The 41,679-nt window shown below is 73.1% G+C and carries 36 protein-coding genes and 1 pseudogene; 17 read left to right on the forward strand and 20 right to left on the reverse strand.

Annotation, left to right across the window (positions count from 1 at the left end; translation table 11 throughout):
* Window positions 1–129: 129 nt before the first annotated feature.
* Genes ABZ806_RS34280 through ABZ806_RS34290 form a run of 3 tightly spaced genes read right to left on the reverse strand, consistent with a single transcriptional unit; the run spans window position 130 to window position 3,146 of the window.
* Entirely contained in the window at window positions 130–498 is a 369-nt protein-coding gene (locus tag ABZ806_RS34280; protein WP_500221618.1) for an ATP-binding protein, read from the reverse strand.
* 31 nt (window positions 499–529) lie between these two features.
* Window positions 530–877 carry an STAS domain-containing protein gene (locus ABZ806_RS34285; RefSeq protein WP_131938971.1) on the reverse strand — a complete coding sequence of 116 codons (348 nt, stop codon included), beginning with the start codon at window positions 875–877 and terminating at the stop codon, window positions 530–532.
* 31 nt (window positions 878–908) lie between these two features.
* A complete protein-coding gene (locus ABZ806_RS34290) occupies window positions 909–3,146 on the reverse strand; it encodes a SpoIIE family protein phosphatase (protein ID WP_500221621.1) in 2,238 nt (745 codons plus the stop codon).
* A 259-nt stretch (window positions 3,147–3,405) separates the two neighbouring features.
* Here ABZ806_RS34290 and ABZ806_RS34295 point away from each other — a divergent pair, with 259 nt between their 5' ends.
* Both ABZ806_RS34295 and ABZ806_RS34300 read left to right on the forward strand, forming a co-directional pair.
* Window positions 3,406–7,626, forward strand: a complete 4,221-nt coding sequence (locus ABZ806_RS34295; protein WP_500221623.1) for a hybrid sensor histidine kinase/response regulator — start codon at window positions 3,406–3,408, stop codon at window positions 7,624–7,626.
* A gap of 83 nt (window positions 7,627–7,709) precedes the next feature.
* A complete protein-coding gene (locus ABZ806_RS34300) occupies window positions 7,710–8,351 on the forward strand; it encodes a response regulator (RefSeq protein ID WP_500221625.1) in 642 nt (213 codons plus the stop codon).
* A gap of 83 nt (window positions 8,352–8,434) precedes the next feature.
* Here the strand turns inward: ABZ806_RS34300 and gltX are convergent, their stop codons facing one another.
* Both gltX and ABZ806_RS34310 read right to left on the reverse strand, forming a co-directional pair.
* Window positions 8,435–9,835, reverse strand: coding sequence for a glutamate--tRNA ligase (gltX, locus tag ABZ806_RS34305; protein WP_500221627.1), 1,401 nt, complete (start codon window positions 9,833–9,835; stop codon window positions 8,435–8,437).
* 59 nt (window positions 9,836–9,894) lie between these two features.
* Window positions 9,895–10,491: a TIGR03086 family metal-binding protein gene (locus ABZ806_RS34310; RefSeq protein WP_500221628.1), complete on the reverse strand. Its 597-nt coding sequence runs from the start codon at window positions 10,489–10,491 to the stop codon at window positions 9,895–9,897.
* 78 nt (window positions 10,492–10,569) lie between these two features.
* On the opposite strand from ABZ806_RS34310, the gene ABZ806_RS34315 reads away from it, so the two are divergent.
* Window positions 10,570–11,421, forward strand: coding sequence for a DUF6597 domain-containing transcriptional factor (locus tag ABZ806_RS34315; RefSeq protein WP_500221630.1), 852 nt, complete (start codon window positions 10,570–10,572; stop codon window positions 11,419–11,421).
* Window positions 11,418–12,071: an NUDIX hydrolase gene (locus ABZ806_RS34320; protein ID WP_500221632.1), complete on the forward strand. Its 654-nt coding sequence runs from the start codon at window positions 11,418–11,420 to the stop codon at window positions 12,069–12,071. The genes ABZ806_RS34315 and ABZ806_RS34320 overlap by 4 nt, the downstream gene beginning before the upstream one ends.
* Before the next feature lie 3 nt (window positions 12,072–12,074).
* On the opposite strand, the gene ABZ806_RS34325 is transcribed toward ABZ806_RS34320, so the two are convergent.
* The gene (locus ABZ806_RS34325) at window positions 12,075–12,836 is read right to left on the reverse strand and encodes an SDR family NAD(P)-dependent oxidoreductase (RefSeq protein ID WP_500221634.1); all 762 of its coding nucleotides are present in this window, start codon (window positions 12,834–12,836) and stop codon (window positions 12,075–12,077) included.
* A gap of 99 nt (window positions 12,837–12,935) precedes the next feature.
* Window positions 12,936–13,436, reverse strand: coding sequence for an HAD domain-containing protein (locus ABZ806_RS34330; RefSeq protein ID WP_500221635.1), 501 nt, complete (start codon window positions 13,434–13,436; stop codon window positions 12,936–12,938).
* Window positions 13,437–13,528: 92 nt separating this feature from the next.
* Between ABZ806_RS34330 and ABZ806_RS34335 the strand changes: the two genes are divergently transcribed.
* Window positions 13,529–14,383 carry a class II glutamine amidotransferase gene (locus tag ABZ806_RS34335; RefSeq protein ID WP_500221637.1) on the forward strand — a complete coding sequence of 285 codons (855 nt, stop codon included), beginning with the start codon at window positions 13,529–13,531 and terminating at the stop codon, window positions 14,381–14,383.
* A gap of 54 nt (window positions 14,384–14,437) precedes the next feature.
* A complete protein-coding gene (locus ABZ806_RS34340) occupies window positions 14,438–15,250 on the forward strand; it encodes a PIG-L family deacetylase (RefSeq protein WP_500221639.1) in 813 nt (270 codons plus the stop codon).
* On the opposite strand, the gene ABZ806_RS34345 is transcribed toward ABZ806_RS34340, so the two are convergent.
* From ABZ806_RS34345 to ABZ806_RS34355, 3 genes are all read right to left on the reverse strand, one after another.
* Window positions 15,243–16,385 (reverse strand): ARPP-2 domain-containing protein, encoded by a 1,143-nt coding sequence (locus ABZ806_RS34345; RefSeq protein ID WP_500221641.1) that lies wholly within the window; start codon window positions 16,383–16,385, stop codon window positions 15,243–15,245. The genes ABZ806_RS34340 and ABZ806_RS34345 overlap by 8 nt on opposite strands.
* Complete coding sequence (locus tag ABZ806_RS34350; RefSeq protein ID WP_500221643.1) at window positions 16,382–17,785, reverse strand: hypothetical protein; 1,404 nt, start codon at window positions 17,783–17,785, stop codon at window positions 16,382–16,384. The genes ABZ806_RS34345 and ABZ806_RS34350 overlap by 4 nt, the downstream gene beginning before the upstream one ends.
* A 177-nt stretch (window positions 17,786–17,962) precedes the next feature.
* Window positions 17,963–18,484, reverse strand: a complete 522-nt coding sequence (locus tag ABZ806_RS34355) for a GNAT family N-acetyltransferase (RefSeq protein ID WP_500221644.1) — start codon at window positions 18,482–18,484, stop codon at window positions 17,963–17,965.
* A gap of 66 nt (window positions 18,485–18,550) precedes the next feature.
* Here ABZ806_RS34355 and ABZ806_RS34360 point away from each other — a divergent pair, with 66 nt between their 5' ends.
* Window positions 18,551–19,630 (forward strand): amidohydrolase family protein, encoded by a 1,080-nt coding sequence (locus tag ABZ806_RS34360; RefSeq protein WP_500221645.1) that lies wholly within the window; start codon window positions 18,551–18,553, stop codon window positions 19,628–19,630.
* Between the two features lie 39 nt (window positions 19,631–19,669).
* Here the strand turns inward: ABZ806_RS34360 and ABZ806_RS34365 are convergent, their stop codons facing one another.
* The 3 genes from ABZ806_RS34365 to ABZ806_RS34375 form a co-directional block, all read right to left on the reverse strand.
* A complete protein-coding gene (locus ABZ806_RS34365; RefSeq protein WP_500221646.1) occupies window positions 19,670–20,032 on the reverse strand; it encodes a VOC family protein in 363 nt (120 codons plus the stop codon).
* An 84-nt stretch (window positions 20,033–20,116) separates the two neighbouring features.
* A complete protein-coding gene (locus ABZ806_RS34370; protein WP_500221647.1) occupies window positions 20,117–20,749 on the reverse strand; it encodes a TetR/AcrR family transcriptional regulator in 633 nt (210 codons plus the stop codon).
* Entirely contained in the window at window positions 20,742–22,034 is a 1,293-nt protein-coding gene (locus tag ABZ806_RS34375) for an acyl-CoA dehydrogenase family protein (RefSeq protein WP_500221648.1), read from the reverse strand. The genes ABZ806_RS34370 and ABZ806_RS34375 overlap by 8 nt, the downstream gene beginning before the upstream one ends.
* 106 nt (window positions 22,035–22,140) lie before the next feature.
* On the opposite strand from ABZ806_RS34375, the gene ABZ806_RS34380 reads away from it, so the two are divergent.
* From ABZ806_RS34380 to ABZ806_RS34395, 4 genes are all read left to right on the forward strand, one after another.
* Entirely contained in the window at window positions 22,141–23,208 is a 1,068-nt protein-coding gene (locus ABZ806_RS34380; protein ID WP_500221649.1) for a phosphotransferase family protein, read from the forward strand.
* Entirely contained in the window at window positions 23,205–23,753 is a 549-nt protein-coding gene (locus tag ABZ806_RS34385; RefSeq protein ID WP_500221650.1) for a GNAT family N-acetyltransferase, read from the forward strand. Before ABZ806_RS34380 ends, ABZ806_RS34385 begins: the two co-directional genes overlap by 4 nt.
* A 139-nt stretch (window positions 23,754–23,892) precedes the next feature.
* Window positions 23,893–24,831 carry a TIGR03621 family F420-dependent LLM class oxidoreductase gene (locus ABZ806_RS34390; protein ID WP_500221651.1) on the forward strand — a complete coding sequence of 313 codons (939 nt, stop codon included), beginning with the start codon at window positions 23,893–23,895 and terminating at the stop codon, window positions 24,829–24,831.
* A gap of 240 nt (window positions 24,832–25,071) precedes the next feature.
* On the forward strand, window positions 25,072–26,709 hold the full coding sequence (locus ABZ806_RS34395) for a thiamine pyrophosphate-binding protein (protein WP_500221652.1): 1,638 nt from the start codon (window positions 25,072–25,074) through the stop codon (window positions 26,707–26,709).
* A 113-nt stretch (window positions 26,710–26,822) separates the two neighbouring features.
* Here the strand turns inward: ABZ806_RS34395 and ABZ806_RS34400 are convergent, their stop codons facing one another.
* The 4 genes from ABZ806_RS34400 to ABZ806_RS34415 all read right to left on the reverse strand — a co-directional run bounded on the left by ABZ806_RS34400 (window position 26,823) and on the right by ABZ806_RS34415 (window position 31,251).
* Window positions 26,823–27,491: a hypothetical protein gene (locus tag ABZ806_RS34400; protein ID WP_500221653.1), complete on the reverse strand. Its 669-nt coding sequence runs from the start codon at window positions 27,489–27,491 to the stop codon at window positions 26,823–26,825.
* Between the two features lie 653 nt (window positions 27,492–28,144).
* Entirely contained in the window at window positions 28,145–28,768 is a 624-nt protein-coding gene (locus ABZ806_RS34405) for a hypothetical protein (RefSeq protein WP_500221654.1), read from the reverse strand.
* 147 nt (window positions 28,769–28,915) lie between these two features.
* Window positions 28,916–29,680 carry a siderophore-interacting protein gene (locus ABZ806_RS34410; protein WP_500221655.1) on the reverse strand — a complete coding sequence of 255 codons (765 nt, stop codon included), beginning with the start codon at window positions 29,678–29,680 and terminating at the stop codon, window positions 28,916–28,918.
* Window positions 29,681–29,715: 35 nt separating this feature from the next.
* Window positions 29,716–31,251, reverse strand: coding sequence for an MFS transporter (locus tag ABZ806_RS34415; RefSeq protein WP_500221656.1), 1,536 nt, complete (start codon window positions 31,249–31,251; stop codon window positions 29,716–29,718).
* A 176-nt stretch (window positions 31,252–31,427) separates the two neighbouring features.
* Between ABZ806_RS34415 and ABZ806_RS34420 the strand changes: the two genes are divergently transcribed.
* Together ABZ806_RS34420 and ABZ806_RS34425 are read left to right on the forward strand one after the other, a co-directional pair.
* Entirely contained in the window at window positions 31,428–32,342 is a 915-nt protein-coding gene (locus ABZ806_RS34420; RefSeq protein ID WP_500221657.1) for a LysR family transcriptional regulator, read from the forward strand.
* Window positions 32,339–33,445 (forward strand): winged helix DNA-binding domain-containing protein, encoded by a 1,107-nt coding sequence (locus ABZ806_RS34425; protein ID WP_500221658.1) that lies wholly within the window; start codon window positions 32,339–32,341, stop codon window positions 33,443–33,445. Before ABZ806_RS34420 ends, ABZ806_RS34425 begins: the two co-directional genes overlap by 4 nt.
* Before the next feature lie 42 nt (window positions 33,446–33,487).
* On the opposite strand, the gene ABZ806_RS34430 is transcribed toward ABZ806_RS34425, so the two are convergent.
* Window positions 33,488–35,011 (reverse strand): long-chain-fatty-acid--CoA ligase, encoded by a 1,524-nt coding sequence (locus ABZ806_RS34430; protein ID WP_500221659.1) that lies wholly within the window; start codon window positions 35,009–35,011, stop codon window positions 33,488–33,490.
* 243 nt (window positions 35,012–35,254) lie between these two features.
* On the opposite strand from ABZ806_RS34430, the gene ABZ806_RS34435 reads away from it, so the two are divergent.
* The gene (locus ABZ806_RS34435) at window positions 35,255–35,527 is read left to right on the forward strand and encodes a hypothetical protein (protein ID WP_500221660.1); all 273 of its coding nucleotides are present in this window, start codon (window positions 35,255–35,257) and stop codon (window positions 35,525–35,527) included.
* Window positions 35,528–35,625: 98 nt separating this feature from the next.
* Entirely contained in the window at window positions 35,626–36,963 is a 1,338-nt protein-coding gene (locus ABZ806_RS34440; RefSeq protein ID WP_500221661.1) for a DUF2786 domain-containing protein, read from the forward strand.
* Window positions 36,964–37,047: 84 nt separating this feature from the next.
* Here the strand turns inward: ABZ806_RS34440 and ABZ806_RS34445 are convergent, their stop codons facing one another.
* Together ABZ806_RS34445 and ABZ806_RS34450 are read right to left on the reverse strand one after the other, a co-directional pair.
* Entirely contained in the window at window positions 37,048–37,260 is a 213-nt protein-coding gene (locus ABZ806_RS34445) for a helix-turn-helix domain-containing protein (RefSeq protein ID WP_067638627.1), read from the reverse strand.
* A gap of 653 nt (window positions 37,261–37,913) precedes the next feature.
* A complete protein-coding gene (locus ABZ806_RS34450) occupies window positions 37,914–38,915 on the reverse strand; it encodes a class II glutamine amidotransferase (protein ID WP_500221662.1) in 1,002 nt (333 codons plus the stop codon).
* A 37-nt stretch (window positions 38,916–38,952) separates the two neighbouring features.
* On the opposite strand from ABZ806_RS34450, the pseudogene ABZ806_RS34455 reads away from it, so the two are divergent.
* Window positions 38,953–39,690, forward strand: a pseudogene (locus ABZ806_RS34455) (helix-turn-helix domain-containing protein); the annotation flags it as partial.
* 160 nt (window positions 39,691–39,850) lie between these two features.
* The gene (locus ABZ806_RS34460; protein ID WP_500221663.1) at window positions 39,851–40,807 is read left to right on the forward strand and encodes a hypothetical protein; all 957 of its coding nucleotides are present in this window, start codon (window positions 39,851–39,853) and stop codon (window positions 40,805–40,807) included.
* The last annotated feature ends 872 nt before the right edge of the window (window positions 40,808–41,679 follow it).

Raw genomic sequence — 41,679 nt, forward strand, 5'->3', positions numbered from 1 at the left:
GCCGCGGGGCCGGCGCTGTACCGCAAGCCGGCTTGTCCCCGCGGCACCGCCGACGGCGCGCCCCCCTGCCGGCGGGCGCGCCTTCGCCGGCGTTCTCGCGCGGCGGCACGTTCCAGGGCCGAGGACCCGTCAGATGTCGACCTCGGCCCACACGACCTTGCCGCCGGTCACCGGGTCGGCGCCCCAGGAGTTCGCGAACCGGTCGACGATGAACAGGCCGCGGTGCGACTCGTCCAGCGGGCCGGGGACGGTCAGCCGGGGCAGCTGCGAGGCGCGGTCGCGGACCTCGACGCGGACGCGCCCGGTGCCGCGCAGCAGCCGGAGCTCGAGCGCGGTGCCCGCGTGCCGGACGGCGTTGGCGACGAGTTCCGCCACGATCGCGGTGACGAGCTCCTCGCGCTCCAGCAGCGCCCAGGTGCGCATGGTGCGGGCGGCGAGCCGCCGCGCGTACTCGACGGCCTCGGTCTGCGGCGCCGCGCGCAGTGTGGTCTCGGTCATCGGGTCGGTCACTCCGCCCGCTCGCCGTTCTTCATCGTGTCCCCTCACCGCCCATCGGTGCCTCCTCCGCCGGGCCCTCGATCAGGAACCGGTCGAGCCCGGTGGTGCGCAGCACGTTCTCGACCCGGCCGTAGGCGCCGGTGACGGTGAGCGTGGCGTTCTGGGCGCGCGCGTGCTTGTACGCCCGGACCAGGACGTTCAGGCCGGAGGAGTCACAGAAGTCGACCGCCGCCAGGTCGACGACCACCGCCCGCTCGCCCGCGTCCACGAGCTCGGTCAGCCGAGTGCGCAGCTCTTCGGAGGAGTGCAGGTCGATGGAGCCGCGCGCGGCGATCGTCGCGCGGCCGTCCTGTCGTGTCGTGTGCAAGGCAAGCCCCACGCCACCCCACCTTACCGATTGTTGGTCTCCATCATGACGCCCGTAGAACGATGAGGGCAATGTCGTCGTTGGACGGCTCGGGCCCGAAGTCGCGCACCGCCCGCTGGATGCGGGCGGCGACGGCGCCCGCGCTCAGCCCGGTGCAGCCGGCGAGCAGCCGTTCCAGGCCGTCCCCGTCGCCGAGCAGCCGGCTGCCCGCGCGCCGTTCGGTGACGCCGTCGGTCACGCAGAGCAGGACTTCGCCCCGGCGCAGGTCGACGGTGTCGGTCTGGAACTCCACACCGTCGAACACGCCGAGCAGCGGCTGGGCCGTGGCCGCCTCGCGCACGCCGCCGTCGGGGTCCAGGACGAGCGGCAGCGGGTGGCCGGCGCTGGTCAGCCGGATCCGCACCCCGCCGGGGCCGCGGGCCGCGATCTCGCCGTGCAGGAGGGTGAGCAGCCGGCCGCGCTCCCCCTCGCCGAGGATGAGCCGGTTCAGCCGCTTCAGCACGGCCGGGACGGACATGTCCTCGGCGGCGAGGATGCGCAGCGCGTGCCGGGCGAGGCCGGTGACGGCGGCCGCCTCGGGGCCGGTGCCGCACACGTCGCCGATGGCGAACCGCCAGCGGGACGCCGCGGCGCGCCCGCCGTGCGCGGGGCCGCTCTCGAAGACGTCGTAGAAGTCGCCGCCGACCTCGCTGCCCTCCCCCGCCGGGTCGTAGACCACCGCGACCTCCAGGCCGGGGATCTCCGGGATGCCGGGCGGCAGCAGGCTGCGCTGCAGCGCGCTGCTCATGGCGGTCTGCGCGGAGAACAGCCGGGCGTTGTCGACGGCGAGCGCGGCGCGGCGGCTGAGCTCCTCGGCGAGTTCGAGGGCGCTGCGCGGGAAGCGGTCGCCGGCCGGGCGGCCGATGACGATGGTGCCGATGCGCCGGCCGCGGGCGATCAGCGGGAAGGCGTAGACCTGGTCGGTGGCGGTGTCGCCGGCGGCGCCGCGGACCTGCCGGGGGGCGGTGGCGAGCCCGTTCCACGGGCCGGGGCCCTCCATCGGCGGGGCGGCGCCCGCGTGCTCCAGCAGTTCGCGGAGCCCGTCGGCGCGGTTCTCGTCGGCGTGCCACACGTAGGCGAGCCGGTCGGGCTCGGCCTCGGTGACGGTGTAGACGGCGCACCAGGTGGCCAGGCGCGGGACGACGAGCTGGGCGACCAGGGCCATCGTGCGCTCCTGGTCGAGGGTGCCGGCGAGCAGGTCGCTGGCCTCGGCGACGAAGCTGAGCCAGCCGCGCCAGGACCGTTCCAACTCCCCCACCCTGGCCTTCTCCAGGGAGAGCGACATCTCGTCGGCGAGCCGGCCGAGCCGCGCGCCGTCGGCCTCGTCGAACCGGCCGGGCACGGACGAGACGGCCACCAGGACGCCGGTGAGGCGGCCCTGGGACTCCAGCGGCGCGGCGGCCAGGGAGCGCGCGTGCAGGGCCGTGGCGGTCGGGTCGGCGTCGGCGGCGACCCAGGGCGAGCCGGCCCGGGCGGCGGGGGCGAGCCCGGCCACCGACAGCTCGCCGAGCGGCAGCTCGGCGGCGGTCCCGGCGGACGAGCCCATGATCATGCGTCCGTCGCGCTCGGTGAGTAGGACGGCGGCGCCCTCGGCGCCGAGGGTCTCGCGGACGGTGGCGACGCCGTCCTCCATGGCCTCCACGGCGGCCGGGGAGCGCAGCAGCCGGTCCCCGGCGACGGGGACGTCGCCCACGTCGCCGGCGAGACCGCCGTCGCGGCCCTGCGCGGCGGCGCCGTCGCGGGCCTGGTCGCCGCGGTCCCGGGCGGGCCGCTCGCCGCCCGCGCGTTCGCGGGGGGCGGGGCCGGCGGCCTCGGCCGCACCGGCGTCCTGCCCGGCGGCGGTCCCCGGTTCGGCGTCCTCGGCCGCGCCGGGCCGGGGCAGCCGGAACCAGACGCCCTTGGTGCGGCGGTCGTAGGACACGCCCCAGGACGCGGCGAGCCGCGCGATCGACGGCAGCCCGCGCCCGCTAGAGGCGGTGACGCCCGGCATCTCGATGCCGCGGGTGGGGTGCCGGTCGCGGACCTCGATCTTGATGTCGCCGTGCTCGAGCCGGCAGGAGACCTCGAACGACGTCCCGGCGTAGGCGATGGCGTTGGTGGCGAGTTCGCTGGTGGCGAGCACGGCGTCGTCGGCCGCCTCGTCCACGCCCCAGTCGGCCAGGACCTTCCGGACGAACCGGCGCGCGTCCGCCACCGCCGCGGCGGTGGACGGGAAGGTGGCCGAGGCCGTCTGCCGATCCAACCGTCATCCCTTGTTCGAAGCAGCACTGTCCGGGCACGGCCCGCCGTGGCACGACAGACCGTAACACGAAGACTACAAGCGCGGATGCACGGTAATCGACGTCTGCGCACGGTCGGCCCGCGAGCGGGCCCGGCCGCGGCCCGGCGACGTAGAGTACAGGTGCGGCCGGAAGTGGGCCCAGGGAAACCGGAAGAGGGCCCGGAGAAGGAGTCCGTGGTATCCGGATGTTCGTCGATCGCGGGCCAGGAGGATGAAGAGAATGCCGCGTACCGCGTCACGTGCCTGTCCCAACGGGTACCGCGACACCACCCCGCGCTACAGCGACGCCGATCTCGCGCCGCTGCTGAAGGCGCTCGCCGCCGTGCGGGACGGCAGGGCGAGGGACGAGCTGGACGTACCGGGCGAGGGCGCCGTGGCGGAGGCCGGGGCGATCCTGGAGGAGATCCGGCAGAACGGCCAGGACCTGGCCGCGGGGCTCAGCCGCGTCCGGCAGGAGATCGGCCGGGAGGGCAAGCTGCGCGGCCGGCTGACCCCGGGCACGCTGCGCGGCACCTGGGCGACCGCGGCCGAGGACGCCAACGCGATCATCGACAAGCTCACCGATCTGGCCACCGGGATGCACCAGGTGGTCGAGGCGGTCGCGGCCGGCGACCTGAGCCGGCGGGTGGAGCTGCGGGTGCGCGGCAGGCCGATGCGCGGCGAGCTGCTGCGGATGGCCAAGTCGGTCAACGGCATGGTCGAGCTGCTCGACCAGTTCACCTGGGAGGTCACCCAGTTCGCCCGCGAGGTCGGCACCGAGGGCCGGCTCGGCGGGCAGGCGCCGGCGCGCGGCATGACGGGCCGCTGGCGGGACGTGACGGCGTCGGTGAACGTGATGGCGTCGCGGCTGACGTCGCAGGTCCGCGACATCGCGGAGGTCACCACGGCCGTGGTGAAGGGCGACCTGACCCGCAAGGTGACGGTGGAGGCGAGCGGTGAGCTGCAGGAGCTGAAGCTCACCGTGAACACGATGGTCGACCAGCTGTCGGCGTTCGCGGACGAGGTCACCCGCGTCGCCCGCGAGGTCGGCACCGAGGGGCAGCTCGGCGGCCAGGCCCACGTGCGCGGCGTCAGCGGCGTCTGGAAGGACCTCACCGACAACGTCAACGCGATGGCGAACAACCTGACCAACCAGGTCCGCAACATCGCGCAGGTCACCACCGCCGTCGCCGACGGCGATCTCGGCAAGAAGATCACCGTCGACGCGCAGGGCGAGATCGCGCAGCTCAAGAACACGCTGAACACGATGGTCGACACCCTGTCGTCGTTCGCGGACGAGGTCACCCGCGTCGCCCGCGAGGTCGGCACCGAGGGGCGCCTCGGCGGCCAGGCGCGGGTCCCGGGCGTGAGCGGCGTGTGGAAGGACCTGACCAACAACGTCAACGGCATGGCGTCCAACCTGACGTTCCAGGTCCGCAACATCGCGCAGGTCACCACCGCCGTCGCCGAGGGCGACCTGGGCAAGAAGATCACCGTCGACGCGCAGGGCGAGATCCTCGAGCTGAAGGACACCGTGAACGGGATGGTCGACACGCTGTCGGCGTTCGCGTCCGAGGTGACGCGCGTCGCCCGCGAGGTCGGCACCGAGGGGCGCCTCGGCGGCCAGGCGGTCGTGCCGGGCGCCGGCGGGGTGTGGCTGGACCTCACCGACAACGTCAACGCGATGGCGAACAACCTGACCAACCAGGTGCGCGGGATCGCGCAGGTGACGACCGCGGTGGCGCAGGGCGACCTGACGCGCAAGATCGAGGTGGACGCGCGGGGCGAGATCCTGCAGCTCAAGGACACGCTGAACACGATGGTGGACACGCTGTCGTCGTTCGCGTCCGAGGTCAGCCGCGTCGCCCGCGAGGTCGGCACCGAGGGGCGCCTCGGCGGCCAGGCGCTCGTGCCGGGGGCCGGCGGCATGTGGAAGGACCTCACCGACAACGTCAACGGCATGGCGTCCAACCTGACCTACCAGGTCCGCAACATCTCGCAGGTGGCGACGGCGGTCGCGACCGGCGACCTGACGCGGCGCATCGACGTCGACGCGCAGGGCGAGATCCTGGAGCTGAAGACGACGCTGAACACGATGGTCGACACGCTGTCGTCGTTCGCGTCCGAGGTCACCCGCGTCGCCCGCGAGGTCGGCAGCGAGGGGCGGCTCGGCGGGCAGGCCGAGGTCGAGGGCGTGTCCGGCACCTGGAAGCGGCTGACCGAGAGCGTCAACGAGCTGGCCGGGAACCTGACCACCCAGGTCCGCGCGATCGGCGAGGTCGCCAGCGCGGTCGCCAGCGGCGACCTGACCCGGACGATCACGGTGGAGGCGCGCGGCGAGGTCGCCGAGCTGTCCGACAACGTCAACCTGATGGTCGCGACGCTCCGCGAGACGACCCGCGCCACCGAGGAGCAGGACTGGCTCAAGACCAACCTGGCGCGGATCGGCGGGCTCATGCAGGGCCACCGGGACCTGCTGCAGGTCGCCGAGCTGATCATGCGGGAGCTGACCCCGACGGCCAGCGCGCAGTACGGCGCGTTCTACCTCGCCGAGCGGGCGGGCGACGAGGCCGAGCTGGTGCTGATCGCCGGGTACGGGACGCGGCGCAGCCGCACCGGCGCGGTCCGGTTCGCGCCGGGCGAGGGCCTGGTCGGGCAGGCGGCGCAGGAGCGCCGGCCGCTGCTGATCGCGGACGCGCCGGCCGACTACGTCAAGATCGGGTCGGGCCTCGGCGAGGCGTCCCCGGTCAACATCATCGTGCTGCCGATCGTGTTCGAGGACGAGGTGCTGGGCGCGATCGAGCTGGCCTCGTTCGGCCGGTTCACCGACGTCCACCTGGCGTTCTTCAGCCAGCTGATCGAGACGATCGGGGTGACGCTGAACGCGATCCGGGCGAACGCGCGGACCGAGGCGCTGCTCGGCGAGTCGCAGCGGCTCGCCGGGGAGCTGCAGGAGCGGTCGGACGAGCTGCAGCGCCAGCAGGGCGAGCTGCGGCACTCCAACACCGAGCTGGAGGAGAAGGCGGCGCTGCTGGCCCAGCAGAACCGCGCGATCGAGATCCAGAACTTCCAGATCGAGCAGGCCCGGCGGACGCTGGAGGAGCGCGCCGAGCAGCTGGCGATCTCCTCGCGGTACAAGTCGGAGTTCCTGGCGAACATGTCGCACGAGCTGCGCACGCCGCTGAACAGCCTGCTGGTGCTGGCCAAGCTGCTGTCGGAGAACCAGAGCGGGAACCTGACCGACAAGCAGGTGGAGTTCGCGCGGACGATCCACGAGTCCGGCACCGACCTGCTGGAGCTGATCAACGACATACTGGACCTGGCGAAGGTCGAGGCGGGGAAGATGGAGGCGCACCCGCAGCGGCTGTCGGTGTCGGGGCTGGTCGACTACGTCGACGCGACGTTCCGCCCGCTGTCGGTCGACAAGGGGCTGCAGTTCGGGGTGGAGGTCGCGCCGGACGTCCCGGGCACGCTGAACACCGACGAGCAGCGGCTGCAGCAGGTGCTGCGGAACCTGCTGTCGAACGCGGTGAAGTTCACCGCCGAGGGCGAGGTGCGGCTGCTGATCGAGCGGGCCGGCGACATCGACTTCACGCTGCCCGCGCTGTGGAACACCCCGGACGTGATCGCGTTCCGGGTGATCGACACCGGGATCGGGGTCAGCGCCGACAAGCTGCAGGAGATCTTCGAGCCGTTCCAGCAGGCCGACGGGACCACGAGCCGCCGCTACGGCGGCACCGGCCTCGGCCTGTCGATCAGCCGGAACATCGCGCGGCTGCTCGGCGGGGAGATCCACGCGGAGAGCCAGCCGGGCCGCGGCAGCGTGTTCACCCTGTACCTGCCCGCCCAGTACAACGAGCGCGAGGACCGGCGGCGCCCGGCGGCGCCGGAGGAGGCGGCCGGGCACGGCGGCGCGCTCGGGGCGGGCGGCGAGCGGGGCGACGGCGGCGCGGCGCGTGCGCTGCCGGCCGCGGAGAACGGGCTGCCGGTCGAGCAGCGCCCGCCGGCCACCGAGCCCGAGCCCGCGCTGAACGGCCTCGTGGAGGAGCCTCCGGCGGACTTCCTGGACACCGCGCTGTCGGGCCGCAAGGTCCTGATCGTCGACGACGACGTCCGGAACGTGTTCGCGCTCACCAGCGTCCTCGAGGGCTACGGGATGGAGGTCCTCTACGCCGAGGACGGGCAGGCCGGGATCGACGTCCTGCACCGCAACCCGGACGTGGCCGTCGTGCTGATGGACGTCATGATGCCGGGCCTGGACGGCTACGCGACCACGGCCGCCATCAGGGAGATGCCGCAGTTCGCCGACTTGCCGATCATCGTCATCACGGCCAAGGTGATGAAGGGCGACCGGGAGAAGAGCCTCGACTCCGGCGCGTCGGACTATGTGCCGAAGCCCGTGGACGTGGACCATCTCCTTGACGTCATGAGGAACTGGCTGCAACCCTCCGTCGTCCGCTGAGGAGAGGAGACGCCGAGGCAAGTAGGGTCGCCGTGGGAGGCGTTCGGCCGTCGATGGCGGGGACCGGAATCGGAGAGGCGCGCGTGGACGACAAGGCGAAGATCCTGCTCGTGGACGACCGCGAGGAGAACCTGATCGCGCTGGAGGCCATCCTCAGCTCGCTCGACCAGGACCTGGTCCGGGCGCGGTCCGGTGAGGACGCGCTGAAGGCCCTGCTGACCGACGAGTACGCGGTCATCCTGCTGGACGTCGTCATGCCCGGCATGGACGGGTTCGAGACGGCCCGCGACATCAAGCGCCGCAAGAAGACCCGGGACCTGCCGATCATCTTCCTCACGGCGGTGAACAGCGACCCCGACTACGCGTTCCGCGGCTACGCGGCGGGCGCGGTCGACTTCATCTCCAAGCCGTTCGACCCGTGGGTGCTGCGCGCCAAGGTGTCGGTGTTCGTGGAGCTGCACACCAAGAACAAGCAGCTCCGCGACCAGACGGTCCTGCTGCGCGAGCAGGCCGCGCTGCTGCGCGAGCAGGAGAAGCGCCTGGACGAGCGGCCCGGCGCGGACGCGGGCGAGCAGGCGCGGGCCCTGCTGGAGGCGGTGGAGGAGCAGGCCGAGGCGGTCGGCAAGCAGGTCCCGCCCGCCCGCCGCGACGACTTCGACGAGCTGACCCGCCGCCTCACCGACCTGCGCCGGGCGCTGACCGGCGAGGAGCCCTCCGCGTCCTGACCGGCTCGTCCTGACCGCTCGTCCCGGCCCGCGGCGCGTCGCCCCGCGCCCGCCGGGCGGGCCGGGCGCGGGCCGCCCGGAGGTCAGGCCGACGCTTCGAGGCGCCCCCGGGCCGCGGCGATGCGGGCGAGGGTGCGGTCGCGGCCGAGGATCTCCAGGGACTCGAACAGCGGCAGGCCGACGGTGCGGCCGGTGACGGCGACGCGGACGGGCGCCTGCGTCTTGCCGAGCTTGAGGCCGTGCTCGGTGCCGATGCGCTCCAGCCGGTCCTTCAGCTCGGCGGCGTTCCAGGGGGCGTCCCGGTAGGCGGCCTCGGCGGCGGCGAGGATCGCGGCGGCCGGCCCCTTCATCGCCTTGGTCCAGGACTGCTCGTCGGACGGCGGCTCGTCCAGGAACGCGAAGTCGATCATCTGGACGATCTCCGACAGCAGCGCGACCCGGGTCTGTGCGAGCGGCGCCAGCTCGGCGAACACCGCGACGTCCACGTCGAAGGGGGCCTGCTCCAGGAAGGGCAGGCATTCGGCGATGAACTTCTCGGCGGGCAGCGCGCGGATGTACTCGCCGTTGACGGCGCGGAGCTTCTTGACGTCGAAGAACGCGGGCGAGCTGTTGACGTCCTCGATGCGGAACTCCTCGACGATCACGTCCCAGGGGACGATCTCGCGGTCGCCGGACGGGGCCCAGCCGAGCAGCATCAGGTAGTTGCGCATGGCCTCGGCGAGGTAGCCCTCGGCCCGGTAGTCCTCCAGTGCGACCTTGTCGCGGCGCTTGGACAGCTTCTGCCGCTTCTCGTTCACGATGACGGGGACGTGCGCCCAGACGGGCGGCTCGCCGCCGAGCGCCTCCCACAGCAGCTGCTGCTTGGGCGCGTTGGACAGGTGCTCCTCGCCGCGCACCACGTGGGTGATGCCCTGGCTCATGTCGTCGACCGCGTTGGCCAGCAGGAACGTGACCGACCCGTCGGCGCGGGCGATGACGAAGTCCTCCAGGACGGCGTTCTCGAAGACGGGCTTGCCGCGCAGCAGGTCGACGACGGTGGTCTGGCCCTCGTCGGGGGTGCGGAAGCGGAGGGCGCGTCCGGGGCCGGGCTCCAGGCCGCGGTCGCGGCAGAAGCCGTCGTAGCCCTTGTGCTGGTCGCCGGTGCGGGCGACGATCGCCTCCCGGTCGCAGGCGCAGTAGTAGGCGCGGCCGGCGTCCTTCAGCCGCTGGGCGGCGCCGGCGTGCTTGTCGGCGTTGGCGGACTGGAAGTAGGGGCCCTCGTACTGCTCGCCGTCCATGCCGAGCCAGGCGAGGGCGCGGATGATGCCCTCGGTCCACTCGGGGCTGTTGCGGGAGGCGTCGGTGTCCTCGATGCGCAGCACCAGCGTCCCGCCCGACTGGGCGGCCATCACCCAGTTGAACAGCGCCGAGCGGGCGCCGCCGACATGGAACATGCCAGTGGGTGACGGGGCGAAGCGTACGCGGATCGAAGCACTCGAAGACATGCCTCAAGGGTAGAGCGCACGGGCCCCCGCTCGCGCCGGGACCCGCGCGCCGCCGCGATTCAGGGCCTCCAGCGCGGGTCGCGGCCGGCCAGGCCGAGGACCCGGTCGAGCAGCGGCGCGTCCTGCGCCACGGGCACCTCCGGCCCGAACGCGCCGTACTGCCGGCTGACCTCGGCCATCGCGGCGGTCTGCGACCAGGCCGCCCGGACGGTGCCGGGCGGGAAGGCGGGCTCGCGGCCGGTGGCGACCGCGAGGTCCCAGCCGTGCAGGATGCACTCGACGAACACGATCCCGCCGATGAATCCGGCGGGCATGCCCTCCTTGGCGCCGGTGAGGCTGGTGGCGCCCTCCCACGCCGCGGGGTCCCGCCACGCCTCGGCGGTCCTGCGGGACTGCTCCTGGAACCGCTCGGCCCAGTGCGGCTCGGCGGTGAAGTCGTGGTCCTCCCCGGGCCCGGTGGGCGGCTCCTTGCGCGCGGCGGCCTCACCCCGCCCGCTCCACAGGATCAGGTGGTTCACGAGGCCCCGCACGTCCCATTCGGGGCACGGGGTGGGCGCGTCCAGCCTCGCCGCCGGTATCTCCAGGACGATCCGCGCCGCGGTCTCGGCGGCGGGGAGCATCTGGCTCCGTATGTCCATGGTCTTTTCTTCGCTCATCAGTTCGAACATGGGGCCACACTAGGAGGGAACGCGGCGCGGGTCTTGAAGAAATGCGACACAGGTAGCGTGGATCCGATGGACCGATCCCTGCCAGGCGGAACGCGCGGCATCCTGCGCCCCCGGACGGGCCTGGAGCACTTCGGCGTCGAGCGGACCGCGCCCTGTCCCGCGCTCGCCCCGTTCGTGGCGGACTTCTGGGTGCTGCGGTGGGACCTGCGGGGCGGGCCGCCGCACCGGCAGCAGGTGCTCACGCGGCCGTCCGTCCACGTCACGTTCACGAGCTACCTGACGTCCGGGGCGACGCGTGCGCGGATCGCGGGCGTGGTCCGGGACGAGTTCGTCGAGGAGATCCACGGCGCGGGCCGCGTGATCGGGGCGGCGTTCCGGCCCGGCGGGTTCAGGCCCTTCATGGACGCGCCCGCCGCCACGCTGACCGGCCGCTTCGCGGAGGTGGACGAGGTGTTCGGCGCGGCGGGGCGGGTACTCGCCGGGGAGGTCTTCGCGGCGGCGAGCGCCGCGGAGGGCGTCGCCCGGCTGGAGGAGTTCCTGGCCGGGGCGGCCCCCGGGCCCGACCCGTCGGCCGAGCGCGCCGCCTCGGTGGTCGCGCGGATCGCCGAGCGCCCCGGCCTCGTCCGGGTGGACGAGCTGGCCGCCGAGGAGGGGCTCAGCGTGCGCGGGCTGCAGCGCCTGTTCCACGAGTACGTCGGCATCAATCCGAAATGGGTGATCCGGCGGTTCCGGATGCTGGAGGCCGCCGAGCGGGCCGCGTCCGGCGCCGGCGCGGACTGGGCCGGGCTGGCCGCCGAGCTGGGCTACGCCGACCAGGCGCATTTCACCCGCGACTTCACCGCGGCGGTGGGGACGCCGCCCGCGCGGTACGCCCGGGAGGCGGGCCCCGGCGGCGTCCCTGGCAGTATCGGTACATGACCGCCCCCCTCGATCCGCTCGATCCGCTCGACCCCCTCGACGACCTGGACGCCTTCCGGAGGCTGGCGGCCGGCCGGCTCGGCGCGTTCGCGCACACGACCGTGCCCGGCGCGCCCGGCCTGCGCCGCGCCGGGGTGGTGCTGTGCGCGGTCCGGCACGAGGGCGCGCCCGCCGTCATCCTGATCAAGCGCGCCTACCAGGGCCGGAACGCGGGCCAGTGGGGGCTGCCGGGCGGGCGCCTGGAGGACGGCGAGACGCCCGAGGGCGCGGCCCTGCGGGAGCTGAACGAGGAGATCGGGCTGGCCGCCGGACCGGCCGACGTGCTCGGCCGGCTCGACGACTTCCCCGCCAGCTCGGGCTTCGCGATCACGCCGCTCGTGGTGGTGCTGGAGGATCCGGGGCCGCTCGTCCCGAACCCGGACGAGGTCCACTCCGTCCACCACACGAGCCTGCGCCGGCTGGCGGCCGAAGACACGCCGCGGTGGGTACCGCAGCCGGACGGCGGGAGCCTCCTGCAGATGCGGCTCGGCCCGAACTGGCGCGTCCACGCGCCGACCGGCGCGATGCTGTGGCAGTTCCGGGAGGTGGTGCTGCTCGGACGGCAGGTCAGGGTCGCCGACTTCATCCAGCCCGACTGGACGCGCCACTGACCGTCAGAACGTCCCGCCGTCCACGACGACGCGCTGCCCGGTGACGTAGGACGCGCCGTCCGAGACCAGGAACCGCACCACGTCGGCGACCTCCTCTGGGGAGCACACGTGCCCGTAGGGGGACGCGGCGTCGTGCCGGCGGATGTCCTCGACACCGGCCGTGGCGCGCACGAGGCGGCGGCCCATGTCGGTGTCGACGAGACCGGGCGCGACCACGTTGACGTGCATGCCGTTGCCGCGCTCCTCCTTCGCGAGGACCTGCGCGAGCGCCTCCATGGCCGCCTTGCCCATCGCGTAGGGGCCGCCGAACGCCGGCATGACGTCGGTGATCACGCTGGACACGAACACGATGTCGGCGCGCTCGGCGCGGCGCAGCAGCGGCAGCAGCGCCCGGCTGACGTGGTGGGGCCCGAACGCGTGCACGCGCATGACCCGCTCCAGTTCGGCGGGGTCGGTGTCGGCGACGCTGTGGCCGCGGCTGGCGATCCCGGCGCTGTGCACGAGGATGTCCACCGCGCCGAGTTCCGCCTCGGCCCGCGCGGCCAGGCCCGCGCACTCGTCCGCGCTGTCGACCGAGGCGCGGAACGCGCGGGCCTCCACACCGGCGGCCTCGATGTCGGCGACGGTCTTGCGGGCCGCCTCCTCGTCGCGCCGGTAGGCGATGCCCACCCGCGCCCCGTCGGCGGCCAGGGCGAGCGCGACGGCCCGCCCGATCCCCCGGCTGCCTCCGGTGACGAGAGCGGTACGGCCGGCGAGAGGGCTCATGGGGGGCACTCCTTCGTCAGGGATCGCTTACAACGGTCCCATCCTGCACGTTCGCGGCCGTTCACCGGAAGCGCCCCGGCGTCCGCTGCTCCCGGGGGGTCAGCGGGCGAGGGCGCGGAGCCAGGCCGCGGCGGTGTCGAGGTGCTCGTCGGTCAGGCCGGTCAGCGGGTCGATCTCCACGAGCAGGTGCTCGGCGACGCCGGGTTCGCCGGCGATGCACTCGGTGGCGTCGGGCTCGTCCTCGAACCAGACGAACGGGCGGCTCTCGGCCCACACGGCCACGTGGCGGGCCTTCCAGGCGCCGAGCGACCGGCCCTCCTCGCCGCCGGGGTAATGCGGGATGGGGACGAAGGGCAGTTCCGGCAGCCCGACCCTGGGCGCGATCCACGCGTTGGCGTTGTCGCACCAGTAGCTCGCCCAGGCCAGTTCCGCCCCCGTCGATTCGGCGAGTTCGAGCAGGGCCGGGCCGTGGGCCCGGTTGAGCCACAGCCGGAACATCCTGCCGTCGGGCGAGCACCTATGCCGTTTGAAACCGCTATGGGGCCTTTCGAATGGATTGAGAACTCCGTCGACGTCCAGCAGCACCACAGGCGACCCCATACACCGGACGGTACGTCATCGGCGCCCCGCCGTCGAAGGTCGTTTCCCGGTGCCGGAGTCATAGAGGGCGTTCGGCTGGGCATCCTCCGGTCATGTGCCGCCTTTTCGGTATGACGACCGGCAGAGCGCGCGTCCGCGCCACGTTCTGGCTGCTGGACGCGCCGCTCAGCCTCAGCCTGCAGAGCCGCCGCATGCCGGACGGAACGGGGCTCGGCTGGTTCTCGCTCGGCGAGGAGCCCGTCCGCGACCGCGCCCCCATCGCCGCGTTCAAGGACGCCGACTTCAACGCCGAGGCGCGCCACGTCGTCTCCCACACCTACGTCTCCCACGTCCGCTACGCGTCGACGGGAGCGGTCGACGTGCACAATTCGCACCCGTTCGTCATGGACGACAGGCTGTTCGCCCACAACGGCGTGGTGCGCGACCTCGACGTCCTCGACTCGTGGCTCACCGACGTGGACCGGGCGCTCATGCAGGGGCAGACCGACTCCGAACTGGTCTTCGCCTACATCACGGCGGAGATCCGGCGGCACGGCGACACCACCGCCGGGCTGATCGCGGCCGTCCGGCGCATCGCCGCCGAACTGCCCGTCTTCGCCCTCAACGTGCTGCTGGCCGAATCGGGCCGGCTGTGGGCGCTGCGCTATCCGGAGACCCATGAGCTCTGGGTGCACTCGCCGCAGCTGGGCGAACCCGGCGACACCCGGCATCTGGACTCCGACCGCGAGCCCGGCCACGTGCGGGTGGCGTCGCACCGGGAGCCGTGCTTCGCGCACGTGGTGGCCAGCGAGCGCATGGACGACCACACCGGCTGGCGGCTCCTCGCACCGGGCGAACTGCTCATGGTGGACGGCACGAACGCGGCCTCCCAGTTCCCGTTCGACCCGCCGGCGCGGCCGCTGACGGTCGCCGACCTCTCCCCGGCGGAGTCCACGTCCCAGACCTGATCGACTCCGGCCTTCGGGACGTAGGGTGGACGGCCGAACCCTTGAGGAGCCCGGATGACGCACGAACTCACGCTGATGGCCGTCCACGCCCACCCCGACGACGAGGTCCTCGGGACCGGCGGGCTGCTCGCCCGCAGCGCCGCCGAGGGCATCCGGACGGTCCTGGTCACCTGCACCAACGGGGAGCAGGGCGACGACTCCGGCGGAGTGAAACCCGGCGAGCCCGGCCACGACGCCGAGGAGGTCGCGCGGCGCCGCCTCGGCGAGCTGCGCGAGTCGGCGGGCCTGCTCGACATCGGCCACCTCGAGCTGCTCGGCTACCGCGACTCCGGCATGGACGGCTGGGACGCCAACGACGATCCGCGCGCGTTCGCGAACGTCCCCCTCGACGAGTCCGCCGGGCGGCTGGCCGAGCTGATGGAGCGCTACCGCCCGCAGGTCGTCGTCACCTACGACGAGAACGGCGGCTACGGGCACCCCGACCACATCCAGGCGCACCGCATCGCGCTGGCCGCCGCCGAGAAGAGCGGCGTGCCCGACAAGCTGTACTACACCGCCATTCCCCGCTCGGGCATCAAGCAGATGTTCGACGCCGTCCGGGAGTCGGGCGTGGAGATCGACTTCGACCCGCCGGACGACTTCGGCACCCCGGACGAGCTGATCACCAGCGTGGTGGACGTGTCCGCGCACGTGGACGCCAAGCGCAAGGCCCTGGAGGCGCACGCCAGCCAGGGCGAGAACATCTTCCTGCTGCGGATGCCGGAGGAGATGCAGCGGGCGGCGTTCTCGTTCGAGGCGTTCGTCCGCCACTTCTGCCGCATCGAGGCCCCCGGCAAGGAGGAGGACCTCTTCGCCGGCCTCAGGTAGCGCGCCGCCGCGCCCGGTAGTGGTCGAGGACGTCCTGCCGCAGCAGGTACCCGAACCCCGCCCGCTCCAGGCGCAGCGCCAGCGCCGCCTCGTCGGTGCCGAGCGCGGCGGCGGCGGCGCTCAGCCGCCAGTCGTGCCCGGCGAGCCGGCCGAGCAGGTGGCCGCGCCGCACCTGCGCGTCGGACAGCCGGAACGACTTCAGGTACGCGACGCGGCCGTCCCCGCCGGTGATCGCCTCGCCGATGTGGTTCTCCTCGCGCAGCGCGAACGACGGCAGGAACCGTGTGAGCTCGAATCCGCGCAGGTGCTGGACGACCTGGCGGGATCCGCCCGCGTCGAACAGCCGCCCCGCCATGACCGCGTCGTGGAACGACGCCCACTCCTCCCGGCGGACCTCCGCCGCCGCGCGCAGGTCCTCCAGGGAGCGGATCCCGGTGTCGTCGATGCGTGCGGACAGGTCGCCGGCGGGCGCGCCGAGCAGGCCGTACATGTAGATCAGCTCACCGAAGAGGTCCTCGACGAGGGTCGGGTGCAGGGCCCGGTAGTCGTCGGGATGGGGGACGGCGAACGCGCTCGCCAGCGCGTCCGCGACGTAGACCATGACCCCGCACTGCCGGGGATGGATCTCGAAGATCCGGAGCGCGTCCTCCAGTCCGCGCACCCGGAGCCCGGCATAGGTCTCCTCGCAGCGCGGCGAGAGGCCGCGCGCGACGGCCCTGCGCGACCATTCCTCCCAGGCGATCCCGGGGCCGCCGAAGTGCAGCGCGAGATACCCCTCGACGGCCAGGTGGAGGGGCAGGAACCGGAGCCTGTCCCTGCCGGCCTTCCGCGCCATGCGCCGTGTCGTCCGTACCGCGATGCGCGGCGGGGCGTCCCCGGAACCGGGCTCCAGAAGCCGCGTTCCGTAGGAGGCCGCCGGTGTCTGGTCGGCGTCGCTCCAGCTCGCCACGAACGCGTGCGGGACGAACGAGACATAGGCGGCGTCTCCCACGTCCACGATCGTCACCGGCTCCCGGTACACCTTCCGGTGCAGCCGCAGATGGGGGACGGGCTCGCGCCGGATGAGCGGAACGAGCCGCACCGACCCCCACACCTGCGCCGGGCCCGTCTCCAGGCCGTCCAGCGAGAGGCTCATGGTGATGCTCCGAGGAAGCGGGCGGCCCGGTCGTCGAGGTGGGCCCGGAGGTCGCCGAGCCCGACCCGCCCCTCGGCGAACCTGGCCAGCTCGACGAGCGTGGGCAGGTTCTCGGCGTCGCGGATCCCCGCCGTCGGAACGCCCGGAGCGAGCCGCCGCACGTCGAAGCCGCCGGCGTCGTACACCGGGTTGAGATGGACGATCAGCACCCGCCGGCCGGGGTCGAGGCGCGTCCGCCAGATGCGCAGGACGTCCGCCGCGAGGCCGGGCGGCGCGTTGTCCCAGCCGTCCGAGACGATGAGGAGCCGCTCGGGAGCGGTGTCCAGCGCGTCGACGATCCGCAGGCCGAGCGGTGTCGGCCCGGACGGGTGGAGCAGCAGTTCATCGGCGCGTCCCGACGTCCACAGCGGCGTGTACTCCTGCGCGAGCGCCTCCAGCAGGTAGTGCGCGGCGAGCGAGACCGCCAGCGGGCGGCGCCGCTTCTCCCCCGACCCGAGCGAGGAGTAGCTGTCGTCGAGCACCGCGGCGACCCTCCCCCACGACCCGCGCGCCGGCCCGGCCACCCGCCGCGCGGCCGTGCGCATCGCCTGCGACAGCTGCGCCCGGCGTTCGGCCCGCTCGTCCAGCGGCAGGGACAGCACGTAGGACGCGAGCCTGGTCAGCGGCATCCTCCCCAGGTCGGCCTCCACGCCGCCGCCCTGCAGGCGCAGCCGTTCCAGCCGCGTCATCCGGTGCTCGATGCGCTCCAGGAACACCTCGCGCGGAATCCGGTGCCTGGCCGCGAAGCCCTCGGCGACCGTGTACGGAAGCCCGTAGACCGCGGCCTGCTCGTAGTGCGCCCTCCGCCACTGCTCGAAGATCGGCGTCCGGAACGACTTCACGCTGTGCGGCGCGAACAGGAAGTCGTGCTGCTCCTTCTCGAGCCGCAGGTGCGCGTGCCGGGCGGCGTCCCGGACCGCGCCCCGGTACTTCACGAAGTCGAACGCGGGGTCGCGGCGCCCGGCCATCCAGTCGCGGATGATGGCGCGCGTCCGCCGGTTGTTCACCCCGAGCCGGCGCAGTTCGCGGAAGACCCGGTGGACGCGCTGCTGCGGCATCCGCTCCAGCCGGCGCGCGATCAGCAGCCCCTCCCGCCTGCGCTGCCCGACCCCGGCCTCGCCGGCCCGCACCAGCAGGTTCCGGATGATGAGCGCCGCGTTGTGGTCGTTGACGTCCAGCGCGAGGGCGGCCGCGTAGACCTCCCGGTAATTCGCCAGCATGTACTCGTGCAGGAAATCGAGGCTGAGGCTCTGCTCCCCCGCGTCGTGGTGGAATTCCCGCTGCCCGGTCGACGTGATCGCCGCGTTGACGAACATCAGCACGTCCTCGCACGCGACGAGGTCCGCGAACGTCTCGCTCATCATTTCCCAGGGTCGGTCGGGGGCGTTCGGGGAGTGAAAGGCGCCGGCCGGGGAAGGAGGGCGCGAGCAGCGAATCATCACTTCATAGGTGGGTTCCGGAAGTCGCACCGAAGTCCCGCGGCCGGCCATCGAACCGTAACACCGTGACCGGTTCCGCGGCCTTTCATTAAGGGCGGATCAACTGCCGCGGATCACGGCGGGGTCGATGAGCCAGTGGTTCGCCCGCAGGTGTTCGCCGGCGAAGAGGACCTCTTCCTCCGCGACGAAGGTGAAGCCCAGGGAGCGGCAGATGCCGTTCGACGGGCCGTTCGTCACCCCCGGGAACGCATGGACGAGGCCCCAGCGGCCATCGTCGCCGGCGGCTTCGAGGACCGTGCGGACGGCCTGTTTGGCGACGCCCCGGCCCTGCCATTCGGGCAGGACCATCCACCCGATCTCGGAGAACGTCCCGCCGTCCTTGGCATGGGACCAGAGCGACACCGTCCCGGCGACGGCGGCCGGATCGCCGGCGGGGACGAGCATCTTGATCCAGGCCCTGCCGGCCGCGGCGTCGGCGGCGTCCCGGGCGACCTTGGCGGCCATGCCCTCCCGGGGCAGCGGGCCGCCGAGCTCGGCCATCATGACCGGGTCGCAGCGCATCCGGACGTAGGCGTCGAGGTCGCCGGGTCCTACGTCGCGCAGCCGCATCGGCGCGTCCATGGCGCCGATCCTCTCAGATGATCGCCGTATCTTCCGGCCGGCCGGGAATGGTCATAGATTCGAGCCATGGCGGGGTGGCGGGTCGAGGGCGTGTTCCTGCCCGGCGGACGGGCAGGCGCCGGCGGGATCGACGAACGCGGGCGGTGGACTCCGGAGCCGCCGGACGGCGGCGAGCCGGTTCCGGGGCGGTTCTTCCTGCCCGGCCTGGTCGACGCGCACTGCCACCTGACCGTCGGCACGGGCTCGGACGGGTGGCCGCGCCCGCTCAGCTTCGGGGAGGCGCGCGCGAACCTGCACGCGGCGCGGGAGGCGGGGATCACGGTCGTCCGGGACCTCGGCAGCCCCGGCAGCATGACGCTGCGGCTGCTGGAGGATCCGGAGGGCGTGGGGCTGATGGCCTGCGGGCGTTTCCTCGCGCCGGAGGGCCAGTACTTCCCCGAGCTGCATTCCCCGGTGTCGCCGGACGGGCTGATCGAGGCCGCGCTCGCGGAGATCGGCGCCGGGGCGCGGTGGGTGAAGCTGATCGGCGACTTCCCGCTGATGGAGAGCGGTGCGCTGCGGCCGAGCGACGCGGTCCCGACGTACTCGGTGGACGACGTCCGGAAGCTGGTGCGCGCCGTCCACGGCGCCGGGGCGAGGGTGGCGGCGCACACCACCACGGCGTTCGCGGGCGCGCTGGTCGCCGCGGGCGTCGACTCGATCGAGCACGGCGACGGCATGAGCGAGGCGGACGTGGCGGCGCTGGCGGAGACGGGCGGAGCCTGGACGCCCACGCTGTGCGCCGCGCTCGCCGAGCGCCCCGGCGAGGACCCCGAGCGCCGCGCGCGGCGGATGCTGCAGCGGGAGCGCACCGCCGCCCTGCTGCGCGTCGCGGACCGGCGCGGGGTCCGGATCCTCGCCGGCACCGACGTCGTCGGCAGCGTCCCCGCGGAGGTCGCGCTGCTCGTCGAGCTGGGGCTGCCGCCGGAGAAGGCGCTGGCCGCGGCGAGCACCGCGGCCTGCGACTTCCTCGGCGTGTCGGGGCTCCGGCCGGGGCACCCCGCCAATCTCGTGGCCTACCGCGGCGACCCGCGCGACGACCCCGCGGTTCTGGCGGATCCGGCCGCGGTGTTCGTCGCGGGGCGCCGCCTCGCTCAGGGGCGGTAGCCGGTCAGGGGCGCTGGGCCGGTCAGGGGCGGTAGCCGGTCAGGGGCGGTAGGTGCCGAAGTACCACTCGTTGCCGTCCGGGTCGCGGGCCGCGTAGTCGCGGGAGCCGTAGTCCTGGTCGGTGAGCGGCCTGATGATCTCGGCGCCCGCCGCCTTCGCGCGGTCGTGGTGGGCGTCGGGGTCGTCGACGGCGACGTAGATCGCGGCCGCCGGGGTCTCGGCGGCGCCCAGCATGACGATGCCGGTGTCGAAGCGCAGCTCGGCGTGGACGATGTTCCCGGCGTCGTCCTTGTGGGCCGCGATCTCGGTGAAGCCGAACGCCTCCTCCAGCCACGCCATCGTCCGTGCCGGGTCGGCGGCCCGGATCAGCGGGTAGAAGGTCCGGCGGATCTCGCTGGTCATGTCGTCCTCCCTGGAGGTCGGCTGCGGGGTGTGACATGCCCAGTCTGCGGCGCGCGGATCCGCGCGTCTTGGACGAATGGCACCTCAGCGGCGGGCGGCGTCGCGTTCGGCGGCGAGGCGGCGGGTCTCCGGCGAGACGGGGGCGCCGAGGATCGCGGCGACGACGTCGATGAGGTAGCTGGTGAACAGGCGGTCGTCGGTCCGGGGTCCCGAGCGGGCGCGGCGGGCGAGCTCGATCGACGCGTACAGGATGGCGGTGAACCGGCGGTGCAGGCGTGCCGCGTCCTCCTCCAGGAGCGGTTCGACCAGGGCCCGCCACCGGCACAGGCTGTCGCGAGGGTCGTCGAGGACGGCGACGGGGACGAGCGGGTCGGGGCGGTTCACCACGTCCGCCCAGATCTGCAGGTAGGCGCGGCCCGACGCGTCGGCGAGGCGTGCGGCGAGCGGGCGGACGAGGGCGGCGGCCAGCGGCCGCACGCCCCGCTCGCCGTCCTCGTAGGCGTCGAGCAGGGCGTGCCGGCGGGCCTCCACGTCGGGTGCGTGCCGGGCGAAGATCGCGCGGAGGATCCCGGCGCGGTCCCCGAAGTGGTACTGGACGGCCGTGGCGTTGCGGGCGCCGGCCTCCTGGAGGATCTCCCGGAGGCTGACGGCGTCCACGCCGCGCGCGGCGTAGAGGGCCTCGGCGGCGTCCAGCAGCCGTTCGCGGGTGTCACTCATCGCCGATCGCGAGCTCCAGGGCGTCGGCGAAGCGCTCGCGGGCCGCCTCCCGCAGGGTGGGCAGGTGCTGGGACGGCCACAGTCCGTCGGCGGGCTCGACGTCGCGCAGCAGTTGCCGCGCCACGGTGATCTTGTGGACCTCGGTGGGGCCGTCGGCGATGCCGAGCGCCTCGGCGGCGAGCAGCATGCCCGCGAACGGCATCTCGTTGGAGACGCCGAGGGCGCCGTGCAGGTGCATCGCGCGCTGCGCGACGTCGTGGTAGACCTTCGGCATCGCGGCCTTCACCGCGGCGATGTCCTTGCGGACCCTCTTGTAGTCCCTGTGCTTGTCGATCAGCCAGGCGGTGCGCAGGACGAGCAGCCGGAACTGCTCGATCTCGATCCAGCTGTCGGCGATCTTCTCCCGGGTCATCTGCATCTTGGCGAGCGGCCCGAACCGGGTCTCCCGGGACACCGCCCGTTCCAGCATCATGTCGAACGCCTTGCGGACCTGCGCGATCGTCCGCATCGCGTGGTGGATGCGGCCTCCGCCGAGCCGGGTCTGCGCGATGACGAACGCGCCGCCCTCGTCGCCGAGGAGGTTCTCGGCGGGCACGCGGACGTCCTCGTAGCGCAGGTAGCCGTGCGAGCCCTCGCGCTCGCCACCGACGCCGACGTTCCGGACGGTGGTCAGCCCCGGCGCGTCGGCCGGCACGATGAACATCGACATGCCCTGGTAGGCCGACACATCGGGATTCGTCACGGCCATCACGATCAGGAACGTCGCGTGGCGGGCGTTCGAGGAGAACCACTTCTCGCCGTTGATGACCCAGCCGTCGCCGTCCCGGGTGGCGCGCGTGGTGAACAGCGTGGGGTCGGCTCCCCCGTGCGGCTCGGTCATCGAGTAGGACGAGGAGATCTCGCCGTCCAGCAGGGGCCGCAGGTAGCGCTCCTTCTGCTCGGGCGTGCCGAAGTGGGCGATGATCTCCGCGTTGCCGGAGTCGGGCGCCTGGCAGCCGAACACCGACGGCGCCCACCGGGAGCGTCCGAGGATCTCGTTCAGCAGGGCCAGCTTCACCTGGCCGTACCCCTGCCCGCCGAGTTCGGGGCCGAGGTGGCACGCCCACAGCCCCTTGTCGCGGACCCGGTCCTGCAGCGGGCGGACGAGCCGCTTGTAGCGGGGGTCGTCCTTGTCGTACGGGCTGCCGAGCACGAGGTCGAGCGGTTCGACCTCGTCCCGGACGAAGGCGTCCGCCCAGTCGAGGAGTTCCTGGTAGTCGGGGTCGGTCTCGAAGTCCCAAGCCATGGCGAGCCTCCTGCGTCGGTTCCCTCAGATAATCGGCCCACCTCAGTAAGTAATGCAAGTGCATGACTGTTACCCTCCGGGTGACCCTGTCGGAAAGGGACCCGCCGTGCAGCCTGAGCAGATCGACCGCGCCCTCGTGGACTTCGGCGTCCTCGGCGAGTGGATGGACGGCCGGGACCTGCCGGGCGGCCCGTTCGAGCACGTCGCGCCCCTCGCGGGCGGCACGCAGAACACGCTGATCCGGTTCCGCCGGGGCGGCCGCGACTACGTGCTGCGGCGCGGGCCCGCCCATCTGCGCGCGCGGACGAACGACGTCCTGCGCCGCGAGGCGCGGGTGCTGGCGGCGCTCGACGGCACCGGCGTCCCGGCGCCGCGCCTCATCGCGGCCTGCCCGGACGAGTCGGTGCTGGGCGGCGCCGTCTTCTACCTGATGACGCCGGTCGAGGGCTTCAACGCCACGGTCGCGCTCCCCGGGACGCACGCCGGCGACGCGTCCGTCCGGCGGGAGATGGGCCTGAACGCGGCCCGCGCGCTGGCGGCGCTGGGCGCGGTCGACCACGAGGCCGTGGGCCTCGGCGACTTCGGCAAGCCGGAGGGGTTCCTGGAGCGGCAGGTGGGCCGCTGGATGTCCGAGCTCGACTCCTACGGCGCCCTCGACGGCTACCCGGGCCCCGACATCCCCGGCCTGGACGGCGTCGCCCGCTGGCTGGAGGACAACCGCCCCAAGGTGTGGCGGCCGGGGATCCTGCACGGCGACTACCACCTGGCCAACCTGATGTACTCCTTCGACGGCCCCGAGGTCGCCGCGATCGTCGACTGGGAGATGTGCACGATCGGCGACCCGCTGCTCGACCTCGGCTGGCTGCTGGCCACCTGGCCCGACCGCGACGACCAGAGCGCCGCGCTGGCCGGTCCGCTGGGCACGGCGGGCGGCCTGCCCTCGGCGGACGAGCTGGTCGCGGCCTACGCCGAGCGCGCGGACGCCGTCGCCGGGCGCGACCTGTCGTCCATCACCTGGTACGCGGTGCTCGCCTGCTTCAAGCTCGGGATCGTCCTGGAGGGCACGCACGCCCGCGCGTTCGCCGGGAAGGCGCCGAAGGAGACCGGCGACCTGCTGCACGCGATCACCCTGGGCCTGTTCCAGCGCGCCCAGGGCTTCATCGGCTCGCGATGAGGATCCGCGGGGGCGGGCCCGACGACGCGCCGCTGCTGCTCGCGATGCTGGACGGCGCGGTCGCGTGGCTCGCGGCGAACGGCCGGACGGGGCAGTGGGGCAGCGAGCCCTGGTCGCGGGACCCGAACCGGGTGGAGCGGATCACCGGCATCGCCCGCGACGACGAGATCCGGGTGGCCGAGGTGGACGGCCGGCCCGCCGGTGTCATGGCGGTCTCACCGCGCCCGCCGCGCTACATCGACCCGATCGAGGAGCCCGAGCTCTACATCACGCTGCTGGTGACCGACCGCGCGTTCGCCGGGCACGGCGTCGGGAGCGCGCTCATCGCCAGGGCGAGGGACGAGGCGCGGGCGAGCGGCGCCGGGCTGCTGCGCGTCGACTGCTACGCGGGCGATGACGGGCGGCTCGTCCAGTACTACCGGCGCAACGGCTTCGAGCCGGTCGCGCGGTTCACGGTCGGCGACTGGCCCGGGCAGCTGCTGTCTCAGCAGGTGAAGCCCGCGATGCTTGAAAATCCGGGCGAGGGGACGCAGCCTGGACAGTGACCGGCGCGAACGGGGCAGTCGGTGACGCCCTTACGCCGCACGGACGGCGACCGAGCCGCTCGCCCCGTTCCGCCGGTCGACGACACTCACGTCGGATTCCTGCCAGCGGACCCGCCCGGTGCGCGGGCACGCTCGGGGGATGCCAAAGAACTTCCGCTTCGGTGTGGTCGGCGAGTCGATCCGGTCGGGCGCCGACCTGGCCGGCACCGCGCGCCGCGCCGAGGAACTCGGATACGACGTCCTGACGCTGCGGGACCACTTCGTCGCCGAGCCGTTCGGCGACCAGCTCGCCCCCATGGTGGCGCTGGCGTCGGCCGCGTCGGTCACCCGCGCGCTGCGGCTGGGCACGATGGTCCTCGCCAACGACTACCGGCATCCGGTGATGCTCGCCAAGGAGGCCGCCACCCTCGACCACCTGTCGGGCGGGCGGTTCGAGCTGGGGATCGGCGCGGGCTGGCTGCGCGAGGAGTACGAGGCCGCCGGGATGCCCTTCGACCCCGCCGGGACCAGGGTCGGGCGGCTGGAGGAGTCGCTGCGGATCCTGCGGAGCCTCCTGGACGGCGAGGAGACCGCGTTCGCCGGGGAGCACTACCGGGTCGGCGGGCTGACGGCGTTCCCGCGTCCCGATCGGCGCCCGCCGCTGGCCGTCGGGGCCGGCAGCAGGCGCATGCTCGGCATCGCGGGGCGGCTCGCCGACACCGTCGGCATCCTCCCCCGCGCCCTCCCCGAGGGGGCGATCTCCGACGAGGTCACCGAGCGGCTGCCGGACACCATCGCCCGCAAGGTCGGCTGGGTGCGGGAGGCCGCCGGTGGACGCGACATCGAACTGAGCATGATGGTGACGCCCACGTTCGGCGCCGATCCGCGCCGTACCGCCGCCCGGGTCGCGGTGACACGCGGCTGGGGCGCGTCGTTGGCCGATCTCGTCCTGGACATGCCGTCCCAGTTCGTCGGCCCGCCCGAGCACATCGCCGAGCAGATGCTGGCCCGGCGCGACCGTTACGGCTTCACCTACTACCAGGTCCCGGACGCGTCCATGGAGGAGTTCGCGCCCGTCATCCCCCTGCTCGCGGCCTAGCCGCGCCCGGCGAACGCCCCGGGCTCCGACGCCGGACACCGGGAGCGCGAGGACGCCGACGACCCCGGCCTCTTGCCAGCGCGGCGGCGACGGCGCACGCTGCGGTTCGTACGTGTGCGGTTCGTACGTGTGCGGCGCGGGCGGCAGCCTCCTCGCCGGGCAGACGATCGACATCGACGGCGGCTCCGCCGTGCGCCGGCCGCGGCGCGCTGATCACCGCGAGCAAGGGAGAGGCAGGACATGAGGCCGATCGAGGCGCTGCTGGAGATCGCGCGGGACGAGGGCGTGACGCGAGTCTTCGGCAACCCCGGCACCACCGAACTCCCGCTGATGGACGCGCTGGCGGAGGTTCCCGACCTGCCGTACGTGCTGGGTCTGCAGGAGGCGTCGGTGGTGGCGATGGCGGACGGGCACGCGCGGGCGTCGCGGCGGACGTCCCTGGTCAGCCTGCACGTGGCGGCGGGCGTCGCCAACGGGCTCATCGGGATGCTGAACGCGCTCCGGTCCCGGACGCCGATGGTGATCGTGGCGGGCCAGCAGGACCGGCGGCACCTCGGGCAGGATCCGATGCTGTCGGGCGACGTGGCCGGGCTCGCGTCGACGGCGACGAAGCACGCGGTGGAGGTGCAGCACGCCTACGACCTCCCGCTCGTGCTGCGGCGGGCGTTCGCGCTCGCGGCGCGTCCCCCGGCGGGGCCGGTGCTGGTGTCGCTCCCCACCGACCTGCTGGCGGAGGACGCCGACGTCGCGGTACCGGCGCGCTCGCCGGTGACGGGCCCGGGCCCGGCCGACGCGGCCGCCGCGGCGGCGCTGCTGGCCGGCGCGGAACGTCCCGTGGTGGTCGCCGGCGACGGGGTGGGGCGGGCGGGCGCCGTCGCCGACCTGGTCGCGGTCGCCGAGCGGCTCGGCGCGGCCGTCCACCACCATCCGATGAACGACGGGATCGACTTCCCCACCGGGCATCCGCTGTACGCGGGGATGCTGCCGCCGCGCAACGCGGTCATCCGGGAGACGCTCGCCGGGCACGATGCCGCGCTCATCGCCGGATGCCACGCGTTCACGCCGCACCACTACACGCCCGGCCCGGCCGTCCCGGAAGGGCTGGCGATCGTGCAGGTGGACGAGGATCCCGCCGAGATCGGCCGGAACTTCGCCGTCCGGCACGGCCTGACCGGCGACCTGGCCGGGACGCTGCGGGCGCTCGCCGACCGGCTGGACGGGCGGGTCCCGTCCGCGCGGGAGCGCATCGAGCGGCTCGCGGCCCGGCACGGCCGGGCGCGGGACGCGGTGGACGCGGAGGCGCGGGGGGCGTACGGGCCCTCCCCCATGGATCCGCGCGCGGCGGCCCACGCCGTCGCGGCCGGCCTGCCGGAGGGGGCGGTGGTGGTCGAGGAGGCGATCACCACCGGCCTGAGACTGCGGGCGGTGCTGCGGCAGGACCGGCCCGGCTCGTACGTGCACACGGTCGGCGGCGGTCTCGGCTGGGGCATCGGCGCGGCCGTCGGCACCCGGATGGCGGCCCCGGACCGCCCGGTCGTCGCGGTGCTCGGCGACGGTTCCGCGATGTTCGGCCTGCAGGGCCTGTGGAGCGCGGCCCGGTACGAGGTCCCCGTCGCGTTCGTCGTCATGAACAACGGCGAGTACCGGACGCTCAAGGACACCCTCGACGAGGACGGCGGAGGCGCGGCCGGGCACGGCCGCTACGTCGGCATGGACCTCGCTCCGCCGGCGATCGACTGGCGGAGCGCCGCGCGGACGTTCGGCGTCGAGGCGCTGCGCGCGGGTTCGGCGGCCGAGCTCCGGGACGCGGTCGCCGGGGCCGGGGATCTCGCCGCGCCCCTGCTCATCGAGGCCCCGATCACCGGGCACGGCGGATGAGCGCGGCGGCCGGAGAGCTGGAAAGGGGGATCCCCCGGTGATCTCGCGATACCGGGGGATCCCCTCTCCCATGCACCGGCAGCCCTGTGCCGGGTCTGTGCGGGGCGCTCGGCTCAGGAACCGAAGGGCTGGGGCTTGCCCTTCTCGCCGGCGCCCTTGCCCCAGGAGATGACCTCCCACTTGACGTTCTTCAGGTGGCCCTCGCCGGTGCCGGCGTTGTACTTGCTCTTCGGCTTCCCGCCGTCCAGCAGGTAGCGGAAGGTGTAGGTGTCGAGGTCCAGCATGACGCCCCGGTGCGAGGGCTTGCCGGGCCCGCGGTCGCCGACGAAGCCGGTGACGCTGCGGCCGTCGTAGCTGACCTTGACCTTGGTGTGCAGGGGCCAGCTCGGGCTGGCGAACAGCCCCTTCTGCATCGGCTTGCCGCCGGCCGGGGCGCCGGTGTCGCCGTTCACGCCGGAGCCGTCGTCCCAGAAGTAGGACGCGGTGGTCTTGCCGCTGAGCAGGGACTCGGCGGCCTTCTTCTCGCGCTTGCCGTCGGTCTTGGAGCCGGCCTCGGAGCCGGCCTTGGACTCGGTCTTGGAGCCGGCCGTCGCCTTGTCGATGTTCTTCTGCGGGTGGTCCGCGGGGGTCTGGTGCTCCTGCGAGGCCACGGCCTGCTGCGCCAGGAACTGCTTCTCCGGAGCGGAGTCGTCACTGGCCGCTGCGACGCCTGCGACCAGCATGCCCGCGAGGGCGGTGCCGGTGACGCCGGTCAGGACGACGTTGATCGCTCGCTGCTGCATGTGTTTCCTTCGTTCGGGGTACAGGGCTGCCGCTCCGCGCCGGTGGCACCGCCGTTCCGTTCGGGGGGCGATGCGCTGTTTCCGGGCAGGGGTGAGCGGTTCCGAGACTCGGGACTCGGGAGATGCCGCCGCGGGGAAGGACCCGCTTGGAACGATCCACGGGCATGGCGGATCGCGCCCGCGCTCACTGGCGCACGACCGTCCTCGGACGTGCGGGTGTCACGGACTCAGATGAAGCGGAAGGATGCCGACCGGGGGCTCACGGGCCCGACTCGGTGTGCGGCCGGTGCATGGTACGGCCGCGATTCGGCGAAGGATCCCGCCTGGCGGGCGGGAAGCGACGGCTTTGCGATTAGCCAGGTCAAGGGTACTTTGACCCGAACCTGAGCCTGACTATATACGGCGTTACCGTACATTCGCCAAACTCGGGTTTTCTTTACCTTTGCCCAGGTAGATCTTCTTCTCGGGTGGTGGCCCGAACCGGGCAGAGGGTCCGCGGAACGCTGGAACGAAGGTTCGCAGCATCACCACGACACCGTAAAGAACACCTTGACCGCAACGGGCATTCCAGCCATGGCCCCAGGGAAGGTAAAGCCTCGCCAGCGCGCCGAAGACGGGGTCAGCGCGCAGCGAGGCTCAGGGGGACGCCGGGTTCAGTGCGTGGGGTAGACCGTCGGCACGAGCGGCGTCGGGCCGGTGCCGCCGGTGAACAGCGGGGCGCCCGGCTGCTGCGGCACGAAGGGCGCCTCGGCGTAGCCCGGGCCCTGGTACGCGGTGTCCGGGTATGCCGTCTCCTGGTACGTCGTCGCCGGGTAAGCGGTGTCCGGGTACGCAGGGTCCTGGTACGCGCTGTCCTGATAGACGGGCTCCTGGTAGCCGGCGCCCGAGTACGCGGCCTCCGGGTACCCGGCCTCCGGGTAAGCGGCGCCCGGGTAGGCGGTGCCCGGATAGGCGGGCTCGCCGTACGGGCCGGCCGCCGCCACGATCGGGCCCTGCGCCGCCGGGACGGCCTGCGCGGCGGGCGGTGGAACGTGGGAGCCGTCGGCCCGGCGGGGCTCGGCTCCGGGCGCGCCGCCCGGCCCCGCCCGGCGCTCGGCCAGCACGGCCATGAGCGCGTGGGCGGTCTCGGCGTCCATCTTCAGCAGGACGCTGGGCATCCCCGACTGGTCGACGAACGGGGAGACCGAGGGGGCGGCCGGCAGCTGTGGCAGGGCCGCCAGCATCTCCTCGCGGAGATCCTGCGCCAGCCGCAGCGCCTGTCGGTCACTGTCGCTCAAGTGTGCGTTCATCGCGATCTCCGGGGAGTTCACGTGCGGGGGTCCGGGATCATCCTGCTAGGGATGGCGTGCAGGTGCAAGGGCTGATGCACGTGCATTTCAAGAAATATCACCCCGTAACCCCCGTGCCCCTCGATCGTTCCAGGGTCACTCCATCCCGCGCCTGCCGGGCGTCCAGAACGGCTTGACCAGCACGGATCTGCGGGGCCAGCCGCGTTCGCGGACGAGGTGGGCACGGACGGCCTGTACGGTGCGTGCCTCTCCGGCCACGTAGGCGATTCCCGGCCCGGGCGGAAGATCCAGACGGCGCACGGCGGCCACGAGCGTGGCGGAGTCCGCGGCGGAGGCGTCCCCGCGATGGCACCAGGTCAGGTCCTCGCCCCGGGGTACGGGGAGCCGGTCCTCCGGGCGGGAGACCTCGATCACACCGTGCACGGCGTCGTCCGCCGCTGTGGCGCGCAACATGGCCCCGAACGGGACGGACGCCGTCTCCTCGCCGGCGAAGAGATGGTAGGCGGCCGGGCGAAGGCCGAAACTCCCCTCCGGCTTGCCGAAGACGACCTCCCGGCCCGGCCGGACGTCCCGTGCCCATCGCTCGCCGGGCCCGCCCTCACCGTGGTCCAGGACACAGAGCTCCATCAGGCCGGAGGACGCGTCGTAGTCCCATACCGAATAGGTGCGCAGCGCGTTGCGGACCGCCCCGCTGACCCACGTCCTGGCGGAGGTGATGTCCGCCACGTGCACCCTGACCTGCTGGCCGGGCGTCCAGTCCAGGCCCGGCACACCGCCGATCCAAATCCAGCGCATCCGGCCGGGCCCGGACCGGACGTCCTCGACGCGGCCGCGCACGAACATCAGGTCGAGCAGCCGGCCCCGGACACCGCGCGCCTGCACGCTCTCTTCTGTCGGCACCCTCACACCTCCACACTCGCGACATATCTCGTTGGTCACGATATATCTCCTTTGCCCCGTGCTCCAAGGGTCCGGCGCGCGCGTCCGGGAAGGCCCGGCGCGACCAGGACGGTTCCCAGGGCGACGGTCACGGCCACCACCTGGAAGCCGGCCGCCATCGCACCGGTGAACACCTCGACCACCTGAGCGTGCGCCGCGGAACCGCCGCCCGCCGCGTCCGCTGCGGCGAGGGCCTCCCCCGCCGAGTGCGCACGCCCCGCGAGCGCGGGCGGCAGGCCGTCCGCGAACCGCCCGCCGAGGACCGTCCCCAGGACGGCGACACCGAGCGCGCTGCCGATCTCGCGGGCGGCGCCGTTCACCCCGGACCCGAGCCCCGCACGTTCGGGCGGGAGCGCCGCCATCACACCGACCGACAGCGTCGGGACGCACAGGCCCATCCCGACGGACAGGACCAGCAGGTCCGCCGCGTAGAGCGCGTAGGGGGTCGATGCGTCCGCCAGCGACAGCAGGCCGAGTCCGGCCGCGAGCGTCAGCATTCCCGCGGCGACCACCACGCGGTTCCCGAAGCGCCGGGCCAGGTCGACACCGCGCCTGGAGACCGCGATCGTCCCGACGACGAGCGGCGCGATCGCGACGCCGGTGAGCAGCGGCGAGTACCCCTTGGCGTACTGCAGGTACTGGGCGTTGACGAAGAAGAGCGCGAACAGGCCGAAGAACGCCAGCGCGATCCCGAGGACCCCGCTGCGCAGCGCGGCGAGCGCGAACACGCGCGGGTCCAGCACCGGGTGGCGGGCCCGCAGGGCGTACCGGACGAACACCGCCATGAGCAGCGCCGACCCGGCGAAGCCGCCCAGCACCGGGAGCGAGGACCAGCCGCGCCCGGGGCCCTCGATGATGCCGAAGAGCAGGGCGAACAGGGCCGCGGTGAGGACCGCGGCCCCCGCCGGGTCGAGGTCGGCCGGGTGCCGCTCGCCGCGCGGCGCCAGCTGGGCGACGAGGACCGCGAGGACGGCGGCGAGCGGCGCCCCGGCCAGGAAGAGCCCCTGCCAGGGCAGCCATTGCAGCACCGCTCCCCCGCCGAGGTTCCCGGCCGCGCCCGCGACGCCGGTGGCGGCCGTCCAGGCGGCGATGGCGTGCGGGCGCCCCGGCGGCGGGGTGACCTGCAGCAGCAGCGACAGGCTCGCGGGCATGACCAGGGCGGCGCCGGCGCCCGTCACGAGCCGTCCGGCCAGCAGGACGGCGACACCGGGCGCGGCGGCCGACAGCAGGCATCCGGCCGCGAAGACGGCGAGGCCGGACAGGAGCACGCCCTTGCGGCCGAGGCGGTCGCCGAGCGCGCCCGCGGGGATCAGCAGGCAGCCGAACACCAGGACGTAGGAGTCGACGATCCACAGCAGTTCGGTGGAGGACGGGTTGAGCGAACTCGCCGACAGCTTGGGGATGGACAGGTTGATGGCGGCGACCATGGCCACGACCAGGACGACGCACGCCGACATCAGCGGCATCATCGCCCGCACGGCGGGCGGGACTGGTCCGGGCGGCGCGGCGCCTCGGACGGCATCGAGCGTCATGAGGGATTCCTCGTGAGTCGTTGAGAGGGGACGCGTCTCGACGTGTCCTGCCGGGACGCGTCCTGACGGAAGGCGGAGGAGGGATATCCGGGCCGCGCGGCGCCTCCGCGATCTCCAACGTAAACTGAGCGTGACTTGCTTTCAAATGCATCTTTTGCACGTGAGGAGTGCGTCTCGTGCAATCCAGAATGGACCTGAACCTGCTCGTCGCGCTCGACGCGCTGCTGGACGAGGGAAGCGTGACGGGCGCGGCGGAACGGCTGCACCTGTCAGGGCCGGCGATGAGCCGGACGCTCGGGCGGATCCGGAAGGCGCTCGGCGACCCGGTCCTCGTCCGCTCCGGCCGGGCGATGGTGCCGACGCCGCGCGCCCTCGCGATCCGGGCGGAGGTGCGCGAGCTCGTCCGGCGGGCCGAGACCCTCTTCTCCCCGGAGGACGAGCTGGACCTCGCGTCACTGTCGGGGAACTTTACCCTCCAGGCCGACGAGGGGACCGTCGCCTTCCTGGCGGGGTCGCTGCTGGAACGCGTCGCCCGCGAGGCACCAGGGGTCACCCTGCGGTTCCTTGGAGAGGGGCCGCGAGACGACTACCTGCTCCGGCGCGACGCGGTGGATCTGGAGATCGGTGTCATCAGCGCCGGACAGCCCCCGGAGACCCGGGTCGAGCCGCTCCTGCGGGACCGGTTCGTCTCGGTCGTGCGGCCGGAGCATCCGCTGGCCGGGCGGCAGGGGGTGACGCTGGACGACTGGGCGGGCGCGGTCCAGCTCACGTCCACGCGGCGCGGCCGCCTGTCCGGCCCGATCGACGAGGTGCTCGCCGGGATGGGACGTGCACGGCACCTGATGGGAACGGTGCCGACGGTGACCACGGCCTTGTTCATCATCCAGGAGACCGATCTGATGGGATTCGCCGCCGAGCGCCTGCACCGGCGGCTCGTCGACCGGCTCGGGCTCGTCCGTATCCCCATCCCGTTCGAACTTCCCCCGCTGGTGCTCTCCCTGGCCTGGCACGCGCGCTACGACGCCGACCCCGCCCACGCATGGCTGCGGCGCTGCGTGAAGGACGCCGTTGACGGCATCCTGGACGAATGACGGAAACTCTCAGCGTCCGGGCGCTCAACCGGGCCACCCTCGCGCGGCAGATGTTGCTCACCCGGGAGACGGTCCCCGTCGCCGAGGCGGTGGGCCGGCTGTGCGGCATGCAGGCGCAGGAGCCCAAGCCGCCGTTTCTGGGCCTGTGGACGCGGCTGGAGGGATTCCGGGCCTCCGATCTGCATTCCGCGCTGCACGACAGGTCGCTCGTGCGCGCGACGATGATGCGCGCCACCTTGCACCTGATGACGAGCTCCGACTACATGGCGTTTCGTACGGCCATGCAGCCGATGCTGGACGGCGCCCTGCGCGTCCTCGGCGACCGCGCCAAGGGGCTGGATCTGCAAAAGGTCGTCCCGGCGGCACGCTCGCTCCTAGAGGAAGCACCCCGGACCTTCAACGAGGTGCGTGCGCTGCTGCAGGAGCAGTTCCCGGACGTCAACGACCGTGCCTTGGGCTATGCCGTGCGCCTGTGCGTGCCGCTCGTCATGGTCCCGACGCAGGACCGGTGGGGCTACCCTCGCACGTCGCAGTTCACGCTGGCCGACACCTGGCTCGGGGCCGCACCGGCGGCCGATGCCGCGATCGATGAGCTGATGCTTCATTACCTGGCCGCCTACGGGCCCGCATCCGCCGCCGACGCGCAGACGTGGTCCGGGCTGCAGTCGGCCGGTGAGGCCCTGGAACGCCTGCGTCCGGGCCTTCGCGTCTTCACCGACGACAAGGGCAGGGAGCTCCTCGACCTGCCGGACGCGCCTCGCCCTGGCGAGGACGTCCCGGCACCGGCCCGGTTCCTGCCCGAGTTCGACAGCCTCGTCCTGGCGCACGCCGACCGCAGGCGCGTCATCTCCGACGAGCACCGGCCCATGCTCACGACGAAGAACCTGCGCGTCCGTGCCGTGTTCCTCTGGGACGGCTTCGCCCGCGGCATCTGGGAGACCGAGTACAAACGCAAGGTCGCGACACTGCGGATGCGTCCTTTCGAGGCGCTCCCCCAGGCGGCCGTTGACGAGTTGACCGTCGAAGGCGAGGCGTTGCTGCGGTTCCTGGAGCCCGAGGCCAAATCGACCGTCGTCGCCGTCGAGCCCGGCGTCCAGCCCTGAGCCGAGCCCTGAACCGAGCCCTGAACCGAGCCCTTGCGCGCGTCACGCGATGGTGCGGCCCAGCCCCTCCCAGTAGGGGGCGCGGAGGTCCTTTTTGAGGATCTTGCCGCTGGGGTTGCGGGGCAGCGCGTCCACGAAGTCGGCCGAGCGGGGGCGCTTGAACCCGGCCAGGCGCTCCCGCGCGTAGCCGAGCACCTCGTCCTCGGTCAGCTCCGCCCCGGGCTCGCGCACCACGACGGCCTTGACCGTCTCGCCCCAGCGCTCGTCCGGGACGCCGATCACCGCCACGTCCGCGATGGCCGGATGGGCGGCGAGGACCTCCTCGACCTCGATCGGGTACACGTTCTCGGCGCCGGTAACGATCATGTCCTTGATCCGGTCGGTGAGGAACAGGTAGCCCTCGTCGTCGACGTACCCGGCGTCGCCCGTGCGGAGCCAGCCGTCCCCGGCGAGGAGCCGGTCCGTCTCCTGCGGGCGGTTCCAGTAGCCGGGAGTGTTCTGCGAGGAGCGGGTCAGCACCTCGCCGACCTCGCCGGGCGCGCGCTCGGCGCCGCCGCCCGGTTCGACGACCTTGATCTCGACCCAGTCGTAGGGGCGTCCGGCGGAGCGCATCAGGTGGGCGCGGGGCCCTTCGGGGTCGTGGTCCTCGGGGTCGAGCTGCACGATCGCGCCGGTCGTCTCGGTCATGCCGTAGAGCTGGAAGAGCGGCGCCTTGAAGGTGTCCAGGGCGCGGCGCAGCACCTGCGAGGTGATCGGGGACGCGCCGTAGGTGATCGCGCGCAGCGCCGAGTAGTCGCGTGCGTCCGCGCCCGGCACCTGGCACATGAACTGCAGGACGGCCGGGACGATGAACGCGTTCGTGATCCGCTCGCGCTCGAAGGTGCCGACCAGCTCGGCCGGGTCGATGTCGCGGACGAGCACCTGCCGGCAGCCCGCGTAGAGCCCGGCCAGCGCCCAGCCGGAGCCGCCGATGTGGAACAGCGGCATCGGGACGAGGCTCACCGACGAGCCGTCCAGCCGCCAGCGGCGGGCCATCCGCTCCCCCACCTCGAAGTTGGCGTTGCTGAGCTGCACGCCCTTCGGTACCCCGGTCGTGCCGGAGGTGTAGAGCTGGACGACGATGTCGTCCGATTCGCCCACGAAGCCGGGATCGTCGGCGGGATGCGCCGCCAGCCACCGCTCGTGTTCGTCGCCGGTCAGCACGACGGTGCCGGGAAGCTCGCCGGCGAGGGAGGCGAACTCGGCGTCCAGCACGGTCACCGGCGCGCCCGAATCGGCGACCACCGCGGCGATCTCGGCGGGGGTCAGCCGCCAGTTCACCGGGACGGTCACGGCACCGATCTTCGCGGCGCCGAACAGCAGGTCGAAGAACTCGGGCGCGTTCTTGCCGATGTAGGCGGCCCGGGAGCCGGGGCCCAGGCCCGCGGCCCGCAGGGCCTGCGCCGCCCGGCTGGAGCGCTCGTCGAGTTCGGCGTAGCCGATGGTCCGCCCGTCGCCGGTGACGGCCGGCGCCGTCCCCCGGTCGCGGGCGTGGTCACGGACGATGGACACGACCCGGTACTCCACCTGCGGCCCCTTCCGAATCTCATTCGGTTCTGTGCGGCCGACCTTATCGATCCGGGACCGGCCCGCGGAAGGACTGGTCTTCCGCCACATGCGGTCATGACGCTGCGAGCGTGGACAACTTCGAATAGTGATCAATCCGATACCTCGGATGATTGAAAGATCCACCAAACGGGCGCAAGCTGTGTCCGACGTCTGGAATGCCCCGCCCGTTCCTTCCACCCGACCGCCGACAGGACAGCACCGATGTTCGAGATATGGGAGACGAGCGAGCCGGCACGGCTCATCAGCGACGCGGGGAGCCTCAAGGTGGCACTGGAGAAGGTCGACACGATGTGCCGGCTCCGGCACGACCAGGCCGTCGCCCATGTCGGCGAGGCCGGGGACGGCTACCACTTCGAGATCAGGGACAACGACGGCAGGGCCTTGGCACGGCTCAGCTACGTCCCCGACGCCTCCCGCGCCTACCAGAGCGTCGTCGTGGACGAGATGCGAGGCGACGACCACCGCGATCTCTGACCCCGCCCGGCACGGCCCCGGCCCTGGCGGCCGGGGCCTTTTACGTGGCCGGGCGGTCCTTCCGCCTCCCGGCCGGGTTCCGGATGGCAGGATGCGACGTGCGCCGTGATGTCGGACAGCGGGAGGTGGCGGTGCGCAGGTCGTGGCGACGCGGGCCCGGTTCGCCGGGCGCGGACGCCGCCGCGGCGGTGACCGCCGAGGCGGTGCGGTCGCTCCACCGAGGCGACGGCGCGGCGTTCGGCCGCCACGTCGCCGACCTCGCGGACCGTCCAGGCACGCCCCACTGGACGCTCGCCGCCGACCGGTGCGTCACCGCACGGCTGCGGCAGGGAGTCACCACGGCCTGGGATCGCGGCTGGCAGCCCGCCGACGTGGTCCGGTTCGCGTCCCGCCGCCACACCGCCCGGCACGCGCGGCTGGCGGCGGACGCGATCGCCGCCGAGATGCGCGCCTACCCGGCCACCACCGTGGACGGCCGGTGGCAGGAGCAACTCACCTCCCTCGAAGCCGCCGTCTGGTGGGCGGACGAGGACTCGCACCCGGCCGAATGGTGCGAACGCGAGCATGTGGAGCGCGCGGTCTTCATCACGACGGCGATCGAGCTGATCCGCCTCCTGGAGACCCTCCCGAACCTGCCCCGTCTGACCCCGCCCCCCGGCGCGTCCACCGACACGGGCGCGTCCGGAGCGGGAATGAGCACTGGGCCTGAGTACGCGCGGGAAGTGGATCAGCGGATGCTGAGCAAGGTCCGCGCGCTGCTCGCCAAGGCGGAGTCGACCGAGTTCCCCGAGGAGGCGGAGGCGCTGAGCGCCCGCGCCCAGGAGCTGATGGCGCGGCACAGCATCGACCGCGCGCTGATCGCCGCCGAGAGCGGCGACACCGGCGGGTCCGCAGGACGGCGCATCGCGGTGGACCATCCGTACGACGCCCCGAAGGCCGTCCTGCTGACGGTGGTGGCCGACGCGAACCGCTGCAGAGCGGTCTGGCACCGGGAGCTGGGCTTTTCCACGGTGCTGGGGTTTCCGGACGATCTCGCCGCGGTGGAGATGCTCTTCACGTCGCTGCTCGTCCAGGCGACGTCCGCCATGGTGCACGCGGGTCCGCGGCGGGACGCGCGGGGGCGGTCACGGACGCGGTCGTTCCGCCACGCCTTTCTCAACGCCTACGCCGCCCGCATCGGCGAACGCCTGCGCGAGGCCGCGGGCGAGGCCGCGGACAGGGCGGCCGCGGACGCCGGCGGGAAGGATCTTCTCCCCGTACTGGCGGCGCGCGACCGGGCCGTCGAGCAGGCCGTCGACACGATGTTCCCGAACCTCGCCAAGGGACGGGCGGGCTCGGTGTCCAACTATGAGGGCTGGGTCGCCGGGCGGGCGGCCGCCGACCTCGCCAGCCTGAACGGGCGCCTCGAGGTCACCGGGGCGTCCGACCGTTCGTAGCGCACGGGGTCCCCCCGGGGGGCGAGGGGGACGTCCGGTCATGTGCTCGCTTCTTCCTGGTCCTCGGTAGTGGCTGGGAGCGGGTCAGTCCTTCTTGCGCCGGGTGTTGCCGCCCCGGCCGCGCAACGGCACCCCCGCCTCCTTCAGCACGTTGTAGATGAACCCGTACGACCGCCCGGTCTCGGCGGCCAGGTCGCGGATGCTCTCGCCGGCCGCGTAGCGCGGGGCGAGCTCGGCGGCGAGCTGCGTGCGTTCGGCACCGGTGACCCGGGTGCCCCTCGACAGTGTTCGAGCCACGGGGACCTCCTGTTCCAAGGCTGGGCGGCGGGGTCCGTCCCCGCAGCTCACAGCAGTGTTGATCTCCCCAACGTACACATTCCCCCTGATTACGCCGTCGATGCCGCGCGAATCACCCCGAATTCGGCCGAAGCTGGTCTTTTCCGTGGTCAACGGCGTGTCGGAACTAGACAGACGGGCCTCGAGGCGCTGTCGCCCGCCCGTTCCACACGATCACCACGCGCAGCGACCCCCGGAGCGGAACCCCCTTTTTCTTGCCCCGCACGCCTGAGGACACCGCGTACCGGGCCACCCCCGGCACACCACCCGAGGACGACCCCACATCACCTGAGAACCACGGCCAAGGCGCCCCGAGGCAGACCGCCGTCCCCGCGCCCCGACCACGACAATCGAACACCACCGGCAACCACCGACCACCACCTGGCCGCCCCGTCCGCCCCGCCACCGGCGCACCCACGGACGGCTGACCAGGCATTGCCCACGGAGCCCAGCGGTGCAACGTCACGAGCCCACCGGACCACGCCCAGGCCCAGCGGGGCCACAGACGACCGATCAGCGCCCACCCAACCAGTGATCATGGCGGGGGCCACCGTCACCCGAGTCGACCGTGCCGCGCCACGACCAGCAGGGAGACAACGACCGATCGGCGTTCACTAACCGGTGATCACGGCGGGTGCGGGGGGTGCGGCGCTGCCTGGGCCGGCGGGGCCGGGATCGGCCGGGATGCGGACGGCGGGGCCTGGGGCGATCGGGGTGCCTGCGGAGCCACGGACCAGCTCGGTGGTGCCGTGGACAGAGTCGACGGACACGGTCGGGGCGGGACCGGCCGGGGCCGTCGCCTGGGAGGCCGCTTCGCGAATGGACAGGTCGGAGCGGCGCAGCGGATGCCGCAACGGCTCGAACGGGAAGAGCGAAGTCTCCGCCAACCCGTCGACCACCAGGAGTTCGCCGGGGTCGAGGAGCCGCCAGCCGGGGCTGTCGTCCATCGGTTCGCTGGCGAGGACGACGGCGGGCACGGGGCCGGGGGCGCCGGCGCGGTGTCCGGGCCCGTCCGCACCGCCCCGCGTCGGAGACAGGACCCACAGTTCGTTGCTCTCCGGGTAGCGCAGCGCCCAGAGCCGTCCGGCCTCGGCGACGAGCAGGTTGAGCGCGAACACGGGGAGTTCGGCGCCGATGCGGCGCACCGCCTCGATGATCCCGGTCGTCGTGTCACCGCGGCGCCTGATCTCCGCGGTCAGGTAGGCGAACACCAGCTCGGAGTCGGTCTCCCCGGAGACGTGGGCGCGCTCGACGTCCGTCAGCCACGTCCGGAGCGTGTCCAGGCCCTTCACCACGCCGTTATGGGCGAACAACCGGTCGTTCATGACGAAGGGGTGGCAGTTGTGCACCGTCAGCCCGCCCACGGACGCGTCGCGCACATGCGACACGAACGTGTGGGACGGGACGTTGCGGGCGTGCAGGTCGAAGTCGGCATTCTCGAAGGCGGCCAGGGGTGCCCGGTCGCGGACGGGCTCGCCGCCGAGCGAGAACCAGCCGAGGCCCGCGCCGTGCTGCATCCGGTGACTCTGCGCGCGCAGGCTCCGGGGTGCGTCGAGCAGCCAGTGGTCCGCTCTGGCGCGCGGACCACCGGTGCTCATCCCGAAAAGTCGGCACATCTCGTCACCTTTCCAATGATCTTAACGGCGAGTGATCATGATTTTACCCAACGTCGCGACGCGCGTCCGGCGAATCGGCCGGTCCTCACCAGGCAATCCCGGACGTCCGTCAGGGGGAAGACGGCGCCGGGCGCACGCGGTTCACTGCTGGTCAACGGCCCCCACCGCGGTTAGAGGACGCCATGCCGGAGGACGCGACCACCGAGTTCTGGAAGAACCTGAAGCCGATCCGGAACTCCCAAGGGCGAAGCGGTCTGCTATCACTCCGGGGCTGCTTGACGGTCAGCGCGGGGACATCGGGCGTTTCCGTTCGTCCGCTCTGCCAGCGCCCATCACCCTCAGCACGTCCCAGGTCACTCCGGCCTCACGCACGCTCCGGTCTCTTCTCCTTGGCCCGGCCCTGACCTTGGGTGAAGGACCTGCACACGCCGACGACCTGGCCCTCGGACTTCTCTGCCTGCTCGCCGCGGGAAGGGTCGGCGCCCGTCCCGCGTCCCCCACTCGCCTGCTGCACCTGCTCGTGGCGAAGGACCACACCGACCGGGGATCTCCACGACCCGGGGCTGAACGCCGCACACGTGGCGGCCGCTCTGGGCATCTCGGTCCGGCACCTCAGCCGCATCTTCAACCCGAGGGGCTCACGCCCAGACGCTACGTCACAGACCGCCGCCTGACGAAGGCGAAGGCTGACCTGGCCGACCCTGCGATGGCACGGACGACCGTCGCCGAGATCGCGCACCGCCATGGTTTCGCCAGCCAAGCGCACTTCACGCGCGTCTTCCGCGGGCGTCTTCCGCGGGCGCTTCGGCCGCACCCCCGGCCCCGCCCGCGCCCGTGCCCGCTGACGGAGGGTTATCCACAGAACCGCGTTCTACTGCTCCAAGGGCGGGCGGTCGCGCATGCTGACCGTGTCCCGTCCTGGAAGGAGCAGCCCCATGGCCCAGATCGCATTCCCGGTTCCGGCGACCACGACCTCGCGGTTCGCCGTCGCCGCCGACGGCGTCCCGCACGACCTCGCCGGTCTCGTCCGCCGAGCCGAGTCCGGCCCGTATCACGCCCACATCGCCGGACGGCTCGGCTCGACGCAACTGCGGGTCACCCGCGAGGACCTCACGACCCTGCGCTGGGACCCGAGCCGCGTCCAGGCCGCCGCGCCCGAAGACCGGCGGGCCGCACGGACCTTCAACGACGCCGCCGAGTTCGCCGTCGTCACCGCCTGCGCGCCGATCACCGACCAGCCGCGCGCCGTCCAGGTCGCGCGCGCCACCGCGTACGCCATCGCCGGGGCGATCGGCGGCGTCACCGCCGACCTCGTGACCGGCCACATCCTGCCGCCGCCCGCCACCGAGCGGACCCGCTTCGTCCTCGCCGACCGCTGGCTGGGGGACGTCCTGCCACCGTTCCGCGCCAACGGCCGCTGCACGGCCCCCGATCCCGACCTGGACCCGGAGGGCGTCAACGGGTGCTCCTGCGTCCACCTGCGCACCCGCGGCCTCCGCCGCTTCGGCCTTCCCGAACTCCAGATCACCGACGTGGCCTGCCCGCACGACCTGGCCGCCCTGAACGTCCTGCGCACCGGGGCCCGCCGACTCCTGACCGACCACTGGTCCTGGCTCGCCACCGGGCCCGCCGGCCGCACCCGCACCTCACCCGCCGTCCTCGACCTCACCCAGCGCGACTTCAACGACTTCTGGGGCACCACGCGGCGCGTCCCCCTCAACCCGCCGACCCCGTTCCAGATCGCCCTCACCCCGCTGACCTCCCGCCTCGTCACCGTAAGCCCGCCCGCCGACTTCGACGGCACGGTCAACGACTGGCTCTACGGCGACACACTCCCCCTAGGCATGTACGACGTCCTAAAGTCCCCCGCAGACGTCCCACAAGCCGCCTGAACCTCCAACCACAACCCCTCCCAGCACCCCCTGCACCACCCAGCCCCACACATTCGCCACGCCACACCGCCCAGCCGCCGCACAATCCAAACCCGCCCAACCACGCCCCACAGCCACGCCCCCACAGCCATCCGGTACCGCCACACCCGCCCACCGCCGCACCCGGCCCGCACAAGGCCGCGCCAGCCACCGCGCAGGCCACCCGACCCGCCCGAAACCGCGCCCATACCGCGCGGCCACCACCCCAACGCACCCTGCGCCATCCGGCCCGCAGAGCGCCACGCCAGACCCCGTAGCCCGCCGCACAGACGCACCCGCGCCCGCCGCCACCTGACCCATCTCACCCCAACTGTCCGTGCTGCGGGGGGGAACCTCACCAACCACCGCACGGCGCACCGCAACAGGGCCGGCCACCAAACCGCCCAATCATCACCCCAGCACGCCCGGCGTCACTTGGCCGACGCAGCGCTACCCCAGGACCGCACGGCCCACCGCACACACGCACACCGCCCACCGCACGTACCCGACCTCACGGACTGCATGGGCGATGGGGCGCGGGCTGTCCAGGACCATGCGGACAATCTCGTCCTTATGCTCCTGGGTGAAATGCCGCCTCTATCCCGCCAATTGCCTTCCTCTCCGGTTCCCCCAACTCTAGTGGGTCTGCCCGGAAGGTCCGTGGCACCTCCCCCCGCGGAGGGCGCCGCACAAGTATCCGGCGGGCAGGCGGCAGGCGTCCCGCAAACCGCCCGCCCCAACAGCGCCTCGCAGCGTCTAGTACGGCAGTCCGAGATCGTGATCTTGTCATGGTCGGCTGATTCGGGCTCGCTGGTGGAACCAGCGGGCGCGGGCTTGGTGACGCCGTCGCCACA

Source organism: Spirillospora sp. NPDC047418 (assembly GCF_040643275.1).
Taxonomy (GTDB): domain Bacteria; phylum Actinomycetota; class Actinomycetes; order Streptosporangiales; family Streptosporangiaceae; genus Spirillospora.

Coding starts and splice junctions, on each gene's coding strand:
- ABZ806_RS34280 (WP_500221618.1), bottom strand. CDS start 498: ATGACCGAGACCACACTGCGCGCGGCGCCGCAGACCGAGGCCGTCGAG.
- ABZ806_RS34295 (WP_500221623.1), top strand. CDS start 3,406: ATGCCGCGTACCGCGTCACGTGCCTGTCCCAACGGGTACCGCGACACC.
- gltX (WP_500221627.1), bottom strand. CDS start 9,835: ATGTCTTCGAGTGCTTCGATCCGCGTACGCTTCGCCCCGTCACCCACT.
- ABZ806_RS34310 (WP_500221628.1), bottom strand. CDS start 10,491: ATGAGCGAAGAAAAGACCATGGACATACGGAGCCAGATGCTCCCCGCC.
- ABZ806_RS34315 (WP_500221630.1), top strand. CDS start 10,570: ATGGACCGATCCCTGCCAGGCGGAACGCGCGGCATCCTGCGCCCCCGG.
- ABZ806_RS34320 (WP_500221632.1), top strand. CDS start 11,418: ATGACCGCCCCCCTCGATCCGCTCGATCCGCTCGACCCCCTCGACGAC.
- ABZ806_RS34325 (WP_500221634.1), bottom strand. CDS start 12,836: ATGAGCCCTCTCGCCGGCCGTACCGCTCTCGTCACCGGAGGCAGCCGG.
- ABZ806_RS34330 (WP_500221635.1), bottom strand. CDS start 13,436: ATGGGGTCGCCTGTGGTGCTGCTGGACGTCGACGGAGTTCTCAATCCA.
- ABZ806_RS34335 (WP_500221637.1), top strand. CDS start 13,529: ATGTGCCGCCTTTTCGGTATGACGACCGGCAGAGCGCGCGTCCGCGCC.
- ABZ806_RS34340 (WP_500221639.1), top strand. CDS start 14,438: ATGACGCACGAACTCACGCTGATGGCCGTCCACGCCCACCCCGACGAC.
- ABZ806_RS34345 (WP_500221641.1), bottom strand. CDS start 16,385: ATGAGCCTCTCGCTGGACGGCCTGGAGACGGGCCCGGCGCAGGTGTGG.
- ABZ806_RS34350 (WP_500221643.1), bottom strand. CDS start 17,785: ATGAGCGAGACGTTCGCGGACCTCGTCGCGTGCGAGGACGTGCTGATG.
- ABZ806_RS34355 (WP_500221644.1), bottom strand. CDS start 18,484: ATGGACGCGCCGATGCGGCTGCGCGACGTAGGACCCGGCGACCTCGAC.
- ABZ806_RS34360 (WP_500221645.1), top strand. CDS start 18,551: ATGGCGGGGTGGCGGGTCGAGGGCGTGTTCCTGCCCGGCGGACGGGCA.
- ABZ806_RS34365 (WP_500221646.1), bottom strand. CDS start 20,032: ATGACCAGCGAGATCCGCCGGACCTTCTACCCGCTGATCCGGGCCGCC.
- ABZ806_RS34370 (WP_500221647.1), bottom strand. CDS start 20,749: ATGAGTGACACCCGCGAACGGCTGCTGGACGCCGCCGAGGCCCTCTAC.
- ABZ806_RS34375 (WP_500221648.1), bottom strand. CDS start 22,034: ATGGCTTGGGACTTCGAGACCGACCCCGACTACCAGGAACTCCTCGAC.
- ABZ806_RS34385 (WP_500221650.1), top strand. CDS start 23,205: ATGAGGATCCGCGGGGGCGGGCCCGACGACGCGCCGCTGCTGCTCGCG.
- ABZ806_RS34390 (WP_500221651.1), top strand. CDS start 23,893: ATGCCAAAGAACTTCCGCTTCGGTGTGGTCGGCGAGTCGATCCGGTCG.
- ABZ806_RS34395 (WP_500221652.1), top strand. CDS start 25,072: ATGAGGCCGATCGAGGCGCTGCTGGAGATCGCGCGGGACGAGGGCGTG.
- ABZ806_RS34400 (WP_500221653.1), bottom strand. CDS start 27,491: ATGCAGCAGCGAGCGATCAACGTCGTCCTGACCGGCGTCACCGGCACC.
- ABZ806_RS34415 (WP_500221656.1), bottom strand. CDS start 31,251: ATGACGCTCGATGCCGTCCGAGGCGCCGCGCCGCCCGGACCAGTCCCG.
- ABZ806_RS34425 (WP_500221658.1), top strand. CDS start 32,339: ATGACGGAAACTCTCAGCGTCCGGGCGCTCAACCGGGCCACCCTCGCG.
- ABZ806_RS34435 (WP_500221660.1), top strand. CDS start 35,255: ATGTTCGAGATATGGGAGACGAGCGAGCCGGCACGGCTCATCAGCGAC.
- ABZ806_RS34450 (WP_500221662.1), bottom strand. CDS start 38,915: ATGTGCCGACTTTTCGGGATGAGCACCGGTGGTCCGCGCGCCAGAGCG.
- ABZ806_RS34460 (WP_500221663.1), top strand. CDS start 39,851: ATGGCCCAGATCGCATTCCCGGTTCCGGCGACCACGACCTCGCGGTTC.